This is a genomic window from Synechococcus sp. MIT S9452 (assembly GCF_047304245.1).
GTDB lineage: Bacteria > Cyanobacteriota > Cyanobacteriia > PCC-6307 > Cyanobiaceae > RCC307.
In genome coordinates this window covers 162483-215768 of sequence record NZ_CP138956.1, presented here as the reverse complement: position 1 = coordinate 215768, position 53286 = coordinate 162483, and the positions used below count along the sequence as shown (strand labels likewise).

At 62.5% G+C, this 53286-nt stretch carries 63 protein-coding genes (2 of these 63 running past the window's edge); 24 read left to right on the top strand and 39 right to left on the bottom strand.

Annotated elements, in window-relative coordinates; translation table 11 throughout:
- Together hslO and SIB46_RS01050 are read right to left on the bottom strand one after the other, a co-directional pair.
- On the bottom strand, nt 1–679 hold the 5' portion of the coding sequence (gene hslO / locus SIB46_RS01055) for an Hsp33 family molecular chaperone HslO (protein ID WP_413296708.1). 230 nt of this gene lie to the left of the window's left edge; the window shows 679 of its 909 coding nt (coding positions 1–679); the start codon lies at nt 677–679; the stop codon falls past the left edge of the window.
- The gene (locus SIB46_RS01050; protein ID WP_413296707.1) at nt 672–1322 is read right to left on the bottom strand and encodes an ABC transporter ATP-binding protein; all 651 of its coding nucleotides are present in this window, start codon (nt 1320–1322) and stop codon (nt 672–674) included. Before SIB46_RS01050 ends, hslO begins: the two co-directional genes overlap by 8 nt.
- Before the next feature lie 40 nt (nt 1323–1362).
- Here SIB46_RS01050 and SIB46_RS01045 point away from each other — a divergent pair, with 40 nt between their 5' ends.
- Nucleotides 1363–1806: a DUF3531 family protein gene (locus SIB46_RS01045; RefSeq protein ID WP_413296706.1), complete on the top strand. Its 444-nt coding sequence runs from the start codon at nt 1363–1365 to the stop codon at nt 1804–1806.
- Nucleotides 1807–1821: 15 nt separating this feature from the next.
- The gene (locus SIB46_RS01040) at nt 1822–2580 is read left to right on the top strand and encodes a 16S rRNA (uracil(1498)-N(3))-methyltransferase (protein WP_413296705.1); all 759 of its coding nucleotides are present in this window, start codon (nt 1822–1824) and stop codon (nt 2578–2580) included.
- Here SIB46_RS01040 and SIB46_RS01035 read toward each other — a convergent pair.
- Nucleotides 2549–2995 carry a hypothetical protein gene (locus SIB46_RS01035; RefSeq protein WP_413296704.1) on the bottom strand — a complete coding sequence of 149 codons (447 nt, stop codon included), beginning with the start codon at nt 2993–2995 and terminating at the stop codon, nt 2549–2551. The genes SIB46_RS01040 and SIB46_RS01035 overlap by 32 nt on opposite strands.
- Before the next feature lie 36 nt (nt 2996–3031).
- The gene (locus SIB46_RS01030) at nt 3032–4291 is read right to left on the bottom strand and encodes a tyrosine-type recombinase/integrase (RefSeq protein ID WP_413296702.1); all 1260 of its coding nucleotides are present in this window, start codon (nt 4289–4291) and stop codon (nt 3032–3034) included.
- A gap of 160 nt (nt 4292–4451) precedes the next feature.
- On the opposite strand from SIB46_RS01030, the gene SIB46_RS01025 reads away from it, so the two are divergent.
- On the top strand, nt 4452–5171 hold the full coding sequence (locus SIB46_RS01025) for a DUF92 domain-containing protein (protein ID WP_413296701.1): 720 nt from the start codon (nt 4452–4454) through the stop codon (nt 5169–5171).
- Here the strand turns inward: SIB46_RS01025 and SIB46_RS01020 are convergent.
- Genes SIB46_RS01020 through SIB46_RS01000 form a run of 5 tightly spaced genes read right to left on the bottom strand, consistent with a single transcriptional unit; the run spans nt 5116 to nt 10241 of the window.
- Entirely contained in the window at nt 5116–5895 is a 780-nt protein-coding gene (locus SIB46_RS01020; RefSeq protein WP_413296700.1) for a sigma-70 family RNA polymerase sigma factor, read from the bottom strand. The two genes, SIB46_RS01025 and SIB46_RS01020, sit on opposite strands and share 56 nt — an antisense overlap.
- A 53-nt stretch (nt 5896–5948) precedes the next feature.
- Nucleotides 5949–7484, bottom strand: coding sequence for a PhnE/PtxC family ABC transporter permease (locus tag SIB46_RS01015; RefSeq protein ID WP_413296699.1), 1536 nt, complete (start codon nt 7482–7484; stop codon nt 5949–5951).
- The gene (locus SIB46_RS01010) at nt 7481–8188 is read right to left on the bottom strand and encodes an ATP-binding cassette domain-containing protein (RefSeq protein WP_413296698.1); all 708 of its coding nucleotides are present in this window, start codon (nt 8186–8188) and stop codon (nt 7481–7483) included. Before SIB46_RS01010 ends, SIB46_RS01015 begins: the two co-directional genes overlap by 4 nt.
- On the bottom strand, nt 8188–9069 hold the full coding sequence (locus tag SIB46_RS01005; RefSeq protein WP_413296696.1) for a putative selenate ABC transporter substrate-binding protein: 882 nt from the start codon (nt 9067–9069) through the stop codon (nt 8188–8190). The genes SIB46_RS01010 and SIB46_RS01005 overlap by 1 nt, the downstream gene beginning before the upstream one ends.
- A 5-nt stretch (nt 9070–9074) precedes the next feature.
- The gene (locus SIB46_RS01000) at nt 9075–10241 is read right to left on the bottom strand and encodes a pyridoxal phosphate-dependent aminotransferase (RefSeq protein WP_413296695.1); all 1167 of its coding nucleotides are present in this window, start codon (nt 10239–10241) and stop codon (nt 9075–9077) included.
- A gap of 94 nt (nt 10242–10335) precedes the next feature.
- Here SIB46_RS01000 and SIB46_RS00995 point away from each other — a divergent pair, with 94 nt between their 5' ends.
- The 5 genes from SIB46_RS00995 (at nt 10336) to SIB46_RS00975 (ending at nt 14519) form a co-directional block, all read left to right on the top strand.
- A complete protein-coding gene (locus tag SIB46_RS00995; protein ID WP_413296694.1) occupies nt 10336–10686 on the top strand; it encodes a VOC family protein in 351 nt (116 codons plus the stop codon).
- On the top strand, nt 10683–11267 hold the full coding sequence (locus SIB46_RS00990; RefSeq protein WP_413296693.1) for a uracil-DNA glycosylase: 585 nt from the start codon (nt 10683–10685) through the stop codon (nt 11265–11267). The genes SIB46_RS00995 and SIB46_RS00990 overlap by 4 nt, the downstream gene beginning before the upstream one ends.
- The gene (locus SIB46_RS00985) at nt 11264–11812 is read left to right on the top strand and encodes a phosphoribosyltransferase (RefSeq protein WP_413296692.1); all 549 of its coding nucleotides are present in this window, start codon (nt 11264–11266) and stop codon (nt 11810–11812) included. Before SIB46_RS00990 ends, SIB46_RS00985 begins: the two co-directional genes overlap by 4 nt.
- Nucleotides 11813–11852: 40 nt before the next feature.
- Complete coding sequence (gene ispG / locus SIB46_RS00980) at nt 11853–13085, top strand: (E)-4-hydroxy-3-methylbut-2-enyl-diphosphate synthase (RefSeq protein ID WP_413296691.1); 1233 nt, start codon at nt 11853–11855, stop codon at nt 13083–13085.
- 93 nt (nt 13086–13178) lie between these two features.
- Nucleotides 13179–14519 (top strand): S41 family peptidase, encoded by a 1341-nt coding sequence (locus tag SIB46_RS00975; RefSeq protein ID WP_413296690.1) that lies wholly within the window; start codon nt 13179–13181, stop codon nt 14517–14519.
- A gap of 4 nt (nt 14520–14523) precedes the next feature.
- Here the strand turns inward: SIB46_RS00975 and SIB46_RS00970 are convergent, their stop codons facing one another.
- From SIB46_RS00970 to SIB46_RS00960, 3 genes are read right to left on the bottom strand one after another with little or no spacing between them, the layout of a single operon-like run.
- On the bottom strand, nt 14524–14730 hold the full coding sequence (locus tag SIB46_RS00970) for a hypothetical protein (RefSeq protein WP_413296689.1): 207 nt from the start codon (nt 14728–14730) through the stop codon (nt 14524–14526).
- A 58-nt stretch (nt 14731–14788) separates the two neighbouring features.
- The gene (gene mfd / locus SIB46_RS00965; RefSeq protein WP_413296688.1) at nt 14789–18340 is read right to left on the bottom strand and encodes a transcription-repair coupling factor; all 3552 of its coding nucleotides are present in this window, start codon (nt 18338–18340) and stop codon (nt 14789–14791) included.
- Between the two features lie 44 nt (nt 18341–18384).
- Nucleotides 18385–19080 (bottom strand): class I SAM-dependent methyltransferase, encoded by a 696-nt coding sequence (locus SIB46_RS00960; protein ID WP_413296687.1) that lies wholly within the window; start codon nt 19078–19080, stop codon nt 18385–18387.
- Between the two features lie 231 nt (nt 19081–19311).
- Here SIB46_RS00960 and SIB46_RS00955 point away from each other — a divergent pair, with 231 nt between their 5' ends.
- The 3 genes from SIB46_RS00955 (at nt 19312) to SIB46_RS00945 (ending at nt 20262) form a co-directional block, all read left to right on the top strand.
- Nucleotides 19312–19434, top strand: coding sequence for a hypothetical protein (locus tag SIB46_RS00955; protein ID WP_413296686.1), 123 nt, complete (start codon nt 19312–19314; stop codon nt 19432–19434).
- A 27-nt stretch (nt 19435–19461) separates the two neighbouring features.
- Nucleotides 19462–19968: a hypothetical protein gene (locus SIB46_RS00950; protein WP_413296685.1), complete on the top strand. Its 507-nt coding sequence runs from the start codon at nt 19462–19464 to the stop codon at nt 19966–19968.
- Nucleotides 19969–20121: 153 nt separating this feature from the next.
- On the top strand, nt 20122–20262 hold the full coding sequence (locus SIB46_RS00945; RefSeq protein WP_413296684.1) for a hypothetical protein: 141 nt from the start codon (nt 20122–20124) through the stop codon (nt 20260–20262).
- Nucleotides 20263–20664: 402 nt separating this feature from the next.
- Here SIB46_RS00945 and SIB46_RS00940 read toward each other — a convergent pair whose 3' ends face one another.
- Nucleotides 20665–21468 (bottom strand): hypothetical protein, encoded by an 804-nt coding sequence (locus SIB46_RS00940; RefSeq protein WP_413296683.1) that lies wholly within the window; start codon nt 21466–21468, stop codon nt 20665–20667.
- Between the two features lie 49 nt (nt 21469–21517).
- On the opposite strand from SIB46_RS00940, the gene SIB46_RS00935 reads away from it, so the two are divergent.
- The gene (locus SIB46_RS00935) at nt 21518–22255 is read left to right on the top strand and encodes a TerC family protein (protein ID WP_413296682.1); all 738 of its coding nucleotides are present in this window, start codon (nt 21518–21520) and stop codon (nt 22253–22255) included.
- A 2-nt stretch (nt 22256–22257) separates the two neighbouring features.
- Nucleotides 22258–22596, top strand: coding sequence for a DUF6464 family protein (locus SIB46_RS00930; RefSeq protein WP_413297804.1), 339 nt, complete (start codon nt 22258–22260; stop codon nt 22594–22596).
- On the opposite strand, the gene fmt is transcribed toward SIB46_RS00930, so the two are convergent.
- Genes fmt through SIB46_RS00875 form a run of 11 tightly spaced genes read right to left on the bottom strand, consistent with a single transcriptional unit; the run spans nt 22589 to nt 32389 of the window.
- On the bottom strand, nt 22589–23581 hold the full coding sequence (gene fmt / locus SIB46_RS00925) for a methionyl-tRNA formyltransferase (RefSeq protein ID WP_413296681.1): 993 nt from the start codon (nt 23579–23581) through the stop codon (nt 22589–22591). The two genes, SIB46_RS00930 and fmt, sit on opposite strands and share 8 nt — an antisense overlap.
- Nucleotides 23581–24933, bottom strand: coding sequence for a TldD/PmbA family protein (locus SIB46_RS00920; protein WP_413296679.1), 1353 nt, complete (start codon nt 24931–24933; stop codon nt 23581–23583). The genes fmt and SIB46_RS00920 overlap by 1 nt, the downstream gene beginning before the upstream one ends.
- Entirely contained in the window at nt 24933–26348 is a 1416-nt protein-coding gene (locus SIB46_RS00915) for a TldD/PmbA family protein (RefSeq protein ID WP_413296678.1), read from the bottom strand. Before SIB46_RS00915 ends, SIB46_RS00920 begins: the two co-directional genes overlap by 1 nt.
- 8 nt (nt 26349–26356) lie before the next feature.
- Nucleotides 26357–27439: a magnesium-protoporphyrin IX monomethyl ester (oxidative) cyclase gene (acsF, locus tag SIB46_RS00910; RefSeq protein WP_413296677.1), complete on the bottom strand. Its 1083-nt coding sequence runs from the start codon at nt 27437–27439 to the stop codon at nt 26357–26359.
- Between the two features lie 47 nt (nt 27440–27486).
- Entirely contained in the window at nt 27487–27945 is a 459-nt protein-coding gene (locus SIB46_RS00905; RefSeq protein ID WP_413296676.1) for a DUF2996 domain-containing protein, read from the bottom strand.
- Between the two features lie 31 nt (nt 27946–27976).
- The gene (locus SIB46_RS00900; protein ID WP_413296675.1) at nt 27977–28447 is read right to left on the bottom strand and encodes a hypothetical protein; all 471 of its coding nucleotides are present in this window, start codon (nt 28445–28447) and stop codon (nt 27977–27979) included.
- Complete coding sequence (locus SIB46_RS00895) at nt 28444–29094, bottom strand: flavin prenyltransferase UbiX (RefSeq protein WP_413296674.1); 651 nt, start codon at nt 29092–29094, stop codon at nt 28444–28446. The genes SIB46_RS00900 and SIB46_RS00895 overlap by 4 nt, the downstream gene beginning before the upstream one ends.
- Nucleotides 29075–31330, bottom strand: coding sequence for an RNB domain-containing ribonuclease (locus SIB46_RS00890; RefSeq protein WP_413296673.1), 2256 nt, complete (start codon nt 31328–31330; stop codon nt 29075–29077). The genes SIB46_RS00895 and SIB46_RS00890 overlap by 20 nt, the downstream gene beginning before the upstream one ends.
- 50 nt (nt 31331–31380) lie before the next feature.
- Nucleotides 31381–31698, bottom strand: coding sequence for a TMEM165/GDT1 family protein (locus SIB46_RS00885; protein WP_413296672.1), 318 nt, complete (start codon nt 31696–31698; stop codon nt 31381–31383).
- Between the two features lie 3 nt (nt 31699–31701).
- Nucleotides 31702–32034: a TMEM165/GDT1 family protein gene (locus SIB46_RS00880; RefSeq protein ID WP_413296671.1), complete on the bottom strand. Its 333-nt coding sequence runs from the start codon at nt 32032–32034 to the stop codon at nt 31702–31704.
- A complete protein-coding gene (locus tag SIB46_RS00875) occupies nt 32006–32389 on the bottom strand; it encodes a YkgJ family cysteine cluster protein (RefSeq protein WP_413296670.1) in 384 nt (127 codons plus the stop codon). The genes SIB46_RS00880 and SIB46_RS00875 overlap by 29 nt, the downstream gene beginning before the upstream one ends.
- Here SIB46_RS00875 and psb30 point away from each other — a divergent pair.
- Nucleotides 32378–32575, top strand: a complete 198-nt coding sequence (gene psb30, locus SIB46_RS00870; RefSeq protein ID WP_413296669.1) for a photosystem II reaction center protein Ycf12/Psb30 — start codon at nt 32378–32380, stop codon at nt 32573–32575. The genes SIB46_RS00875 and psb30 overlap by 12 nt on opposite strands.
- Nucleotides 32576–32579: 4 nt before the next feature.
- On the opposite strand, the gene SIB46_RS00865 is transcribed toward psb30, so the two are convergent.
- On the bottom strand, nt 32580–33887 hold the full coding sequence (locus SIB46_RS00865) for a chloride channel protein (RefSeq protein WP_413296668.1): 1308 nt from the start codon (nt 33885–33887) through the stop codon (nt 32580–32582).
- Nucleotides 33887–35737 (bottom strand): single-stranded-DNA-specific exonuclease RecJ, encoded by a 1851-nt coding sequence (gene recJ / locus SIB46_RS00860; RefSeq protein WP_413296667.1) that lies wholly within the window; start codon nt 35735–35737, stop codon nt 33887–33889. Before recJ ends, SIB46_RS00865 begins: the two co-directional genes overlap by 1 nt.
- A gap of 78 nt (nt 35738–35815) precedes the next feature.
- Here recJ and SIB46_RS00855 point away from each other — a divergent pair, with 78 nt between their 5' ends.
- Both SIB46_RS00855 and SIB46_RS00850 read left to right on the top strand, forming a co-directional pair.
- Nucleotides 35816–36508, top strand: coding sequence for an HAD-IA family hydrolase (locus SIB46_RS00855; RefSeq protein ID WP_413296666.1), 693 nt, complete (start codon nt 35816–35818; stop codon nt 36506–36508).
- Nucleotides 36505–36849 (top strand): DUF565 domain-containing protein, encoded by a 345-nt coding sequence (locus SIB46_RS00850; protein WP_413296665.1) that lies wholly within the window; start codon nt 36505–36507, stop codon nt 36847–36849. Before SIB46_RS00855 ends, SIB46_RS00850 begins: the two co-directional genes overlap by 4 nt.
- Nucleotide 36850: 1 nt before the next feature.
- Here SIB46_RS00850 and rpmF read toward each other — a convergent pair whose 3' ends face one another.
- Entirely contained in the window at nt 36851–37030 is a 180-nt protein-coding gene (gene rpmF, locus SIB46_RS00845) for a 50S ribosomal protein L32 (RefSeq protein WP_011935905.1), read from the bottom strand.
- Nucleotides 37031–37171: 141 nt separating this feature from the next.
- Here rpmF and ftsH point away from each other — a divergent pair, with 141 nt between their 5' ends.
- Nucleotides 37172–38890 carry an ATP-dependent zinc metalloprotease FtsH gene (gene ftsH, locus SIB46_RS00840; RefSeq protein WP_413296664.1) on the top strand — a complete coding sequence of 573 codons (1719 nt, stop codon included), beginning with the start codon at nt 37172–37174 and terminating at the stop codon, nt 38888–38890.
- Here the strand turns inward: ftsH and SIB46_RS00835 are convergent, their stop codons facing one another.
- Nucleotides 38891–39166, bottom strand: a complete 276-nt coding sequence (locus tag SIB46_RS00835; RefSeq protein ID WP_413296663.1) for a MoaD/ThiS family protein — start codon at nt 39164–39166, stop codon at nt 38891–38893.
- Between the two features lie 37 nt (nt 39167–39203).
- On the bottom strand, nt 39204–40490 hold the full coding sequence (gene thrC / locus SIB46_RS00830; protein ID WP_413296662.1) for a threonine synthase: 1287 nt from the start codon (nt 40488–40490) through the stop codon (nt 39204–39206).
- Between the two features lie 120 nt (nt 40491–40610).
- On the opposite strand from thrC, the gene SIB46_RS00825 reads away from it, so the two are divergent.
- On the top strand, nt 40611–43376 hold the full coding sequence (locus tag SIB46_RS00825) for a UPF0182 family protein (protein WP_413296661.1): 2766 nt from the start codon (nt 40611–40613) through the stop codon (nt 43374–43376).
- Nucleotides 43377–43433: 57 nt separating this feature from the next.
- Here the strand turns inward: SIB46_RS00825 and fba are convergent, their stop codons facing one another.
- On the bottom strand, nt 43434–44507 hold the full coding sequence (fba, locus tag SIB46_RS00820) for a class II fructose-bisphosphate aldolase (protein ID WP_413296660.1): 1074 nt from the start codon (nt 44505–44507) through the stop codon (nt 43434–43436).
- 162 nt (nt 44508–44669) lie between these two features.
- Here fba and SIB46_RS00815 point away from each other — a divergent pair, with 162 nt between their 5' ends.
- A complete protein-coding gene (locus SIB46_RS00815; protein ID WP_413296659.1) occupies nt 44670–44837 on the top strand; it encodes a hypothetical protein in 168 nt (55 codons plus the stop codon).
- Here SIB46_RS00815 and SIB46_RS00810 read toward each other — a convergent pair.
- From SIB46_RS00810 to SIB46_RS00785, 6 genes are all read right to left on the bottom strand, one after another.
- Complete coding sequence (locus SIB46_RS00810; protein WP_413296658.1) at nt 44824–45996, bottom strand: glutathione S-transferase family protein; 1173 nt, start codon at nt 45994–45996, stop codon at nt 44824–44826. The genes SIB46_RS00815 and SIB46_RS00810 overlap by 14 nt on opposite strands.
- Before the next feature lie 183 nt (nt 45997–46179).
- Nucleotides 46180–46806: a DUF2301 domain-containing membrane protein gene (locus SIB46_RS00805; protein WP_413296657.1), complete on the bottom strand. Its 627-nt coding sequence runs from the start codon at nt 46804–46806 to the stop codon at nt 46180–46182.
- On the bottom strand, nt 46803–47801 hold the full coding sequence (locus tag SIB46_RS00800; RefSeq protein WP_413296656.1) for a glutathione S-transferase C-terminal domain-containing protein: 999 nt from the start codon (nt 47799–47801) through the stop codon (nt 46803–46805). The genes SIB46_RS00805 and SIB46_RS00800 overlap by 4 nt, the downstream gene beginning before the upstream one ends.
- Nucleotides 47798–48715, bottom strand: coding sequence for a carbon-nitrogen hydrolase family protein (locus tag SIB46_RS00795; protein ID WP_413296655.1), 918 nt, complete (start codon nt 48713–48715; stop codon nt 47798–47800). The genes SIB46_RS00800 and SIB46_RS00795 overlap by 4 nt, the downstream gene beginning before the upstream one ends.
- Complete coding sequence (locus SIB46_RS00790; RefSeq protein WP_413296654.1) at nt 48712–49158, bottom strand: cupin domain-containing protein; 447 nt, start codon at nt 49156–49158, stop codon at nt 48712–48714. Before SIB46_RS00790 ends, SIB46_RS00795 begins: the two co-directional genes overlap by 4 nt.
- Before the next feature lie 419 nt (nt 49159–49577).
- A complete protein-coding gene (locus SIB46_RS00785) occupies nt 49578–49796 on the bottom strand; it encodes a hypothetical protein (RefSeq protein ID WP_413296653.1) in 219 nt (72 codons plus the stop codon).
- A gap of 141 nt (nt 49797–49937) precedes the next feature.
- Between SIB46_RS00785 and SIB46_RS00780 the strand changes: the two genes are divergently transcribed.
- On the top strand, nt 49938–50222 hold the full coding sequence (locus SIB46_RS00780) for a hypothetical protein (RefSeq protein WP_413296652.1): 285 nt from the start codon (nt 49938–49940) through the stop codon (nt 50220–50222).
- Nucleotides 50223–50305: 83 nt separating this feature from the next.
- Nucleotides 50306–50530, top strand: coding sequence for a hypothetical protein (locus SIB46_RS00775; RefSeq protein ID WP_413296651.1), 225 nt, complete (start codon nt 50306–50308; stop codon nt 50528–50530).
- 156 nt (nt 50531–50686) lie between these two features.
- Here the strand turns inward: SIB46_RS00775 and SIB46_RS00770 are convergent, their stop codons facing one another.
- Genes SIB46_RS00770 through SIB46_RS00760 form a run of 3 tightly spaced genes read right to left on the bottom strand, consistent with a single transcriptional unit; the run spans nt 50687 to nt 51928 of the window.
- Nucleotides 50687–51154, bottom strand: a complete 468-nt coding sequence (locus tag SIB46_RS00770; protein WP_413296650.1) for a secondary thiamine-phosphate synthase enzyme YjbQ — start codon at nt 51152–51154, stop codon at nt 50687–50689.
- Nucleotides 51155–51328: a hypothetical protein gene (locus SIB46_RS00765; RefSeq protein ID WP_186547707.1), complete on the bottom strand. Its 174-nt coding sequence runs from the start codon at nt 51326–51328 to the stop codon at nt 51155–51157.
- Between the two features lie 36 nt (nt 51329–51364).
- Nucleotides 51365–51928 carry a pyridoxamine 5'-phosphate oxidase family protein gene (locus tag SIB46_RS00760; RefSeq protein ID WP_413296649.1) on the bottom strand — a complete coding sequence of 188 codons (564 nt, stop codon included), beginning with the start codon at nt 51926–51928 and terminating at the stop codon, nt 51365–51367.
- A gap of 30 nt (nt 51929–51958) precedes the next feature.
- Between SIB46_RS00760 and SIB46_RS00755 the strand changes: the two genes are divergently transcribed.
- The 3 genes from SIB46_RS00755 to SIB46_RS00745 form a co-directional block, all read left to right on the top strand.
- On the top strand, nt 51959–52393 hold the full coding sequence (locus SIB46_RS00755) for a glycoside hydrolase family 19 protein (protein ID WP_413296648.1): 435 nt from the start codon (nt 51959–51961) through the stop codon (nt 52391–52393).
- 72 nt (nt 52394–52465) lie between these two features.
- The gene (locus tag SIB46_RS00750; RefSeq protein WP_413296647.1) at nt 52466–53119 is read left to right on the top strand and encodes a M15 family metallopeptidase; all 654 of its coding nucleotides are present in this window, start codon (nt 52466–52468) and stop codon (nt 53117–53119) included.
- Nucleotides 53116–53286, top strand: the beginning of a protein-coding gene (locus SIB46_RS00745) for a class I SAM-dependent methyltransferase (RefSeq protein ID WP_413296646.1). 444 nt of this gene lie beyond the right edge of the window; the window shows 171 of its 615 coding nt (coding positions 1–171); the start codon lies at nt 53116–53118; its stop codon lies off the right edge, out of view. Before SIB46_RS00750 ends, SIB46_RS00745 begins: the two co-directional genes overlap by 4 nt.

Below are 53286 nucleotides of genomic sequence, written 5' to 3'. Positions count from 1 at the left end.
CGAGATCGGGGAACACATCGCGCAGCAAGGCGCGCAAATCCCCTTCGCAAGCCTGCAGCCGCTGGGAAAAACCAGTGATCTCGCGGCAGCGGTCTTCCAGCAACGCCACCAAGGCAGGCTCACGGGCTGCCTTGGGCAGCACCTGCACCAACACGCCTCCACTGCAGAGGATGCCGCTGGAATCGATGCGTTCTCCGACAAACACCGCTGAGGGGGTTTGTTCGGAATGCAGCAGATAAGAGGCCACGTCTTCGCCGATGCAGCCACTCACCAACTCCACCGTGCTGCTGTAAGGGGGCCCTTGGCCCTCATCGCGCATCACATTCAGATAGCCAGTGCCCAGGGCTTGCTTGAAGTCAAAGCGGGCAGGGTCGCCAACGAGATCCAGCTCCAAGCTGGGGTTCCCCACGTAACCGCGCACCCGGCCATCTCGGCCGGCATCCACGCTCAGCCCTTTGAGGGGCCCATCGGATTGGGTTCGCAGGTTGACCCGGCCATGGGCCACCTTCATCGAGCTCGCCAGCAACAGGCCAGCGGTCATAGCCCGACCTAGCAGGGCACTGGCCAAAAACGAGAGCTGATGGCGCTCACGGGCAATGCGACTGGTCTCGGTGGTGGACACCGCCACCAGACGAATGCCACCCCCTGCAGCCATGGCACGCACCAACCGATCAGCCATGGGGAGCGCGCGAAAGGCTGAATGGTACGCAGCGTCCTTGCTGCAGGAGGTAAGACGCCCCAGCCACCGAATCAAAGCCCTCTGGTTCGTGGGTGACGATCAGCACCAGCCGATCGCGGGCCAGCTCGCCCACCAGGCTCACCATCTCCTGACGCACCGACCAATCCAGACCGGCCGTGGGCTCATCGAGCAACAAGATGCCGGGCTCACGCAGCAGCTGCACAGCCAGAGCCAAGCGCCGCTGCTGACCGCCACTGAGACGCTCCGGTGCTTGGGTCAACGGCAGACCGGCCAACCCCACTTGGGCCAGGGCCTGCTGCAGGCGTTCAGAGCTGAGGCGACGGTGCCCCAACTTGAGCTCCTGGCCCACGGTGAGACCAATGAAATGGCGCTCGGGGAATTGGAACACCAAACCACTGAGCCAGCGCCGTTGCCGGGCGGTGGTGGGGGACCCCTGCCAGCTGATCTGCCCCTGATCCGGGCTGGCCAAGCCAGCGATCAACTCCAGCAACGTTGTTTTGCCGCTGCCGCTGCGGCCCACCACCAAGGCCGGGCGCCCAGCAGACAGCTGCAAACTCACACCACGAAGGATCGCGGCCTCGGCTGCCGCCGGGTGATAAGCAACCTGATCAAGCTCCAGCACCCTGTGGTGTCCTCGCCGCACAGAGACCTAGCTTGATGCCATGGACGTCCAATTTCGCGAATTCGACGCTTTCGATTGCTGGTTCTGGTTGCGGTTTCCCAACCCACCGGGGCAAGGCGAACGGCAATACATCGAAGAGCTGTTCAACAGCTGGTATTACCTCGGGCGCCTCGGCAGCTTCAACGCGGAGAACCTGCAGGTGCATGAGCAAGGCGCTGATGTGAGCTGGATGGCTTACGACAACGAGAGCGTCAGCGGCAGCTCCAATGCGTTAATGCACAACATCGGCGATATGGAATACAAGGACAACTGGGCGCGCATTTGGTGTGATCTGGGCACCAGCGATGGGGTGGGCCTCGATGCACTGATCAATGGCTTGCATAGCATCAATCGCGAGTACGTCGAGATCCTTGAGCTTCGGGTGGGCGGCATCAATGAGGACTGGCCAGCGGAAGCTGGCGATGAACGTTTTTTTGAAGACTGAGTTCACCAGCGCGTCATGGCTGAACTGCGCCGTGTCCTGATCGAACCGCAGCGCCTCGCGGGTTGCGGAGAGGACGTGGAACTCACCAGCGATGAGCGCCACTACCTCGAAAAAGTGCTGCGGCTGCGGCCGGGCAGCCCCTTTGCCATCGTTGATGGACAGGGCGGCTTGCATCAGGCCGAGCTGCGCCGCAACGGATGGGCGCAACAAGGGGCGCAGCTGGAGCAGCAACCACCCCAGCAACCCGAGGTGGTGTTGCTGATGGGCTTGATCCGCCGAGATTTTGAGGTTGTTGTGCGGATGGCCTGCGAGCTCGGCGTCGATCAGCTCAAACCGCTGCAGGCCCAACGCTCAGTTGTGGAACCCAAGGGCCAACGCCCCCAGCGTTGGCAAAGCCAGCTGCAGGAAGCCTGTGAGCAGTGCGAACGGCTCTGGCTGCCGAAACTGCAGCCGGTCTCCAGCGCCATCGACGGCTTGAGCCAAGCCAAGGCCGCAGGCGAGCTGCGCTGCATTGGCGTGACCCGCGAAGCCGGCGTGCCGTTCTTAGCTGATGTGCTGGAAACAGCCCCCCAGGTCGAACCCTGGCAGTTGGCTTGTGGGCCAGAAGGGGGCTGGACGCCCCAAGAGCGGCAAGCAGCGGCCGATCACGGTTGGCAGCCCGTGAGCCTGGGGCCCAATATCTTGCGAGCTTCAACCGCGGCGATCAGCGCCTTGGCCCTGATGCAACACCACAGGCAACGGCTCAGCGCGAGAGATTCCCAACCATCTCTTTAAAGCCAGCCAAAGCAGCGCCGGGGCGGCGGCGGCGGCGGGGCAAGGCGTTGGCGGGATTGAGTAATTCAGCCGCAAAGGTTTCGGTGCTGCGCACCGGAGCCTCTTGTTTCTGCGAGCGCTCAGCAGCCAGCAACTCGGCGGTGGTGAGCGCTTTTTCCGGCTGGGCGGGGCTGGCCTTGGGCTGCGCTTGGGAAGCAGACGGCTGGGCTTTGGTGGCTGCGGGCTTGGCTTGAGGTGCAGCTGGCTGCGCTGTTGCAACACCCTCTGCAAACAGAATGGGCGCCTCTAAAGCTGCGCCAGCTTCATCGGTCTCTGGTTCTTCAGGCCTGGTGGGGGCAATCACCACATCCGTGCTGCTCTCTTCTGACAGCACCAAAAAAGGCTTGCGCTCACCACCCAGCAGCTTGTCCAGCACCACAGCTCTCACCAAGGCCAGCGCTGATTATCAGGCTCAGACAGCCGGCTGTGTGGTTTCCGTTGGGCAGTGCAACATCCGCGTGCTCTTGGACGCACCCAACAGCTGACGCACCACCACCTCTGAAACACCCTGCTGACGCCACTGGCGGGCGCACTCTCGGCGCAGGGCGGTGGCATTGCAAAAGCTCTGGCGCCGCAAACCATCAGCCCAGCGGCGTGCCAACAGCTGCGGGGTCACATCAGGCAACTCAGCCCAGAGAGGAGCCTCGCCAGGCCCGCTGCATTGCTGCCAGAGCGGCATCAAGGGCTCGGGAATCTGCAGACAGCGCTGCTGAACCAAGAGACCTGAACGAATCCACAGCACCGGATTGCCATCAATCGAAGACCAATCGATGGGCCGCAGCTCAGCTGCTTCGCTTGGCCTTAAGCCAAGCCAACGAACCAAGGCATAGATGGGATCGCCTTGGCGCTCGTGGTCGAGCTGTTGCAACTGCTCAGCACTGAGAGGCCGCAAGGGGAGGCTGCTGGCCTGCAGCGGCGGCAGAGGCGAGAAGGGATTGTGCTCCACCAGGGCCGAACGCAGCGCATCGGCATAAAAGGCATCAATCAGGCTCAACCGGCGCTGGGCTGTGGCGAGGCTGACGCTGCTCAGCACATGGTTGCGCCAGCGGAAGGCAGCGCCTTCGGTGATCGCCCCAGGCAGGCTGACCTCGTTAAAGGCCAGCAGCCGCCGCAACTCCCGCTGCCAGGCCAGGCGCGTGCTGGCACTAACAGGCCGCAAACGCTGACGCGCGGCCACCCAACCCGCCACGGTGTTGGGGCGATGGCGGGGAGCCGGCAGCGGCGGCAAAGGCCTGGCGAGCTGGGCCAGAAACGCCTCGCGAGCCTCCAAAAAATCTGGCTCCTCAAGCACCAATCCGCGACTGCGGAAGCCATTCATCAACAGCTCCACCAGCTCGGATTCATCAGGGCGGCTTGGGGCGGGCAGAGCTGCAGCGGAGAGTCGCTCACGCCAGCGGCGGGCACACTCGCGGGCCACCAGGCGAATTTCACGCCCACGCAGCTGAAGCTCTCCGGCGCTGAGGCCCAGCAAACGCTCCACCTGCTCATGCACATCGGCCGCCAGGCGGTGGGCTTGAACCAAGGTCGGCGCGAGGTAGCGGCGAATGGAACGCCGACCCAAGCTTTGTTGCAGCGCCCTGGGAACAGGCCGCACATACCACCAACCAGCCGGTGGACCAGCCACTTCAATCAGATGCTCATCCCAAGCGGCCGTAGCGACCTTGTCGCTCACTCCTCCTCCTGATGAGACGTGTCATTCAACACATCAATCAATATTGATAACTCACACTGACAAGCAGTGTCTTAACCGACACACAATCTCTTCTTATTCAAATGTTTGCTTCAGTTTCAGGTGCTGCCCCGCTTGACTGGAGCGGTTTTGAGCCATCGCCATGGGGGCCGTAGCGGCCTGGGGCTTCAGTGCCCTGATCAATGCCGGCCTGATCCTGCCGGTCACGCGTGTTCCGGTGCTGACGCGCAGCGGCTGGTGGCATGCCTGGGCCTTGGGAACGCTGCTGGGGGCCACGCTGGGCTGGCGGGGCTGGCTGGCGGTGGTGCTGTATCTGGCCCTTGGCTCGGCAGTCACCAAGTTGGGCTTTGCCCGCAAGGCGGAACTCGGGATCGCAGAAGCCCGTGGCGGCCGGCGGGGCCCTGAGAACGTTTGGGGCTCAGCGGCCACAGGCGCAGCCTTAGCGCTGCTGAGCCAACTGCCTGGAGCACCAACCCATCTTTTGCTCGTGGGTTTTGTGGCCAGCTTTGCCGCCAAGCTGGGCGACACCTGCGGCAGTGAAATCGGCAAACGCTGGGGCCGCACCACCATCAGTTTGAGCCGATTGCAAGTGGTTCCCCCGGGCACTGAAGGTGCCGTGAGCCTGGAAGGAACTCTCGCCAGCCTGGCTGGAGCCGGTGTGTTCAGCCTGATTGGTTGCAGCCTGTCGCTGGTGGGCTGGGAGCTGCTGCTGCCGATCAGCGTGATCGCCTGGCTCGCCACCTTGGTGGAGAGCTTGATCGGCAGTGAACTGCAGCCTCAGCTGCCTTGGCTCAGCAATGAAGGGGTTAATGCCCTGATGACGGCGATTGCCGCCGCGGCCGCGATGGTGGTGTTGCGCTGAAACGCAGCACTGCCTGCTGACGCAGTTGCTGCAGGCGCCGATTCACGCGGCATGGCGGCCAACCCAATTGCCGTGCCAATTGGCGCTGACTCAAGCCTTGGTGCATCACGCCGCGCAACAGGAATTGATCATCCGGGCTGTGGGCCTCGATCCACTCCTCCACTTCCGCTTCCGCCAAGCGCGCTTCTGGGGTGGGGCGCCGATCGGCAGGCTCGAAGGCCATGCCGTCAGGGGCCGCATCAAATGACCGCAGGTTCAAGGCTTCGCGCATCTGCAACGCCATCTGCAGGCGCTCAACCCGGCAGCCCAGGCTGCGGGCCTGGCCGCGCCGATCCAGTGGCGGCAGACCGGCTTGCTGGCGCTGATTTTGAAGCTGATCCCAACGACTCAACAGCTGACGCAGCCTCCAAGGGGAGCGAATCAGATGGTGCCGGTCACGCAGGTAGTGCTGCATTTGGCCGCGAATCAACGTGACCGCATAGGTGCTGAAGGCATAGCCGCGCTGCGGTTGGTAGCGCTGGACAGCATCGAGCAGCCCAAAGCAGCCCTGCTGAAACAGGTCGTCGTAGCAGGCGCTGCTTGCCTGGGAAAAGCGGGCGGCCTGCTGCCGCACGAGATTGAGGTGGGCTTCAACAAGACGATTGCGAAGCTTGAGGCAACGGCTCTGGACGTAGCGGCGATGCAAGGCCAACAGCTCGGGTGTTGGCGCTTGAGATGTGGTCATCAGAGTGCAATTGAGCTCTGACCTTCAAGCTCAGCTGCAGCACCCGGTGTTGATTAGCTGTTTGCGAGGGGGGAGCACCCCTCCCGTGGGAGCGGACCACTGAGCAAGCGGCGGCGATAGAGATCAGCCAGTTGTTCGCCCACCAAGGTGAGGACCGCATACACCACCAACACCGGCAACACCTCGCCCCAGGCAAACGAACTCAACGACTCCAGCAGCACCACCCCCAAACCGCCGGCACCCACCAGCCCCACCACCACGCTCTCACGCAGGATCACATCGGCGCGGTAGGCCCCAAAACTCAAATAGTTGCGGCCGATGCCGTTGAAGCCAGCCACCAGCAACACCTGCCGCGGACTGCTGCCAGCCAGCCGTAGTGCCTGGGCCGGCTGCGGCGGCAAGGCATCCAGCCCCTCCAAGCCAAGGCGCCCCAAGATGCCGGCGTTGTGAATACCCAGCGCCAACACCGCCGGCAACAGCCCGGGCTGGAACACAAACAGCAGTAACAGAGCCGTTAACGGCGGCGGCAGCAAACGCGCCAGCAAACCGCAAGCCGAAAGCAACAAGCGCGGCCAACGCCCTGGCCCCAACAGCAACAGCAACAATGGCAATAGAGCCACCGCGAGCAAAGCCGCCAAGGAGGTGAGCAGCAGCGTGCTGCCAATCAACTGCGGCCAGTCCTGCAGCCAGCCGTTGGGGTCCCACAGGGGCAGCACCTCCGGCCATTGCCAGGGGGAGAACAGCACATGCCAGCGCAGCTCCAACCACTGCGATGACGGCAGCAACAGCAGCAGCAAGGCGGCGAAGCCAACGAGCAATTCGCGGTTGGGCTCTTGCCAGCGCTGCCGCAAACGCGCCAGCGCCAGCTCGAGGGCCAGCATCACCGCGGCCAACAGCCAGAGGCTGCTCCACACCTCATGGAACTGCAGTGACTGCAGAGCCAAGCGCAAATCAGCGCCAATGCCCCCAAGGCCAAACACCCCCAGCAGGGTGGCTGAGCGCAAGGCGCACTCAAGCCGGTAGCCCCCATAGCTGAGCAGCTGCGGCCACAGCGGCGGCAAAAGCGCCATCAACAATGCTGCGGGAGCCGGCGCACCCGCCAACTGCAACGCCTCCAGGTTGCGGCGCGGCAAGCCATCGAGCTGTTCGGCCACCACACGGGCGAACAAAGCCCCATAGGGCAGAGCAATCGCCAACACAGCCACAGCGGGATGCAAGCCGAGCAGCTGCAGCAGGATCAAACCCCACAGCAGCTCATGCAACGAGCGCGGAATCGCGAGCAAGCGGCGCAGCAACAGCGCTGGCCAACTGCAGCCCCAAAGGGTGCGGCTCACCACCTCAGCGGAGAGAACACCGCCGATCACGCCAAGGAACAAGCTGAACAGCCACGACCACAGGGCCACCGCCACGGTGATGGCGATTCCCCTGAGCGATGCGACGATTAAGGCTGGATCGGTGCTGGGCTGAACAGCCGCCAGCAGGAACTGGCCGATCAAATCAAAGCCGCCGCCATGCCAAGCGCCTGGCAAGAGCGCCAGCAACGGCAACAGCACCAGCGCAGGCAGCAGCAGCTGGCCGGCGGGGCTCATGAATAGAGCTGCTCCAAATCCGCGGCCGACAGCGTCTCTGGAGAGCAGTCGAATAACAGTTCGCCGTGGCGCAGGCCCACCACCCGATCAAAACCCTCCAGCCAATCGGGGCGATGCAGGCTCATCAGCAACCCCCGCGGAGGCGTTGCCAAGCCCAATAGCAACTGCAGTAGGCGCCGCGCCAAAGGTGGATCGAGCTGGGCGAGGGGTTCATCGGCCAATAGCAACTCGGCGTTTTGGCGCAGCAACCGCGCCAAGGCCACCCGCTGCCGCTGCCCGCCGGAGAGCGAGCTCAGCGGCAAGGGCAGCAGTGATGCGTCGAGTTCCACCTGGGTGAGCGCTTCGGCGCAGGCGCGAGACTCCAAAGGCTGCATCAGGTTCAGCAGCACCTGCCACCACGACCAGGCCGCTAGGCGGCCGGTGTTGAGGTTGTGCTGAACCGAGAGTCCTTCAATCAAGCGCAGGTCTTGCCAGAGCGTGCCGATGCGCGATCGCATGCGGCGGCGCAGCCGCTGTTCTCCAAACCACTGCACCGATCCGCTTGTGGGCTGAATCAATCCATTGGCCACAGCCAGCAGGGTGCTTTTCCCTGCGCCGCTGGCACCCACCAGGGCAACGCACTCCCCCGGTTTGAGGCTGAGGCTGAGGCCACGGAGCCGCGGGCGCTCACGCCCTGGAACCGTGACATCCCTCAGCTCCAGCATCAGCGGATCTTGCCGAGCGATCGACCCACCGCCTCGATGTTGGCGTAATCAGCATCCTTGGCCTGAATGAACCGCCCTGCTGCAAACAGCTCCAGGATGGTTTTTTGGCGTGGCTGGCTCGGGCTCATGTTTAGCAAGCTCTGCTGCAGCTTGCTGGTGAAACCAGTGCCAAAGCGCTGATCCAAGTTGCCCTGGGCGATCCAGTGGTAGTCGGCATAGGGCGGAGTCCGCCACAACAGCACCACCTTGTTGGTGTCGACCTTGCCCTCCTTGAGACGGCTATCCCACACCTGGCCATTGAGAGCACCAGCTTGATACGCGCCGCTTTGCACCAGCGCCAAGGTGGCGTCATGGCTGCCGCTAAAGCCCGGTCGGCCAGAGGCAAAGTCTTTGGGGGTCACCCCCGCCTGAGCCAGGAAGTATTGGGGCATCAAGCGGCCGGAAGTGGAGCTCTCTGAGCCGAAGGCAAAGCGCTTGCCCTTGAGTTGCTGCAGGTCGTTTTGAGCGCTGAAGGGCTTCAGACCAGCCGATTGGTTGGCAATGAAAACCGAGCGGAACTTGGCGTCGACATCCCGCTGCGCAATGACCTTGGAGCCAGGGGTCTGCAAGCGGGCTTGAACCCCGGTGAGCCCGCCAAACCAAACCAAATCCAGATCCCCGCGGCGGAAGCCGGTGACAGCAGCGCCGTAATCCACAACGGGCTTGTATTTCACCGGCACGCCCAGCTGATCACTGAGCTCTTTGGCCAACAGCCCATAGAGGCGATTGAGCCGCTCGGGGTTTTGATCGGGTATCGCGCTGATGCGCAGCACCTGGGAGGCCAGGGCAGGGGCCACCGGCGCCAGCAACAGCACCAGGGCCAGAGCAAGAAATCGAATCAAGGAGATCAGAGCGTTTGCAGGAAAGACTTCAGGCGGTTCAAGCCGTCGTCGATGGTGGCTGTGGTGACGGCGCAAGAGAGGCGAATACAACGGTCATCGCCAAAGGCCACACCGGGCACAACTGCCAACCCCTGTTGATCTAACAACTGCTGGCAGAACGTCATCGAATCCAGGCCAAAGGCGCTGATATCCGGGAAGGCGTAGAAGGCGCCGTTAGGCGGCACCACCACCACATCGCTGAGCTGTTGCAAACCAGCGGTGAGATGGCTGCGCCGCTGCGAAAAGCTGCGGGCCATCTCCTGCACGCAATCCAGCGGTGCGTGCAACGCCGCCAAGGCGCCGCGCTGGGCAAAGCTGCAAACGTTGCTGGTGCTCTGGCTCTGCAAGGCGATGGCCGCTTTGACCACCTCAGCTGGACCAGCCAGATAGCCCAAGCGCCAGCCGGTCATGGCCCAACCCTTGGCGAAGCCATTGACTACAAACAACCGATCAGCCAGATCAGGAGCCAGCGCGGCCAGGCTGTGGTGGGTTTGGCCATCGGCGAGCAGGTGCTCGTAGATCTCATCGCAGACCACCGCCACCTGGGGATGGCGGCGCAGCAAAGCGGCAACGGCTTCCAGCTCCTCGCGCTGCAGCACCAACCCCGTTGGATTGGAGGGTGTGTTCAGCACCAGCAAGCGGCTCTTCGGGGTGATCAAGGCCTCAAGCGCCTCGAGATCAAGCCGGAAGCCATCGCTGGCATTGCTTGTTAGCAGGCACACCTCGGCTCCCGCCAAGCGCGCCAGCTCGGGGTAGGTGAGCCAATACGGCGCCGGCAGCAACACCTCATCACCAGGGTCGAGCAGCACCTGAAAAAGGTTGTAAAGCGCCTGCTTGCCACCATTGGTGACCAGCACCTGATCACTGCCAACGGCCATGCCATTGCAGCGGCTGAGTTTCTCAGCGATGGCTTGACGTAGCTCTGGATCGCCAGCGGCTGGGCCGTAACGGGTTACGCCTTGCTCAAGCGCCTCGGCCGCCGCCTGGCGAATGAAAGCCGGCGTGTCGAAGTTGGGTTCTCCAGCACTGAGGCTGCAGATGTTCTGCCCCTCGGCCTGCAGCTGCTTAGCCCGGGCCGCAATGGCAAGCGTCAGAGATGGCTGCAACGAAGCCGCACGGGCCGAAAGCTTCATGGGCATGGGCACACCCTTGTGGTGCCGCTCGGATCTTCGAATCCTCCAGTGTGCCTCAGCACTCGGGCATGCTGTGCGCGGCAACACCACGGCAATGGCTGCACCGTTCTGGGTTCTAGCCAGTGAGGCCCCAGCGGCCTTGGCACGCTTTTACAGCCAGCTGCTGAACGTGTCCGTTGAAATCAAGGGTTCGGTGCAGCAACTCACGCTGAGCCAGGGCCAGCAGTTGGTGATCTACCAACCCTCATCGCAAAGGCCCCAACCAGCGCAACACGGCCGGCTGGCCCTGTGCCTGCCCAGCGCCAATCTCGAGAGCAGCCTTGAGCAGGCCCTGGCCCAAGGGGCTAGGGCTCTCGAAGCGATTCGCCAGGAGTCCTTTGGCCGTGAGGTGTGGATCGAAGATCCCGAGGGCAATCGCCTGTTGCTGCTGGAGTGGGCCCAATGAGCACCTCCTGGCACGAGCTCAGCGCCGATTGCCAAGGCTGTGAACGCTGCGAGCTGGCGGCAACGCGGCACAACGTGGTGGTGGGGCGAGGCCATCCCCAAGCCCGCGCGCTGCTGATTGGTGAGGCCCCGGGCCAGCAGGAAGACGAGCAGGGTGAACCGTTCGTTGGCCGGGCCGGACAACTGCTGGAGAAGCTCTTGGTTGAAGCCGGGCTCGACAGCCGCCGCGACCTCTACATCGCCAATGTGATCAAGTGCCGGCCACCCCAAAACCGCAAGCCCACGCGCACAGAGATCGAGCGCTGCCTGCCTTGGCTGCATCAGCAACTGGAGCTGGTGGATCCCCCCTTGGTGGTACTCGCGGGGGCCACAGCACTGCAGGCGGTTTTGGGCATCAAAGGCGGCATCAGCAAACTGCGGGGCCAGTGGATTGAGCAGCAAGGCCGCGCCTACTTGCCGGTGTTTCATCCCTCCTATCTGCTGCGCTTTGGCTCCCGCGCTCCGGGCTCACCCCAAGAGCTCACGCTCGCGGACATGCAGGATGTTCGTCGCAGACTGGATCGGAAGGACTGGCCGCAATGACAGCACTGCCCCAGCTCAAGCCCCCGGCCATCAGCGATAACACCGCTGGTGAGCTGGTGGTGAGCTGGGAGCACTACCACCGGCTGATCGAGCACCTGGCGCTGCAACTGCATCACGCCGCAGCGGATTTTGATCAGATCGTGGCCCTCTCCAGAGGCGGCTTGCGGGTGGGTGATCTGCTCTCCCGTTTATTCGATCGGCCCTTGGTGGTGATGGCGGCCAGCAGCTACAGCGGCGATGGCGATCGCATTCAGGGCCAACTGAAGCTTGGCCATCAACTGGCCCACACCTGCGACCAGCTGGGGCCTCGGCTGCTGCTGGTGGACGACTTGGTGGATAGCGGCACCACCTTGGTGGAAGCCAGCGCCTGGCTCAACACGGCAGTGAGGCCATCCCAACTGCTCACAGGGGTGCTCTGGCTCAAAGGCGGCAGCAGCTTTCAACCGGATTTCTGGGCCATGCATCTGCCCGAAAACCCCTGGATCGTGCAGCCATTTGAGCGCTGGGAGCTGCTGCACCCCTGCGAACTCGAACCCATGAGCTAGGGGTCTATGCCATGGTTTTGCGCAGACCTTGGCCCGCTCCATGACCGGCACCCTGGCCACCACCACCTTGAGCGACACCGATTGGAGTCAGGATCCGCGCTTTGACACGGTGATTCACCGGCGCAAAACCCGCAGTGTGCGGGTGCGCGACATCTGGATCGGCAGTGAGCACCCGGTGGTGGTGCAGTCGATGATCAACGAGGACACCCTCGATGTGGAGGGGGCCACCGCCGGCATCCTGCGGCTGCATCAAACCGGTTGCGAAATCATTCGGCTCACGGTGCCGAGCCTCGCCCACGCCAAGGCCGTCGGTGAGATCCGTCAGCGCCTCGAAGCCTCTGGGGCGAGCGTGCCGCTGGTGGCTGATGTGCACCACAACGGAATGAAGATCGCCTTGGAGGTGGCCAAGCATGTCGACAAGGTGCGCATCAACCCTGGGCTGTTTGTCTTCGACAAGCCCGATCCCAACCGCACCGAGTTCACACCAGACGAGGTGGCTGCCATTGGGGAGCGGATTACGGAAACCTTTGAACCCCTGGTCCGCAGCCTGAAGGAGCAGGACAAAGCCCTGCGCATTGGCGTTAACCATGGCTCGTTGGCTGAGCGGATGTTGTTCAGCTACGGCGATACCCCGCTGGGGATGGTGGAGTCAGCCCTGGAGTTCATTCGCATCTGCGATCGGCTCGACTTCCACAACATCGTGATTTCGATGAAAGCCTCACGGGCGCCGGTGATGCTGGCGGCCTACCGCTTGATGGCCCACCGCATGGATGCCGAGGGCTTCAACTACCCCCTACACCTGGGGGTCACCGAAGCCGGCGACGGCGACTACGGCCGCATCAAAAGCACCGCAGGGATCGCCACCCTGCTGGCCGATGGCCTAGGAGACACGATCCGCGTTTCCCTCACCGAGGCTCCCGAGAAGGAAATTCCGGTCTGCTACGGCATCCTCCAGTCCTTGGGGCTGCGCAAAACGATGGTTGAGTACGTGGCTTGCCCCAGCTGCGGCCGCACGCTGTTCAACCTCGAGGAGGTGTTGCAGCAGGTGCGCAGCGCCACCGACCACCTCACCGGCCTCGACATCGCCGTAATGGGCTGCATCGTGAATGGCCCCGGCGAAATGGCCGACGCCGACTACGGCTATGTGGGCAAAACCCCTGGCACCATCTCGCTCTACCGGGGCCGCGAAGAGATCCGCCGCGTGCCGGAAGCCGACGGTGTGCGGGCGCTGATTGATCTGATCAAAGAAGACGGCCGCTGGGTTGATCCCTGAGGTCTGGGGCCACATCCAGTCACAGACCAGGCGGCGATCGCTCTGACCAAAGCCCAACAGTGACGTTACGGTTGGAAGACCCTGGCTAACTCCATGGCTTCAACGCGTCTGCGTCGCATCGCCCTTGTCGCCCTGGCCGGTGCCGGCAGTTTCGCGGGAACCTTGGTTCTAACCAGTGATCTGCTGCTGCACAGCAGCACCGCAGCGATCATCTCCGACAGCCCCAAGGAGGTGATGGATGAGGCCTGGCAGATCGTGTTCCGCGACTACCTCGACACCACGGGCAATTACAGCGAGGAGAAGTGGAAAACCCTGCGGCGGGATCTGCTGAGCAAGAGCTACGGCAACACCAAAGACGCTTATGAAGCCATCCGGGGCATGCTCGGCACCCTGGATGACCCCTACACGCGGTTCATGGACCCGCGTGAATTCAAGGAGATGGAAATCGACACCTCAGGGGAACTCTCTGGGGTGGGCATTCAACTGAGCCTCGATAAAGACAGCAAAGAACTGGTGGTGGTTTCACCCATCGATGGCTCACCCGCCTCGCGGGCGGGGGTGCAGCCCAAAGATGTGATCACTGCCATCGACGGCAAAAGCACCCGGGGGATGACCACCGAAGACGCGGTCAAGCTGATTCGCGGCAAGGTTGGCACCAAGGTGGTGTTGGAGCTGCGCCGCGGCGCCGGTGAATTCGTGACGGTTGATCTGATCCGCGACCGGATCGAACTGGCGGCCGTTGATTCCAGCGTGAATGTGGCCCCCAACGGGGCCAAGGTGGGTTACATCCGCCTGAAGCAGTTCAACGCCAATGCGGCCAAGGACATGCGCAACGCCATCACCGAGCTGAGCGGTGAGGGCGTCAGCGGTTTTGTGCTCGATCTACGCAGCAACCCCGGCGGCTTGCTGATGGCGAGTGTGGAAATCGCCAGGCAGTGGCTCGATGAAGGCGTGATCGTCTCCAGCTCAACCCGTGATGGCGTTAGTGATGTCAAACGGGCCAGCGGCCGTGCCCTCACCCAGGCGCCGTTGGTGGTGCTCGTTAATGAAGGCAGCGCCAGCGCCAGCGAGATTCTCTCGGGCGCCATTCAAGACAACAACCGCGGCGTTGTGGTCGGCAAGAAGACCTTCGGCAAGGGCCTGATCCAATCGGTGCGTGGGCTCTCCGATGGCTCCGGGATGACGGTGACCATCGCCAAATACCTCACCCCCAGCGGCAAAGACATTCACAAGCAGGGCATCACCCCGGATGTGAATGCCAACCTCAGCAAAGCCCAGGCCCAGCGCTTGAAATTTGAAGACCTGGGAACCCGCAACGACCCGCAGTATCGGGTTGCTGAATCAGAGCTGGGCAAGCTGCTTCGCCAAAACTACGCCAAACCTGAAGTGAGCTTCGACGGAGACGTTCAGTTGGACGTTTTCAGTACGAACTAAGGAATCAGGACACCGGCTGCATTAAGCCGCCGCCGGGGCTGGAATCGTCATCATCATTGCTTTCGGATTGCCAGAGGGCAAAGAAGCCCAGCGCCACTGCGCCGATCACGCCGCTGAACAATCCGAAGGGGAAAGCACCACCCGCTGCGAAGACTACGCCAAGTCCGTCATTCAATTCGACGATGGCATTCATGCGCAGCTCGCTTTTCAACTCACCGGAGTGTAACGAACTCTTGCGAGCCTGAGAAGCATTTTCTCAGGAAAAGCTGTCAAACGCTCAGAACGGCCTGGTTGTCAGCCTGTTGTTTGGCCTCACGCTCAGCGGCAGAAAACCCGTCGGCATCAGGGATCTGGGCCGCCATGGTCTCCAGCCAAGACTTGAGTTCGTCCAGCTGTTTATCGGGCGCCAACACCCCAAGGCCGCGGGCGAGCACCTTCGCGGTGGTGCCGCTGCCGGCTTGATACACCAAACGGCCATGCAGGTGGGTGGCCAAACCCTGGCGCAGGCGGCGGAATGCGGGCTCTTCCATGGGGGTTTCCAGCACCAAGTTGGGTTTTTCCGGCTTGATGCGCGAGAAGCCGCAACGCTTGGCCAGCAGCTTGATCTCCATCATTTGCAGCAGCGACTGCACCGGAGCCGGGAGCGGGCCGTAGCGATCCACCCAATCGGCGGCCAGCTGCAGCAAAGCCTCGCGGCTGTCGCAGTCAGCAGCGGCGCGATAGGCAGCCATTTTCTCGTCGGCTTCAGTGACCCAATCGGCTGGGATGAAGGCCGTCACGCTCAAATCGATCTGGGTGTCATCCACCGCAGGGATGTCCTGGCCGCGAATCTCGGCGAGCTCCTCTTGGAGCATCTCCATGTAGAGGTCAAAGCCGATGGTCTCCATCTGCCCGCTCTGCTCCACCCCCAGCAGATTGCCAACGCCGCGGATTTCCATGTCCCGCATGGCGAGCTGGTAGCCGCTGCCGAGCTGGGCAAATTCTTGAATCGCCCGCAGCCGCTGCCGTGCGGCATCACTGAGGCTGGCGTCACCCGGATAAAACAGCCACGCGTGGGCCTGAATGCCACTGCGGCCCACTCGGCCCCGCAATTGATACAGCTGCGAGAGGCCAAATTTTTGGGAGTCTTCGATCAGGATCGTGTTAACCCGCGGGATGTCGAGGCCGCTCTCCACGATCGTGGTGCAGAGCATCACATCGGCCTCACCGGCGTTGAAGGCCACCATGGCGCTCTCCAATTCGCCCTCCGGCATCTGGCCGTGGGCCACCAGCAGCCTTAGGCCTGGGAGCATCTGACGCAACCCACCGGCCACCTCCTCAATGCCCTCCACCCTGGGCACCACATAAAACACCTGCCCGCCGCGATCGAGCTCTTGGCGGATCGCACTACGCACCGCCTCTTCATCGAGCGACGCCAAGTGGGTCTTGATCGGACGGCGCAATGGGGGAGGCGTGGTGATCAAGCTCATCTCACGCACCCCCGAGAGGCTCATGTAGAGCGTGCGCGGGATCGGCGTTGCCGAGAGGGTCAAAACATCAACGTCTTTGCGTAGAACCTTGATCTTCTCTTTTTGGTTCACACCAAAGCGCTGCTCCTCATCCACCACCAACAAGCCCAGCTGCTTGAAGCTGGTGCCCTTGCCCAGCAATTGATGGGTGCCCACCACCACATCAATCGCCCCATCGCTGAGGCCTTTGAGAATCTCCTTGCGCTCGCTGGCCGTGCGGAAGCGATTCAGCAGCGCCACCTTGATCGGATAAGGCGCAAAGCGTTCGCTCAAGGTGCGCCAATGCTGTTGAGCCAGCACGGTGGTTGGCGCCAATAGGGCGGTCTGACGACCCGCAGTCACCGCCTTGAAGATGGCGCGCACGGCCACCTCGGTTTTGCCGAAGCCCACATCCCCACACACCAACCGATCCATCGGCTTGCCCTGCTCCATGTCGCGCTTTACCTCGGTGATCGCCTTGAGCTGATCAGGCGTGGGCTCGTAGGGAAAGGAATCCTCCAGTTCGTTCTGCCAGGGCCCATCGACAGGGAAGGCAAACCCTGGTGATTCGGTGCGCTCGGCGTAGAGCTTGACCAAATCAAAGGCCACCTTGCGCACGGCTTTGCGGGCGCGGGCCTTGGTCTTGGCCCAAGCGGCACCGCCCATCTTGTTGAGCTGGGGCGGTGCATCACTGCTGGCCCTGAAGCGGCCAAGACTGCCCAGCTGGTCGGCCGCCACCCGCAGCAAACCATCGAGGTATTGCACCACCAGGTAGTCGCGGGCATCACCGCTGATGGCCAGCTTTTCCATCTTCAAAAAGCGACCAATGCCGTGGTTGCGGTGCACCACGAAATCCCCCTGCCGCATGCGGTTGGGATCCACCGTGCGGCTGGCCGCGCGACGGCGGCGGCGCACATAGCCGCTGGCGGTGAGGTTTTGCTGGCCAAAAAATTCCCGATCGGTGATCAGCGCCAAACGCCAAGCCGGCAACTGCAATCCCTCGAGCTCAGCGGTGCCCTTGGTCTTGAGGGCCACCGGCGTGTTCTGTTCGATCAACCGCTCAATGGCTGGTTGATCGCCGGGGTTGGGCACAAAGCGCGTGATGCAATCGTGCTCTTCCAGCAACGCCACCGCGCGGGAGGGCTGGGCTGAAAGCAACCACACGCGGGTTTTCTCGCGTTGAAAATCTTTGATCAGGCCGGCCAACTTGCCGAACTGGTTGGGATAGGCGGGCACCGCCCGGCTGTTCAAATCAAAACTGTTGGGGTGCTGATCGGTTTCAGCCAACTCGGCCAGATCGAACCCAGCAAAGGCCTCCAAGGCCTCGATCGTGTCGCTGATCGGGCGATGCAATGTTGGCGGCAGCAAGCCCTCCACCTCATCGCTGTGGTGCTGCTCGGCGTGATCAAACCACTGCTGGCCGTGGGCCATGGCCTGACGGCGCTCATCGAGCACCACCAAGGTGTGCTCCGGCAGGTAATCCAACAAAGAAGACGGCTGCTGCCAAGCCAGCCCCATCAAGCGCCTCATGCCTTCGGGGGTATCGCCGGCCAGCAACTGCTCCATGGCCTCAGCGCTGAGCAGTTGATCCAGCTGATCGGGCAGGTTGGCCCTGAGGCCATCAGCCACCAAAGGCCCATAGCCGGTGGGGGTGATGCGCACCAGATCAACAGCATCCAGCGAGCGCTGGGTGGCGGGATCAAACTCCCGCAACTTCTCGAGGTCTTCACCGAAGAACTCCAGTCGCACTGGCAACTCAGCGCTGACCGGGAATAGATCAACGATGTCGCCGCGGCGGCTCCAGCTGCCTTCCTGCTCAATGGTAGAGACCCGCTCGTAGCCCAAGCGGGCGAGATTGGCTGCCAGCTCCTCCAGATCGATGCTGGCGCCTTTGCGCAAGGTGAGGCACTGATCAGCCAGCACAGCCGGCGGCGGCAAGTGGGGCTGCAGGGCCCGCTCGGTGGCCACGATCACCCCCTGCCAGCCGTCGCCCTGCTCATCCACCAATTCGCTGAGCACCTGCAACTGCCCCCAGGTGATCTCGCTGGTGGGATCAAAGGCTTCGTAGGGCGACCCCTCACTGGTGGGATAGAGCTGCGTGGTGGGCCAGCCCATCAACTCCAGCAGGGCCGCCCAGCGGCCGGCTTCTTCCAGGGTGGGCACCACCACCAGCAAAGGAGCGCCCTCGCAGCGGGCCATGGCTGAAGCCAACAGCGCCCGGGCACCACGACTGGCCCCTTGCAGGCGCAGACGATCAGGCCGCCGTGAGCGTTCCAGCACCTCGCCGGTGAGGGGCACCTGCTGCAGCTGGCGCACCAAAGCGGTGAGGGGCATACACGCGGGGAGAAAGCAGTTGCTGATCCTCGCTTACAGGGGCCTCAAGTGGCGGGCCGCTGAATCAGCCACAGGCCGTTAAACATTGCCCGCAGCAGCATCTGAGGTGGCATGCAACCGCTCGCTTGCGCCTGCTGCTGAATCAACTCTTCAGCCAACGAAAACACCACCTTGTTCCGGCCTGAGAGAAACAACTCCAAGGTGGCCTCATCCATGCCAAGCATGCGCAACCTTGCCTTGATGATCTCCAGCAGGCTTTGCTCGTTCTCTTGCCCCGCTGGTTCGCTGTAGCTGCTGAGCAACAAACAGCCCCCAGGAGCGAGCTGGCTGAGCATGGCGGCCAATTCCTGCTGCTGCTGCTGCGGAGGCAACAGGTGCAGCACGTGGTGACACACCACCGCATCAAACCCCTCGGGATCCAAGCCACTGCCGGCAAGGCTTTGCTGGTGCAGCAAGCAGCGGCTGCCGGCATCGAGAGAGGCAATCTGCTGGCGGCAAAATTCGGCCATCTGCCCACTGGGCTCCAGCAGCGTGAAGCGCGCCAGCGGCATGGCTTGAAGCAGGCCTGGCAGCTCCTCAGCGGCACCCGGCCCCACCACCAGAACCTGGCGAGCAGCTGGCGTCTTGGCCGCTAAGGCGGCGGCGCCAAGTTCCAACACCGCGTCGTAGGCCGGAATCGATAAGCGAATCCGCTGGCGGTACTGGCGGCCGTAGTCGCCATCAAAGTCGAGTCCGCTCACGCCCGGTTGTTGTTTAGAGGCGTCTTAGCCAGAGGCGCTCCGGGGGTCGCAAAACCGAACCCAAGGGATCGGTTTGATCACTTCCTTTGAGCTGCCAGCAGCTCTAGAGCAAAGGGAGAGAAGAGGAGAAACCATGAGCGCACTCACCATCATCCGGGCCCACAACAAAAAAGCTCAACGCCTGCAAGCTGCACAAAAGCTGATGGCACGTCTGCAGAAAGGAGGGGCCTGATGCATGCCCTCTCAGCAGCCAACCTGCCCAGCTGGCTGCTGCTGGCCGCCTTGATCGGCGCCATTGCCTCGATCAACCAATTTTCAAGTTCTGTGCAAAAGGGCTGGCGCCGCAAAGCCTGAAGCCACCTGCATCGGTAGCTTCGAGCCATGCTCGACGCGTTTGAACCAGATCTCGATCAGCTGGTGGCGGCCAACCGGGAGCAGTTGATTCCTATTGCTCAGCAAGTCGCCAAAACAGAGAGCTGGTCGCTGTCATTGCGCTGCGCCGTGATCGATTGCAGCAGCGGCCTCCCCAAGGTGCACAACAGTTCTGTGGGAGGCATCGGCAGTTTCATCCGCACCTCCACGGTGATCGACCACCCCCTGATGGAGCATTTCCTGGCTCTGGTGAACAGCCAAGGCGTTGATGCGGCCCTCGATGCCATGGCCAACGACCTGGGCGAGAGCGACGAATTCAACACCCTCTATGACGCCTACCTCGAAGAGCGCCAGCAGGGTCAGCTGATGTGGGGCGCTGGGGATGCCACCGAATTTGTGATGAAGTCGCAGGACTGCTTTCAAGACCGCGAAATGGCCTGCATTGCCGTGTTTCCCTCTGAGCCGCAGCCCGAGCTCTACACCTTTGCGCTGCCCCTGTTCTTCTTTGGCCTTTAAGACCGAAGCATTTAGCCCCTGCTTGGCAACAAAATCCAGCGTGCTTAGCACTGTCGTTGGGGCTTGTGGGCGACCATCCACGGGGTTACCAACCCGGCACCTTGGGGGCCACCAGCACGCAGGTCCCCAAAACATTTCCGTTGCCAGCCACCCATGCTCGCTGCCGTGATCGCGATGGCTTTAGCGCTGGCCGGCTGCCAGGCCCTGCAAACAGGTGTGCCTCAAATGGAGCAGCCCAATGCAGAGCAGGTGGAGCAAGAGCAGCGCAAGCTGGACCTGTTAACAGAACCCTGAACACGCTCAACAAACAGAAAGCCGCCCCTCAAGGGAGGAGCGGCTTTCGTGATGGCTGATTGGGCAGCGTCTGGTCAAAGGCGAACCTGGGGCCAAGGGTCCAGGTGTATCGGGCGGACTCCTTTAGGGCACCTAAACGATGCAGAGGAGTGGCGCTGACTCGACATCCAGTTGGTGGTCAATTCAGCTCCTCGCCCACGCTTTGTGGAGACTGTTGGAGCAGGCGCCTCAAGTCAGAGTGCTGCGGCTGATGTCTCAGGTGGCGTGTCGTCCATTGGGCGCCTCCGTGTTCGATGCCCATACTTTTGCCTTGCCGGTGGTCAAAGGCAATGCGCCTTAATGCCGATGGACTTGCCAGCCGGCATTGATCAGATTGGGGTGCCGTTTGCTTAGCGGCGGATATCAGCTGGCCTTGATCAGCTGCTCCTCGAGGAGCTGGTTGAACTGCAGAAGTTGCTCATCGCTGAGCTGCTGGCGGCTGGCTTTCCCAAACTGCTCTTCCAGCAGTTGGCGGCCTTGGGCCGCACCCCACTGCAACTGCCCCAGCAGCTCATCACTGCAACGCAGCAAATCGGGCCGGCGCAGAGGTACTGGCGCTGAACCTGGTGCGGAGCCGGGCTCGAGGCAACGCAAAGCCTTGAGATAGGCCACCACATCGGCGTAGTTCACCAGCCGGGTGCGGCTGGGATGGCCAAACGCGCGCTGCAGGAATTCACCCTCTTGCTCACGCTGCCAGCCCAGCCGCTGCAGCTCCATCTCCACAGCCGTGAGCTCTTCGCTCCAATCCTCGGGCTCCGCCGGTGGCTCATGGACTGGCTCTGGCATTACCGCAAGCTCAGTTAGCGCTGGAGCCGGTGCTGGTGCAGGCGGCGGCGGCTCTGGGGTGGGCTGAAGTTCGAGCTGAGGCTGGGGCGGCGGCGATGGGGGCGCAGTGTCGGGAACTGGCGCTGGGGCGGCCACAGGCGCAGGCGCAGGCGCAGGAGCTTTGGCGCGAGCCGGAGCCGCATTTCGTGCTGGCGGCTGAGCCACTGCCTGGGCCAGGCGCTGACGCGCCCTGTCTTCAGCCATTTCGGCGGTGCTGCCTTCCCCCAAAGCCGACTGCAGCGCAGCCCCTTGACCGGCCGTGATCCGCACGATCACCCTCTGGGCATCGGCGTGGAGAAGTTCCACCAAACCAGCAGCAGTAGGGGTGGCGTCTCGGCCCATCAAGGCGATCTCAACCGGTGCTTTCTAGGCTGCCGGCACGACCGGTGCCATGGAAGCGTCCACTAGCTCAGCCCTCACTCCCCTGCTGCATGCGGCCGACGCATGGCAGGAAGTGGCCCTGCTCCTGCCAGTGCTAATCGGGCTTGAGATCGTTCTCTCCGCCGACAACGCCATTGCTTTGGCGGCAATCGCCCGCAAACAACCGGATGCAGCAGCCCAACAGCGGGCCTTGAACCTGGGGCTGGTGTTTGCCTTGCTGTTCCGGGTGGTGTTGATCCTGGCGGCTCAGTGGGTGCTGAACTTCCGTCCGTTGATGGGTGCCGGTGCGGTGTATCTGCTCTGGCTCTGCTTGAGCCACTTTTTCTTGCATTCCGCCAACGACGATGACGCCGCAACCGAAGAGTCCCCAGGACCGGCAGAAGCAGCCGCAAAATCATTAGCGGCAACAGCGTTCACCATCGCGCTGACCGACTTGGCGTTTTCCCTCGACAGCGTGGCGGCAGCGGTTGCCGTTAGCGACCGGATCGCCCTAGTGATCACCGGTGGGGTGGTGGGGGTCGTGGCGCTGCGCTTGAGCTCAGGATTGTTCATCCGCTTGCTGCAGCGCTACCGGCGCTTAGAGGCGGCGGGATATCTAGCCGTTGGCCTCGTGGGGATTCAACTCAGTGTGCGGGTGTTTCGCCCCGATGTGGAATTGCCGGAATGGGCGTTGCTCCTGCTGGTGGCAGTGCTGTTCCTCTGGGGATTTTCAGCTCAACAGCCCGACACAGGTGAGGTTCAGCCATGAGCATGGCCGTGGAACTGCGCCAGGCCGGCAGTGAGCACGTGCTGCATCGTTTGATGCTCGAAGACGTGCCACAACCAGGCCGCTGGCTCGAGGTGGAGGGCCTGAGCTATCTGGTGCTGCAACGGCGGCATCGCTACCGCCTCAGGGGCGGCCGCTACCAACTGAGCGGTGTGGCCTTGATGGTGAAAGCGCAGAAGCAACCAGCCGATTCCCGCTGGTGGAACGATCGCTGGGTGATTGGCGATCCCAGCTGCCGCTTCAATGCCCGCAGTCCGCTGCTGCGTTGCGCCGTGCTGCCAGAAGGCCCATGCGAGCGCTGCAGCCACTACAGCCTCAGCTGAGCTGCTGAATCAACGAATCGCCGCTGCTGGCTGCTTTACCTTCCAGCTGCGCCTGCCGCAGCAGGATCGGGCAGCCGCTGGTGGCCAGCACCAGGCCCACACCGCGCACCGCCTCGAGGATGGAACCAGGTTCAGCAGCCGGCCACTGGCGCTGGCTTAAGGCCGCTGCCTCCGGGCTCAACTGATCGGCCAAACGGGCCACCAACGGCTCGGTGGCCAGCAGCTTCAAACGCTTGCCGCGCCAGCTGCAATAGGCCCCAGGGAACAACCCCATCACCTTGCGGTGGATCGCCAAGGCGCGCTCACTCCAATCAAGGCGGTAGTCGTCTTTGCTGAGCAGGCGAGCCAAGCTGACGCCGTCATCGCTTTGCGGTGTCACCGCCAAGCGGCTGAGGCGCTCGGCTTCAGGGCCAGGACCTGCCGCCTCAATCTGCGGCAACGCCTCCACAAACAGTTCTGCAGTGAGCTGGCTCAGTCGACCGGCTAACGCCGCTGCGTTCTCCAGCAGCTGAACATCGAGGGCACGCTCGAGCAGCACCGGGCCCGTATCCAAGCCTGGCTCCATGGCCATGATGCCGACACCGGTTTGGGCATCGCCCTCCATCAGGCACCACTGAATCGGCCCCGCACCACGCCAGCGCGGCAACAACGAGCCGTGGCCGTTCCAACACCCCAAGGGAGGTTGCTGCAACACCTCCGGCGGCAGCAACTGACCAAAGGCCACAACAACCGAGAGATCAGCCTGCAAAGCAGCCAACTGCGCCTGGGTCTCAGGCTCACGGCGAATGCGCTGAGGCGTCAGCACTGTGACGTCTCCAATCAATTCCAAAGCGCGCGCCTTGACCGGAGAGGGCATCAAAGAGCTGCCGCGTCCGCGCCGGCGATCGGGTTGGGTCACCACACCGACGATCTGATGACCTGCCCCATGCAGGGCTTCGAGGGTGGGCACGGCATAGGCCGGCGTTCCCCAAAACAGAACCCGCACTAGGCCTCGCCGGTGATCGCCAAGCCCTCCACCCAGACGTGGGGGCAGAGCCCATCAGGGGTCACCTGAGCCTCACCTTCAAAGGCCAACAGCGACTTCAACACCTGACGGATGTCGCCAGCCACCGTGGCCGCTTCGATCGAACGACGTTCACCACCTTTGAGCAACCAGCCATCAAATGGCAGCGAAAACGCTCCCTGGCTTGCTTTGACACCGGCATGGAGAGCTGAGAGGGAATCAATCCACACCACACCATCGGCTTGGAAGCGATTCAACGAAGCATCACCACAGCCAGCGCCAGGTGTGGGGCCGATTTCGAACCAATCCGGACTCACCGACACCTTCGCACCCATGCCGGCGTGGCCAGTGGAGGCCACGCCAAACTGGCGGGCGGTGCCTTCGCTGTGCAGGAACTGGCGCAGCACTCCGCCCTCAATCAGGGGCAGACGGGCCGTTGGGGTGCCTTCACCATCAAAAGCTGAGGCGCCCAAATTGGCCGGATGGCGGGCGTCATCCCAGAGGCTGAAGAAGGGCACCGCCACCGTTTCGCCGAGGGACTCTCGCTTGGAGAGGCTGAGGCCATCAAGAACTGATCGGGCGTTGAACAGATTGCTGAAGGCCCCCATCAAATCGAGGAAGGCCTCAGGACTAAATACGCAGGTGTACGTACCGGTGTCGATCGGGGCGTAGTCGAGATGGGAAATGGTGAGTTCGGCGGCCTCGTCGATGCAGCCCTGCACATCGAGTTCATCGGTGCCGTGGCCAAGACGAACCGCACCAGCGCTGCGTGGTTTGCGGCCGGCTTCCTCAGCGCGGGCATACAGGTAGAGGCTGGCACTGCTGCGTTCCTCATGGCGGCGCGCGCCAAGGCTGTTGAGATACACCCGTTCACCCCGCCGTTGCGACAGGCCGTTGTAGGGAACGGTGCCGATGCTGGGGTGGCGGTCCAAGAGCCTTTGCTCCGCCGAGATCAGCGTTTGCACCATCTCTTGGATCGGGCGCGTGGCTTGCGGCTCCCGCTTCAGGGGCTCCAGGGATTCGGTGGAACGAGGCGAGAGATCAGGCGGATCTTGCAAATCGCCAAAGGCACTGGCCTCAGCAGCACCGGCGAGAGCTTGCGCCAGGCCATCGGCTGAGAGATCCGAGCAGCTGGTGATGCCAACACGACCATCGCTGTTCCACACCCGCACGGTGACTGCACTGCGTTGGGCTCCCTTGAGTTGATGGGCTTTGCCGCGGTCGACCTGCACTGACAAATCCGTGCTGCAACTGGCTCCCATATCCCAGCGACTGAGGCCATGGGCTTGGGCCAAGGCACTGAGCTGATCCTGCAGTTGATCGGTGTTCAACATCAGCGTCCCCCCACCGTGATGGAGTCGACTTTGACGTGGGGCTGACCAACGGTGACGTACACGCTGCCGCTGACCGAGCCGCAGAAGCCAGCGGCCAAGTCGAGATCATTGGCGCACATGGAGATGCGCGGCATCACCGTTTCGGCATCTCCGATCAAGGTGGCGCCCTTCACCGGCTTGCCGAGTTCGCCGTTTTCAATCAGATACCCCTCCTCAACCGAGAAGTTGAACTGACCGGTGGGACCCACACTGCCGCCGCCCATCACCTTGCAGTAGAGGCCGTTATCGATCGAGCCGATCAACTCAGCCGGGCTATGGGGGCCAGCTGCGATGAAGGTGTTGCGCATCCGACTAGCAGCAGAGAAGGCATAGCTCTGGCGCCGGCCGCTACCGGTGCGGGGTTGACCGGTGCGCCACTCACCAGCGCGATCGGAGAGAAAAGCCTTCAAAACGCCGTTCTCGATCAGCGTGGTGCGTTGGGGCTCTAAACCCTCGTCATCCATGGCGATGCTGCCGAAATGACGGTTGGAGAGGCCTTCATCAATGGCCGTCACCGCTTCATGGGCGATGGGCTCTCCAATCCGACCAGCGAAGGGGCTCGTGCCGCGCTCCAGCTGGGTGGTTTCCAGCAAATGGCCGCAGGCTTCGTGGAAGATCACGCCCCCAAATTTGTTGGCGAGCACCACGGGGTACGTGCCGGCATCGACATAGTCGGCGTAGAGCATCGTGCCGGTGCTGGCAGCAATATCGCGGGCGGTGCCGTCGGCATCCCAGACCAGCAAATCCTCGGGATGATCCGTGCTGCCAAACCGGCGAGCGACGCTGGCGCGATGTTCGCCATCGGCAGCCAACACACTCAGCCCCAAGGTTTGGTGCAGGCGTAAGTCGCGGGCGAAGGTGCCATCACTGGCAGCCACCATCACCTCCTGCCAATCGCGGGAATAGCTGCCGCGTCGCGCCTGCAGATGTTGGGCGTGTTGCTCAAGCCTGGCTGTGCCTTCCAGCAAGCGCTCGGCGATCACCGACACACCAGGGGATTGATCCAGCCAGCTTTGCTTGCTGATGCCGTAGTCCTTCAGCGCTGGCAAGCCTTGAAAATCAGCAGAAGCAGCGCCATTGCGCTCTAGGCCCAGCATCCCCAGGGCCTGATCAAGGGCCTGCAGCAAACCAGCTTCCGAAAGGTCGTTGGTGCTGACAAAGCCATCGCGGTAGCCGTGGTCTTTGCCCCGGAAAACCCTCACACCGGCACCGGAGACAAAGGATGGAGACACGCTGGTCACCCGCTCCTGCTCGGCCATCACGCCGAGACGGTCACCACGCTCAAGGAAGACTTCCACCAGATCAGCGCCGGCAGCGCGACCAGCTGACAGCAGCAGCTCAAGGCGCTGCTGCCAGAACGAATCAAGAAAACTCACTAGCAGCCTCAGCGAATCGCGGGCTGGTAGTTCTCACTGCGAATGGGGGCAGCAAAGAACAACTTGGCCATCTCCAGAGCGTTCGCGCCCCAGAAGGGAAGCTTGCGCAGCAGCCTCACCGGCGCCGGAGCACCGCTGGCATCGGCTTGGGAGAGGGAGTTGTTATTGCCAACAATCCGCTCTAGGCGCTCATAGAACTTGGGGTGATCCACGTTGAGCACCACCGGGAACACCCGCGCTGAGGTTTCGTTGGTTTTGGCGATCACGTACTTGTCGTACTCGCGTGCATCGAGGCCGAGCGCTTCGTAGAACTCTTTGCGGGCCACATCACGCACATACATGGTGGCGAAAACGGCCAGCAGGAAGAAGCGGCACCACAGGCGCGCCTGTAGACCCCGCACCGAGCTGGGCTGGGCCTTCATCAGGGCATCGAAGAAATCGCCGTGGCGGTTTTCGTCCTGACACCAGTTCTCGAAGAAGTTGAAGATCGGGAAGATCTTGCTGTCGGGGTTTTGCTCGAGGTGGCGGTAGATGGCGATATAGCGCCAGTAGCCGATCTTTTCGGAGAGATAAGTGGCGTAGAAGATGAACTTCGGCTTGAAGAAGGTGTAGGCCTTGTTCGCCGTCAGGAAGCCGAGGTCAAGCTGCACACCAAAGTCGCCCATGGCTTTGTTGAGGAAGCCGGCATGACGGGCCTCATCGCGAGCCATGTGGGCAAAGCACTCCGCCAGCAGCGGGTTCTTCTGCTTGATGCGGCGGCTGAGCTCCTTGTAGAGCAGAAATCCAGAAAACTCCGAGGTGCAGCTCTGCTCGAGAAACTCCACGAACACGCGGCGTGTCTCTGGATCGAGCTTGTCGGCGGCCCCATCGAACGCCTCATTGCGAACGAAGTGATGGCGGTTGTAGTCCTTGCGGAACTCCTCGCAAATCGCTTCCAACTCCTCCTGATTTGGCCGCAAATCCATGGCGGCCATCGCTTCGAAATCAGTCGTGTAGAAGCGCGGCGTCAGGATCGTGTCCTTCACCGGATCCTTAATGGCTGGCTCGCCTCCAGAGCGAGAAGCTTCGGCGATCGCGGTGGGGGGAACCATCCTGTCGTCTTGTGCTGACTAGCCAATCACTGTAAGGGCCCTTCCGCTCAATTGGGCCCTAACCACTTCTGACCGTTGAGTCTCTGCACAGTTCGGCTCACCAGCAACGCCAGGGTGATGCGCTTTTCATCAATCAAAAACGACTCCAACAGGCTTGGCGGAGCTCCCGACTCAGCGATGGCAAAGGTCTTGGGCGCCTGAATGTTGTCTTTGGTGAAGCAGAGCCAGAAGCGGCGATCCCCTGGCAATTCACCACGAATCTGCCAACAGGTTTCCCCCACGACCGGCATCGCTGCCTGCTCCAGCTCGAGCGCAGGGGCAGGGCCGCCATAGCTCTCAATCTCTTTGGCCAGCGCTGGAATCAGCAGCTGAGGCACAAATTCCGCAAAGGGCTTGTCCTCCGGCTTGGGCGGCTTGGCCTTCGCAGGAGCTGCCTTCGCAGGAGCTTCCTTCGCCGCTTGGGGCTGGTCTGTGGGCTTGTCTGGGGTGGCCGCCGAGTCGCTCAAGCGTTGCTGTCAGAGCTGCCCAGCAGGCTACTCACCAGTCATCGTCCGCAGCATCCGCCCAGTCATCAACACCCGCCGATGGAGCGGAATCACTGGCTGAGCGCTGCACAACCCGAAAGGGCACGGCCACCGTGGGTGGTGCCTCATGGGGTGAGCGCTCCGGTGGCGGCTGGGTTGCAGGCTCGGGCGCAGCAAAGGGCTGCTCAGCCTCGCTGGAGTCCAGTGGTTCATCCGGGGGATCCACCGCTCGGCGGGTGCGGCGGCGGCGGGGCTCCTCCCAAGGTTCGTTCTGGCGCACCGGAGCTCCAGGTGCACTCAAACCAGCAAGAGCAGCTGCGGCGGCACCACCACCAGCGGCGATCAAGACCCACGTTCCCAATGGAAGGGGCGGACTGGTCCACACCAACAGACGCAGGCGCGCCGTCACCCGCAGATTCAACACAGCCACTGCCAGCGCAGCCGCTAGGGGAAGCAACAGCGGCAGCAGCAGCCAACGCTTCATGAGAGTTTCTGAGCCCCTTCCACCGCGCCTTGCCAGCGGCGCAGGGGCGCCAGGTCGTAACCAAACAGATCCAAGGTGCGTTGCACCATAAAATCGACCATATCGTCGAGGCTCTGAGGCTGGCCATACCAGGCTGGCACTGGCGGTGCGATGCGAGCGCCCGCTTCCGCCAGCTGGGTGAGATTGCGCAAATGGATCAAATTCCAAGGCATCTCCCTTGGAGCAATCACCAGGGGCCGCGCCTCTTTGAGTTGAACATCGGCAGCGCGCTCAATTAGATCGGTGGCCACCCCAGTCGCGATGCGGCCCACCGTGCCCATCGAGGCCGGCAGGATCAACATCCCCCGCAAGCGGTAGCTGCCACTAGCCGGTGGGGCTGCCTGGTCATTCCAGCGGTGGCAGCGCAGGCTGCCGGCGGTTGTGCCGCACTGCTCGCGCAACACCCTCTCCTGCTCAGCTGGATTCACCGGCAGCACGAGCCCTAACTCAGCACGCCAGACCTCAAAAGCTCCGCGGCTGATCACCAGCTCCACAGCCTGATCGGCTTCAAGCAACAGCTGCAGGGTGCGCAGAGCCAGCACTTGAGCTGAGGCGCCACAGACCGCCAGCAGCAGCGGCGCCGAATCGTTAGCTGGCGTCGGTGTCATCCCCTTCCTCAGCGGCATCGGGCACCACCAGATCGATCTGATGGCGCAACACATCGACCTTTTGCACCTCAACCTCGACGGGATCGCCGAGCTTGTAGGTGCGGCGGTTTTTGCGGCCCACCAAACGATGCTGACGCGAGCGGTACTCGTACCAGTCGTCCTTGAGGGAACTCACATGCACCAACCCCTCCACTTGGGTGGGAGGGATCTCCACAAAGAAGCCGTAGCTCTGGATGCCACTGATCACGCCGGGCAACGTCTGACCAACCAGCTCCTGGGCTGAGCGAGCCTGGACCAGAGCCAAGGCATCACGCTCCACCTCATCGGCCGAACGGGCGCGGCCATTGAGGCGACTCACCAGACCCGAGGCCATGGGGTCCTGGAATTGCGCCATCAGGCTGGGGCTGAACAAGGGCCACTCCACCTGGCCGTGACAGCTCTCCGAGCTGAGATCCAAACGGGTTTTGTGGCGCACGCTGGGGCGATCCTTGCCCTCACTGAGCAGGGCTACCAACAGCAGTTGGTTCCAGATGGCGCTGTAGTGCAGCGACGGGCAGCACCAGGGGGCATAGGCCGTCTCCTCAGCCGCCAAGGCATTGGCCCCAGGCTCAGCGCTGAGCTGCACCGGCGTGGTGACCTCGCGCAATTGCTGCTGCAGCACCCGGCTGCGATCGGTGCCGGCAAACGCAGCAGCCAGGGCTTGGGCGGCCGGGGCATTGCCATCACTGCCCAACTCGAGCGGGATGTCCAAGCCAACTGCCAGCTTCACCAGATCGTTGAGTTGGCCGGGATCAGGCGCCCCATGGGTGAGGAAGAGGCCAGGCAGCTCCAGGGCCGCAAAGTGGCGACCAAGGGCCTGCTCAGCTGGGCGCAGCAGCTCCCGAAGCCAATGCAAGGGTTGATCCACCGACCAGGCCGGCAACCATCCCTGCCAGCGTTGATCAGGCAGACCCGAGGCCAGCTCCGCCAGGGGCTCCAGTGGAGGCACAGGCAGATCCAATTCCAGGCCACCGGTGGCCAGCCGTTGCTGGCGCAGCAGCTCCACCAACGCCTGAAGCTGCTCGAGCAGGGGCAGGTGTTCCTTCAGGCCCTTGAGGGCAGCAGGGGTGGTGCGGGCTTTGGGCTTGCGGGCCAGCAGAGCTGCCAAGCCTTTGCGGTCGAGCACCCCATCGACTTGCACCTGCGAGCGGCAGAAGCGGAAGTGCTGCAGCGTGCCATCGGCGCTGAGATCCAAGGCCACCGAGAGGGCATCTTGGCTTTTTCCTGCCGCCAAGGCCGCCGCCTTGTGGAGTGGTCCTGGCAGCAGCGAAATCCAGCTGCTGCCAAGGCTGAGGGCTTCGCCGTGCTGACGCAACCAACGCTCCAGGGGTGATTCCAAGGCCAAGCGTTCCGCCACGCTCGGGGTATGCACCCACAGCCGTTGCGCACCATCGTCGAGAGCTTCCAGGGAGACAGCAGGAAGCAGTGGTGCATCTTTGGCGCTCCACCCCTGCAAGAGCACGGTGGGAAGCGCGGTCAGATCGTCACGACCTGATTCAGCTGGAACTTTGAGGCTGGCACGACCGCTAAAGCCACTGGTGTTGAGGCGATGGCGTGCCAACAGCAGCTCGCAATCATCGGCTTCTGAACCCTGAACCTTGAGGGAACGGGACACATGGCCCTGGGCCGGGAACTGGCCCACCGGGAAGCGGTCGAGGCTGACCTCCACCACGGCGGTGTCACTGGTTTCCGCGTGGGCGGCGTCCGTTTCCGGAAGCTGAATGGCCGCATGCAGCCGATCGTCGAGGGGGACAGCCACCAGCTGCTCAGCCTGGCGCTCCACCTGGGCCAAGACCGTGGTGTTGGCCCGCTCGAGGATGCACTGAACCACCCCCTCTGGAGATCGCCGCCTGCCCCCTTCGCGGGTGACTTTGACCAGAACCCGATCACCATTCCAGGCATGGTTGAGCTGGTGATCCCTCAGATAGACGTCTTCACCGCCGTCTTCTCGCAAGGCAAAACAGAAGCCTTTGCTGGAGGAGCGCACCCGGGCTTCAAAGATGGCGTCATTGGGCGCGCGACTGATTCCCTCCTCCCCGCTGGCGATCACGCCCACCTTGGCGAGCGCTTGCAGGGCCAATTCCAGTTGGGCCTTCTCAACCGCGGTTTTGAGGGCCAGCTTCTTCTCCAGATTTGTCAGCGGCAGCACCGCGTCCCCCCGCAGCTGATCCAGCAGATCGGAGACGGAAAATTTCATGCGTGAGCCATCACAGGCTGGGGTGTAGAGCGTCAGCCTGACAACCCAGTTTAGTTATGGGGCGAGCCATCACTAGCCGAGGCCGCCCAAAGCAGGCGAGCACCAATCACAAGGAAGCCCACCGCCGCCAGAAGCTGCAACAACTCAGCTGGCACCACTTGGGCCAGCGAGCCACCAGCCAAGGCCCCAATCAAGCTGGCCAAAACCAGGGCCGAAGCACTGGCGACAAACACCACCACTGGGGACTTGCTCGTGCCGCTGATTGCCACGGTGGCCAGCTGGGTTTTATCGCCGAGTTCCGCTAAGAACACCGCCAAAAAGGTGGAACCCACCAAGGCGAGATCAGCGCTGGAGAAAGGAGTTGGCATCGCTCAGCTCGGCAGCAACTGAACCAGGGCACGACCACCAATGGCCGCCCCCAAAATCACCATCAAACCGCCCGCCAACCGCTCCAACTGCCGCGGCGGCACATGACGCGACAACCATTGCCCCAACAGCACACCCACCAGTGATGTGCTCACCAGAGCCAACGCGGCGCCCACAAACACCAGCAGGGGCCGGCCGGATTGGGCTGACAACAACAGCGTGGCCAATTGGGTCTTATCGCCCAGCTCCGCCAGAAACACGGTGGTGAAGGTGGAGACAAACAACACCCAACGCCCAGTGGGCTGAGGATTACTGGCTTGAGGGGGAACCTCCACCACCTTGGTTGTTTCGGATGGCCCGCTCAAATCGGCGCATTTCAAGGCTGCGCCCACCGTATTCGACACGGATTTGCTGTCGGCAGCAATCGATCGCGAAGGAATCCTGGTGCTGGGCAGCCACCTCAAAGCGCTGAGCCAATTGGTCGACCCGGCAAAAGTTCGGCCGCTCGCTGTAGATCCGGCAGGAGCGAGCACCGGTGTCGTAGTGAATGCACCAGCCATCGGGCCCCACCATCTCCAGATACTGGGCTTTCTCCTCAGGGCTGAGGGCGTCGAGGGCCTCGCCACGCTGTTCGGGATCGAGGCGGCAGCAGGCACCACAGCCACTGATGCACTGCCAGCTGTGACAGGCCATCACAGCCTGTGGGCCATCACAGGCCAGTTCGGCAGCAAAGCCCGTAAAGTCACAGGGATTGCATCACTGCCGCTCGCCATGGGCATCGATTTCTCCCTGATTGCCAACTTCGCAGCCCTGGCTCTGATTGCCCTGGCTGGTCCGGCTGTGGTCTTCATCCTTTTCTACCGCCGCGGCGCCCTCTGAGGCCTTACGCCTTCGGCAATTCCGGTTCTTCTGGCAAATCGTCCTTACCGAGGAACATCTCGGTGAGGGCGTGATAGATCGGCTTGGGTTGCAACCAGCGGCTGATGTAGGCCGCCATGGCGCTGGTGACTAGTAGGCCGGGGACACAATCCAAGGCGCCGGTCAGCTTCAAGGTGAACAGCGCCGCAAAGATCGGCAGTTGGGTGGCCCCGGCCAGACCACCAGCCATGCCACAAATCATGCCGATCAAGCCGGTGTGACCGCTGAACCAAGGCATCACAACGGCACCGGTTACGCCACCAAAGGCCAGGGCCGGGTCGATCAAGCCACCGGGGATGCCTGAACCCAGCACCAAAATTGGGCCCAAGACCCGCTCGCCGATCACGGCAAGGCCTGACCACAACGGAACCTCACCAGCGTTGTTGATGATGTCGTGCAGAACAGCGGAACCTTCCCCCAACACCCGGGGGTTCCCCAGGGCCATCAACACCATCCCCACGCCTAGCAGCAGGCCCATCGGCAACGGGTAGCGAACAGCCAGAGGCGCCACCTTGCGGGTGAAGGTGAGCAGCAGAAAGCTGAACAGCGCTCCGATCAACCCGCAGGCCACACCAACTGGCAGGGCCAACAGCATCTGCATGGGGCCTTCCACCAGCATCGGCAGCTCGCCGTAAGCAAACGTGGGCTGCCCGCCATAGGCCGCCACCAGGGAAGCCAGCAGGGCGACCGGCAGCGAGGACCAAACCAGCGGCAAGTTAAAGCGCTTCAGCAGATCTTCTGCTGAAAACAGAATCGCTACCAACGGCGTGTTGAAGCCTGCAGCCAAGCCAGCGCCACCGGCAGCGGCCAGCAGAACAGGCATGCCAATCTCCCGCAGGGGGCCTTTGAGGCTGCGGCGCATCAGCCAAACCGCGCTGGCGCCAACAAAGACAACCGGTCCTTCACGGCCGATCGGCAGCAAGCAGCCAGCGGCAATCGACCAGAGCACCAGCCGCGAGAGCAGGGGCCGCAAGCCCAACAACTTGGGAGCGAGCTCAGGGTCTTCGATGCAGGCATCCGCCTGAGGAATGCCCGAACCAGCTCCAGGCCTGAGCCAGCGCTGCTGGAGCTGCAACACCAGTGGCATCGCCACCAGTGGCAGCAACAGGAACCAACCCAACCCTTCGCCAAGGGCGAACACATCGGTCAAGACGTGATCGCTAATGCTGTCGATCTCGTTGAGCGGGATGCAAATCACCCCGATCACAAGGCCCAGCAGCATCAACGGCAGCAATAACGGCAACCAATTGCGCGGTGCTGAGGCCACAGACATCAGGCAACAAAGCCGAGAGCAACAGCAGCATGCTGCACCAGCTCAGCGGTGTCGGGGTGGGACTGGACCGGGTCGGAATTGTCACCAGGGGTTTGGGGCCACTGGCAACGCAATTCGCGCCCCTCTGGATTGCGAATCACCAAGGCATCGCCCTGGCGTTCGCACTGGTAGCAGCGCTGCCGGCGCCAGAGGGTGACCCGTTCCTGCAGGGAGGGGCGCAGCGCCTCCAATTCCAGTTGCAGCCTGGGCTGCCCTTGCCAGTGGTCTTCCTTAAGGCGAAAGGCCAGATCGAGCGTTGGGCTGCTGGGTTCAGGGCCACTCCAACGCCAGGCAATCGCACTCAATGACCCCGTCGGAACAGCAAGTTCCAGCAGGAGGTGGCCGCCTCGCAGCAGGCGCTGCCGTTTGACCTTGCAGTGACGAGCCCAAAAAAGTGGGCTGGGGTTAGCAGCACCAAACGGTTCCAACCGCCGCAGTTGCTGAAGAAAATCACGATCGATTTGCTCGAGCGGCAGCAGCGCTTCAGGGCGCACCACCAGGGCATGCTCCCGGCCCGCAAGCCAGTCGTTGGCCAAGCCATTGAGCCGCTCATGCAGGGCGGCCACTTCGGTGGCTTGCACGGTGAATCCGCCGGCGGCGGGGTGACCGCCAAAGCGCTCCAACAGATCAGCGCAGGCCTGCAAGGCGGCATCGACAGCAAAACCCTCGGGGGCCCGCACCGACGAGCGCAACCGGCCATCGCCCTCACCAGCCAATAGGGCGACCGGCAGCCCCCAGCGCTCCACTAATCGAGCAGCCACGATGCCAATGACGCCGTGGTGCCAATGGTTTTGCGCCAATAAAAGGAAGGCAGGCCGCTGATCTCCATCGGCTTCCACCAGCGCATTGGCCTCCGCTTCGATGCCATCACAGAGCTCACGCCGCTGCCGGTTCAGCTGTTCGCAGCGTTCCGCCAGCTCCAGAGCGCGATCGGCATCGGCGGTGGTGAGCAGCTCAACGGCGAGCTGGGGATCGGCCAAGCGACCCACCGCATTGAGGCGCGGAGCCAAGCGAAAGCCAACCCCTTGGCTATCGATAGGGCGATCCTCCAGACCGGCGAGTTCCGCCAGGGCTCGCAGCCCTGGCAGCTGCGAACGATTCAGCTGCGGCAGGCCCTCTTGCAGCCAGCGGCGATTCACACCCGTGAGCGGCGCCATGTCGGCGATGGTGCCAATGCAAAACAAATCCAGGGCTGTGCGCAGCGCCTGGGGGTTGCGCAGGCGCTCGGCCACAGCAGCTGCCAAGACGTAGGCCAAGCCCACACCAGCCAAGCCGCGGTAGGGCGAACTGGGCGGCGTGAGGGCTGGATGCAGCAAAGCCAACAGCGGTGGACGCTGCGGCGGGATGGTGTGGTGATCGGTCACGATCACCTCCAACCCCAAAGCGTCAGCACGCTCCAAGGCTTCTCGCGCGCTGATGCCGTTGTCAACGGTCACCAGCAGCCTGACGCCCTGCTCCGCCAGGCGCTCCACCATGGCGGCATTGAGGCCATAGCCCTCGCTTTGCCGGCTGGGAATCGCCGCCTGCGGTTTGGCCCCCAAACGGCTCAGTACCCCCACCAACAAGGCGGTGCTGGTCATGCCATCGGCGTCGTAATCGCCGCAGACCGCCAAGGCTTGGCCTTCACGGCAAGCCTGCAGCAACCGCTGCACCGCAAGTTCAAGGTCGGGGAAGTGGGCCTTGGCCTCCGGCGCCGGATCGGGCTGCAACAGGCTTTGCAGCTCCTCTTCGCTTTGCACCCCACGGCGCTGCAGCACCGCCACCAGAGCCGGTGGCAGCGCCAGCGATTGGGTGAGAGCCAGCGGCGGCAACGGGGCCGGCAGCTGCCAATGGGGAGCCGAAGAGGTGCTGATGGGAGCCGCCTAGGGTTCGCGCAATTCCACTGCATGATGCCCCGCCTGCAAGCCCTGCTCTGGGACGTGGACGGCACCTTGGCTGACACCGAGCAGCAGGGTCATCGGCCAGCCTTCAATGCCGCCTTCGTCGCCGCAGGACTGCCGTGGCATTGGGACACCAGCACCTACCAGCGGCTGCTGCAAACCAGCGGTGGACGCGAGCGGATCCTGGCCTGGATGGCTGAGGTGGGTGAGCGCGATGAGAGCCTTGCCGCCGAGCTACACCGCAGCAAACAACAGCACTACAGAGATCTGCTGCGCCAGGGCAGCGTCCCGCTGCGTCCTGGCGTGCTGGCCTTGGCCTGCGACGCGGCAGCCGCTGGGCTGCAGCAATGGATCGTCACCACCAGCGGGCGCGCTGCCGTGGCAGCGCTGCTCCACAACACACCGGAGCTGAGGGCCTGTTTTGCCGGCTGGATTTGCGGCGACGACGTGCAACGCAAAAAACCGGATCCAGAGGCCTACAGCCTCGCCCTGGGGCACTTGAAGCTGCCGGCCTGCGAGGTCTTGGCCATTGAGGATTCACCCCAAGGCCTGGCCGCCGCCAAGGGCGCTGGGCTTGAGGTGGTGATCACCACAGACAACTGGAGCGGCGGCGCCACAGCCCTTGCCGAGGCCGCTTTGGTGGTGGAGCATCTCGGCCAGGGGCCTGTGACCCTCAAGCAGCTCAGCGCCCTGTTGCCATGACCCAACCGCCGCTGCAAAACACTCGGTTTAACCAGCTGCAAACCAGCGTTGGCGAGCGGCTGCTCGGCTGGGTCACAAGACGCTGGCGCGACAAGAGCGTGGCGCTGATCGCCCTGTTTGCCGGCGGATACACAGCAGCCAACGTCACCACGCTTTACCTCAGCCTGCTGAAGGTGCAGAGCGTGGGCGCCCTTGGACTGCTGGTGTTTTTTGAAGTCCTGATCCGGCTGCGCCAGCGTTACGCCGGCCAGCAGCCTGGATTGGCCTGGATTGCGATCGACAACTTCCGGATCGGGTTTCTCTACCTGATCGTTCTAGAAGCGTTCAAGATCGGCAGTTAACTCAGGATTCAGCCTCGCCGTCCTCTTCAGGCATCGGGTAAACGAAACCTTGGGCACGGCCACTGAGAACGGCCTTACCAGCCGACAAGGCCTTGCGTGCGGCCACGCGGGCTTTGGCTTTCCAGTGGGCATGACGCTGGTCGCGCTTCCCTTTGGAGGTTTTCTTCTTGGGAACGGCCATCGCTGCTCAAATGCCGGCAAACAGAAATTGTCTGTTCTCGAGAGTCCCTTCGTCAATCGCTAAGCTCCGGGGCAGTGAGCCAACGCAGTGGCGATAGGTGATTTGAGCGACTCACCGAGTTACAGCCAACTGCTGGAAGCCATGCGCGCCGGTCAAGTGGAGCAGTTGGTGCTGCTGCCCAAACAGGATCTGGTGCAGGTTCAGTTCAAAGACGGGAAGACGTCCAAGGTCAATATTTTCCCGAACGACCAGGAAGTGCTGCGCACCGCCGAGGCCCACAACGTGCCCCTCGATGTGCGTAACAGCCAGGGGGAAGCCGCCATGACCGGCCTGCTGGTCAATGGCTTGTTGGCTGTGATGGTGCTGGGGCTCTTGGTGCTGCTCTTCCGGCGCTCCGCCAACGTGGCCCAGAAAGCTTTGGGCTTTGGCCGCACCCAAGCGCGGGTGCAACCGGAAGGGGCGGTGGACGTGCGCTTCGACGACGTCGCTGGCATCGACGAAGCCAAAACAGAACTGCAGGAGGTGGTCACCTTCCTCAAAGAGCCGGAACGCTTTACGGCACTGGGCGCCCGAATCCCCCGCGGCGTGCTCTTGGTTGGGCCTCCTGGAACCGGCAAAACACTTCTAGCCAGGGCCATTGCCGGGGAAGCGGAGGTCCCGTTCTTCACCCTCTCGGCCTCGGAATTTGTCGAGATGTTCGTGGGGGTGGGTGCCAGCCGCGTTCGCGATCTGTTCCGTCAGGCCAAAGCCAAGGCCCCCTGCATCATTTTCATCGATGAGATCGATGCCGTTGGTCGCCAACGCGGGGCTGGCATCGGCGGTGGCAACGACGAGCGCGAACAAACGCTCAACCAGCTGCTCACGGAGATGGACGGATTCGAGGAGAACTCCGGAATCATCATGCTGGCGGCCACCAACCGGGCCGATGTCTTGGATACGGCCCTGCTGCGTCCGGGGCGCTTCGACCGCCAGATCCTGGTGGAGCTGCCAGATCGCCGCGGCCGCGAAGCCATCCTTGGCGTCCATGCCCGCAGTCGCCCCTTGAGCGATGAGGTCTCAATGGAACTCTGGGCCCGGCGAACGCCTGGCTTTTCCGGAGCAGATCTCGCCAACTTGATCAACGAGGCGGCCATCCTCACGGCCCGCCGGGAACGCACGTTCATCGATGAGCAAGCCATGCACGATGCGCTGGAGCGCGTCACCCTCGGCATGGGGGCAAAGCCGCTGCAGGACAGCGCCAAAAAACGCTTGATCGCTTATCACGAGGTGGGCCACGCCCTGATCACCACCTTGCTGCCGGCAGCCGATGCCCTCGACAAACTGACGATCCTGCCTAGGTCTGGTGGCATCGGCGGTTTTGCCCGCACCACCCCCGACGAGGAAATTCTCGACAGCGGCCTGATCAGCCGGGCTTACCTGCAAGCCAGGCTGGTGGTGGCCATGGGTGGGCGCGCCGCTGAGCTCGTGGTGTTTGGGGCCTCAGAAGTCACCCAAGGAGCCAGCAGCGACCTGCAGATGGTGACGCGGATCGCCCGGGAAATGGTGACCCGCTATGGGTTCTCCGTGCTGGGGCCAGTGGCCTACGAAAGCGATAGCGGTGAAGTGTTCCTGGGTCGCGATTGGACGCGCCCTGAGCACGACTATTCCTCCAGCACCGGGCAAGCGATTGATCAGCAGGTGCAACAAATCGCCCGCCAAGCCCTGGATCAAGCGGTGCAGCTCCTGGAGCCGCGCCGGCAGCTCATGGATGAGCTGGTGACGAACCTGATCGAGATGGAATCCCTTAGTGGCGATGAATTCAGGGAGCGGGTCGAACGCTTTGAAGCTGCTCAAAGCCAGCCCGCTGTTGTCGCTGGCTGATCAACCACCAGCCACAGCTGGAACAATGCTGACCTCATCACCATCGGCTAACGCGGTGGCTTGGTTGTCGAGGAAGCGGATGTCTTCGCTGTTGACGTAGACGTTGAGGAAACGACGCAACTTGCCGTTCTCATCACACAGGCGATTGCCCAAGCCGGGGAAGGTGCCATCGAGGGCCTTGATCAGCTCATCGACGCTGGTGGCATCAAGGCTGACGGTGGCTTGATCAGCGGTGAACTTCTGCAGAGGAGTGGGAATCAGAACCTGAACGGTCATGGCAACAGCAAACAATCAGTCGAGAAAAGGGCGCAACTCAAACGCCAACGGTGTCCCAGGTGGCGCGCTGCAATGACTGGGCGCGCTCCCAGGCGGCATTGAAATCATCCAATTTGGGATCGATGGTGAGCGGCTCACCAACGGCGGAAGCCACCGCCTCAGTGGTCTTGAGGCCATTGCCGGTGATGTAGGCAACGGTGGTTTCGGAGGGGTCGATCTTGCCTTGCTCCACCAGCTTTTTCAGCACGGCAATGGTGGTGCCGCCAGCGGTTTCGGTGAACACGCCCTCGGTTTCAGCCAACAGCTGAATCCCCTCGATGATCTCCTCATCGTTCACCGCTGCGATCGAACCGCCGGTGCGGCTGGCGATATCCAGGGCATAGGGACCATCAGCGGGGTTACCGATGGCAATGGACTTGGCAATGGTGTTGGGCTTCACCGGAGTAATGAAGTCGCGACCTTCGGCGAAGGCCTGGGCGATCGGGGAGCAGCCCTCGGCCTGAGCACCGCTGAAGCGCACGTGCTTTTCCTCCACCAGGCCCACCTTCATGAATTCATCAAAGCCCTTGCGGATCTTGGTGAACAGGGATCCAGAGGCGAGGGGCGCAACGATGTGATCCGGCAGGCGCCAGCCCAACTGCTCGACCACCTCATAGCCCAGGGTCTTGGAACCCTCGGAGTAATAGGGACGCAGGTTGATATTGACGAAGCCCCAGCCATAGGTGTTCGCCACCTCCGAGCAGAGACGGTTGACCTGGTCGTAGTTGCCGCGAACCGCCATCAAGGTGGGGTTGTAGACCAAAGTGCCCAGGATTTTTCCGGCTTCCAAATCAGCGGGGATGAACACGCAGCACTCCATGCCCGCGTGCGCAGCGATGGCGGCGGTGGAGTTGGCGAGGTTGCCGGTGCTGGCACAGCTCACCGTGGAAAAGCCCAGTTCCCGTGCGCGGGTCAAGGCCACGCTCACCACCCTGTCCTTGAAGGAGAGGGTGGGCATGTTCACCCCATCGTTTTTGATATAGAGCTCTTTGAGGCCAAGGCGACGAGCCAAACGGTTGGCGCGCAGCAACGGGGTGAAGCCAGTGCCGACATCAATCGGCTCACCCTCGATGGGCAGGAAATCGCGGTAACGCCAAATCGAAGTAGGGCCGGCCTCGATGGAGGCACGGGTGACGCGGGCACGGATGGCGTCGTAGTCGTAAACGACTTCTAAGGGACCAAAGCAGACGTCTTCACAGACGTGTCGCGCTTCGGGCGCATAGGCATGGCCACATTCTTTGCAGCGCAGGCCTGCGAAGGTCTGCGATGTCAGGGTTGCGGTCACACCGATGCAGCAGTTGACCGAAACGGTAGCAGCGCCAAGCGCAGCTCCGGAATAATCCCGACCCTCATACTCGGGATTATCTGATCATGCCAGATCGCACGTGCTGACTAGCCTCTGCCCATGAAGCGTTTGAGCCGCCCCGCTGTGCTGCTGGCCATCGCCGCCGCGGCGATGGTGTTGGTCGTGCTGCCGCGTTTGTGGATTGAGCTGCAGTGGTTTCAACAATTTGAACTGGGGCCCGTGGTACTCAAGCGCTGGGGCTTGCAATTTCTGGCCCTGGTGCTGGTACTGGGGATCGGCATCCCGGTGCAACTCAATCAGTTGCAGCGCTGCTGGAAGCTGCGCCGCCGCGACCCGGCCTACCGGGGCGAAAGCATGTTCATGCCGCTTCGCAGCTGGGGCTTACTGGTTTCACTGGTGGTCGCGCTCGGCCTGCTGAGCACGGCCACCTCCTATTTGTTTGTGCAGGCCCTCGGGCTGCTGCAAGAGCCGTTCAGCGGCATTGTCTTGAGCAGCTTCCCGGTGCTGGGGTCGCTGCCACTGCCGCTGGTGCTGGGCATTGCAGCGGTGTTGTTGGTGTTTCTGCTGCGGTGGCCGCTGACCACCTTGAGAATCAGCCTGAGCCTGTCGATCTTGGCCTCAGCAACGGCCCTGGCTCGCGCCTGGAGCTTCTGGTTGCCAGCGATCTTGGCATCGCCGTTTGGCGAAGGCGACCCGGTCACCGGCATTGACCTCAGCTTCACGGTGCTGCGCCTACCGGCCTTCCAGTTGGTGCTCAGCGTGCTGATGGCCCAAGGCCTGGTGGGCTTAAGCGCCTGCTTCTGGTTATGCCTCAGCCAAGGCAACACCTTGAGCGACTGGCGCTTCGCTGGTTTCAACCGTCAACAGCAAGCGGTGCTGCGGCCGCAGCTGGCGGTGCTGGCCCTAGTGGCAGCACTGATGGCCTCCCTGGCACCGTTTGAACTGATGGTGCAAAGCCATGGCGTGGTCGCTGGCGCTGGCTGGGTGGATTTGCACTTGCGGCTGCCGCTGCGGCTTCTGCTCAGCCTGGTGCTGCTCACGATGCTGTTCAGCTTGCTGCTGCCACTGCCACAACGGCGGCGCCTGCTGTTGCCAGTTTCGATCACAGCGCTGCTGCTTCCGATCGCGGAAGTCATCGCCGCACCCCTGGTGCAGAAATTGCTGGTGCAGCCGCGGGAGCTGCAGATGGAGCGCCCCTATCTCAAACGCATGATCCGAGGCACGCGGCAAGCCTTTGATCTCAACCGGATGCGGGTGCGCACGCTCAACCCCAAACAACAACTCACAGCCGCCGATCTGGAGCAGTCTCCCGGCACGATCGACAACATCCGCCTGTGGGACACCCAACCGTTGCTGGAAGCCAATGCCCAGCTGCAGCAATTGCGGCTGGTCTACGACTTCTGGTCTGCTGCCGTTGACCGCTACCAACTCAGCGACGACCTCAGTCGAGGCCGGCAACAGGTGATGGTGGCGGCCCGGGAAATTGATGTCACAGCGCTGCCCGCCAGCTCCCGCACCTGGCTCAACCAGCACCTGGTGTTCACCCATGGTTTTGGCTTCACCGTCTCACCAGTCAACAGCTGGGGCCCCGACGGACTGCCGGAGTACTTCGTCAAAGATCTCGGGCGCAACAGCGTGGTGCAGGGGTTGCCCGACCTGGATGTCACCACAGCCCAGGCCACTGCTGCCTTCCCGATTGGCAAACCCGAGCTCTATTACGGCGCCTCGCCGTCGCTGTATGCCGTGGCACCCAGCAAGGTGCGCGAATTCAACTACCCCGACGGCGAAGAGAACATCTATTCGCACTACAGCGGTGAGGGGGGCCTCCCCATTGGTCATCCGCTGCAGCGGCTCCTAGCTGCGGCCTACTTGAGAGAACCGCGGCTTCTGTTTGGTGGTTCGCTGCGGCAGGACAGTCGGCTACTCCTGCGACGCCAGGTGCAAGAGCGGCTCGATGCCATTGCCCCATTTCTCACCTTTGAAAGCCAGCCCTACCTCGTCACCACCCGGGTGCCAGCCGTTGATGGCTACCGGGCCCAGCAGCACCAGTACTGGTTACTCGATGGCTTCACCAGCAGCCGCTCCTACCCCTACAGCGCCGCTAATCCCAGTGGCCTGCGCTACTTCCGCAACCCGGTCAAGGTGGTGGTGGATGCCCTCAATGGCCGGGTCTGGATCTATGTCATGGATCCCCATGACCCGGTGCTGCGCACCTGGCGCAATGCCTTCCCCGAGATGTTCCGGCCTTTGGAGTCGATGCCGCTGGCGCTGCGCGATCACCTGCTGGTTCCCAAGACCCAGTTCCAAGTGCAAGCCGAGCGCTTGCTGCGCTTCCACGTCACCGATGTACGCAGTTTCTACAACGGCGACGACGTCTGGGCCATTCCCAAGGAGATCTATGGCTCCAAGCAAGTGGATGTGAGGCCGTATCACGTCACCTTGCAATTGCCTGGCAAGGACACGCCGGAGTTTGTGTTGTTGCTGCCGTTCACCCCCCTGCGGCGACCCAACATGGTGAGCTGGCTAGCGGCCCGCAACACCGTTGCTGATTACGGACAACTGCGCCTGTGGCGTTTTCCGCAGCAACGCCTGCTGCTGGGCCCACAGCAGATCTCCGCCTTGATCGAACAGGATCCTGAAATCAGCCGTCAATTCGGTCTTTGGAACCGAGAGGGCTCGCGCGTATTGCAAGGCAATCTGCTGGTGATCCCGATGGGTGAAGGGCTGCTCTATGTCGAGCCGATTTATCTGCAGGCTCGCAGCGGCGGCATTCCCACCTTGGTGAAGGTGATCGTCACCGATGGTCGCCGCTTTGTGATGGACGACGATCTCGACAGCGCCCTGCAAAAGCTGGTGGCCTCATAGGCACAAAAAAAAGGGCCCCACAGGGCCCCTTTGATTCGTTCAAGACCTGAGGCTGAATCAGGCAGCCACAGCAACCTTGCCGTCCAGGGCGCCCTTGGCATACAGGCCGGCGTAGTAGTTGATGTCGCGCTGCTTGATCTTGCTGGCGTTACCAGCAGCCCAGAACTGGGTGTAGCGATCCAAGCAAACCTGCTTCATGTACTTACGAGCCGGCTTGTTGAAGTGGCGGGGGTCGAAGTTGGCGGGATCAGCGGCAGCTGCTTCACGCACAGCTGCGGTGAAGGCCAGGCGGTTATCAGTGTCGATGTTCACCTTGCGCACGCCGTTGCGGATGCCCTCCTGGATTTCCTCGACGGGCACGCCGTAGGTCTCGGGGATCTGGCCGCCGAACTTGTTGATCATCTCCAGCCATTCCTGGGGAACAGAGGAGGAGCCATGCATCACCAGGTGGGTGTTGGGGATGGCTTTGTGGATCTCAGCGATGCGGGAGATCGCCAGCACTTCACCAGTGGGCTTGCGGGTGAACTTGTAAGCGCCGTGGCTGGTGCCGATGGCAATCGCCAGGGCGTCAACGTTGGTCTTGGAGACGAAGTCAGCAGCCTCAGCAGGGTCGGTCAGCAGCTGGTCCTTGGAGAGCTCGCCCTCAAAACCGTGGCCGTCTTCGGCTTCGCCCTTGCCGGTTTCCAGAGAACCCAGGCAACCCAGCTCACCCTCGACACTCACGCCAATGGCGTGGGCCACATCCACTACCTCTTTGGTGACGGCAACGTTGTAGTCGTAAGAAGCAGGGGTCTTGGCGTCAGCTTCCAGGGAGCCGTCCATCATCACGGAGGTGAAACCGTTGGCAGCAGCGCCGTAGCAGGTGGAAGGGCTGTTGCCGTGGTCTTGGTGCATCACCACGGGGATGTCGGGGTAGGTCTCGACAGCCGCCAGGATCAGGTGACGCAGAAAGTTTTCACCGGCGTAGGAGCGAGCACCACGGGAAGCCTGCAGGATGACGGGGCTATCGGTCTCGTAGGCCGCCTCCATGATCGACTGGACTTGCTCCAGGTTGTTCACGTTGAAAGCCGGGATGCCATAACCGTTTTCAGCGGCATGGTCGAGCAGCAGACGAAGCGGAACAAGCGCCATGGGGTACCTCGGATGGGGTGACTTCAGGCGGCGAAGCCACCCGGATGCCGGGCGACTTTACTCTGCAAGCCCCAGAACCCAAAACCCGGGCCCATCAAGTAGCGCTGGGCACATCAGTTCCGATTAGCGGACGTCATAACGAGTGGAGAGTCCTTCCTTTGGATGGCCCAACAGTCCACCCCAATCGTTCCCCCCACCGACGGCTGCGAGCGCTACCAGCAGGCCCGTCAGAAGCCTGCCCTGCGCGAATCCAGCTACCGCAGTCCCAGCCTGCGCATGCTGAGCTCGTTGGACCCAACCCATCCCAGGGTTCTGCTCAACGACATTTGAGAAACGGAGCCGGATCTTGATCTCTCCGGTGCCGCACCGGAATCGGCGGTCCTTGGCCTGGGCCCTGCAATGACGCGGTGTCCTCCAAGGCCTGCCGCAACAAGCGGGCGGCATGAACCCCCATATCGCGAGGAACGCTGATCCGATCCCGCAAGCTGCGCAGGCCACGCTCGGCACCAGCGGTTGGTTGACAGGCCGTGCCCTGAGTCAATCGGCTCAAAGCGCAGCGCAAGCTGAAGTCATCCAATCCCTTGTGTTGCTGCAGCAGCACCGCCCGGTGCCGCAGCACACGGCCCAAAGCTTCAGCCGCTGCACCGCTCTGCTCCGCTTCGCTGGCATCGGAGAGCCCCTGCCAGGGGCCTTGATCAATCCGCTGCGACCACAGGGCCGCTTGTTGGCTGCGATTGGAATAGCAGCCGCCCATTTGCGGCGGCAAATCATGGGCATGGGTGTGGTGATCGCTGCGGGTGCCGCGGTAGGTGCTGCGGCCATCAAGGCCCTGAAACCAGCGATCCAAGGCGGGCCAATGGCGCCGCAACTCATAGCCCTTGTAATAAAGAAGGCTGCTGTTCATCCGTTCCACGTAGGGAACGAAGATCAGATCAGCGCTGCTGAAGCTCTCCAGAAACCAGGGGCCGTCATGGCGCTCGAGGGCCTGGCTCACCCGCTGCATTTGGCCCTCAAACAGTTGCTGGCCTTGGGCTTCATCGCCGGGATAACAAAGCCAGGTGCACCACGCCCGAAACAGATCCCGCTCCAGCTGGCGCAGCTCCAACATGCGGGGATGCTCCAAGGGGACCCCCAGGGGGCCAAAGGCCGCTTCCAACACCAGAAGAATGCGATCGCTTTCGGTGATCAGCTGTCCATCAATGGCCAAGGCGGGCAACATCCCTGATGGCACCAGACGTTTGAACCAGGCTTCCTTCTCGCCGTAGCAAAACATCGTGACTTTCTCGATGCGATACGGCACCTGCTTCTCTTCGAGCCACAGCCACACCTTTTGGCAATAGGGGCACCAAGCGTGATGGTCGCGGTAGAGCACCACCCGCACCACGTCTTCGCTGCGGCCAAACAAACGCAACCTGGCCTGGGCATTCGTGGGGCCCTCCACCCGATCACTGGCGGGCGGCGCCAGGGCCTCGAGATCAGCCCAAGCCATGGGCTGATCAGGCTCTATAGCGAGATGTGAGGAATCGGTCATCAAGCGAATCCAAGCCGAAACAGGATGACTAAAAAGACAAAGGACCCGGCGACGAAGCCCCCGTCGGCCATGAGCCTCCTCGCCACGTGGACGCTCCGAAGAAGCCCCCGGCCTCGCTGGGGGTTTCTTTGTAGGCGCGCGTCAGCTCAGCTCACCGGCCAGCTTGGCAAACACGCTCAAATCCCCCAGGTCAGCCTCCTCGGGCATGGGGAATTTGCGTAGCGCCAACACCATCAACAGCAGCGACTGGGCCGACAGCAGCACCGATGCCACAGGCGCGGACCACAGCCCCAACCACCAGCCGAACAGCAACAGGGGCAGCAGCAGCGTGAGGCCAATGGCCTCAGGGCGCTGGAAGCAGAAAAACTCCTTAAATCCCAAGCCGGCCAAGGCGGCAAAGAAGGGGCCCACCAACCAAATCCAGACCGGCTGATCCACCAACTGCGGCAGCATCGACGCGGCACCAGCGCGGTAGGCCAACAGCCCAAAACCAGCACAGCCGAGCAGCCAAAACAGCTGCAAGGTCCGGTGCAATGGCACTAAATAGATGTGAACCCAGCGCAGGGCACCGCCCAAACCGGCAGCCATCAACAGCAACCAGGGCCAGCACCAGCTCGGCCCGAGCCATCGCCACTGCACCAGCAACGCCACCTGGGCCAGCGCCACCAACAACAAGCTCAACCGATAGGCCAACACTTCACGGCGATGCTCCCCCGTCACCGTGTAGGGGCCATAGACACCTTCGTAGACAACCGGAGCGACGCTCATGTCTCCATTGTGGTGGGAATTGGCCAGCTCACCAACTGCTGCAAGGCGGCGCCATCCATCGGTCCAGCCGGCACCAGAGCAGAGGGCCGCAGGGGGAACAGCGCTCCGAAATAGTCGGTGCGCCATGCCAGCGGATCACAGGTCTCCAGCACCCCCGGCAAATCCAGGAAACGGGCCCGCCACTGCCACAGCGCCGGGAAACTCCACAGCGGCTGACGGCTACAGCCAAACAGCGGGGCATACACCTGCTCCCAACGGATCAAGGTGGGAAACAAGCGCACATCCGCCAGCGTCAGTTGCGCGCCACACAGCCATGGCCCATGGGCCGACAGGCTCTCCTCCAGGGCTTGGAGGGCCGCAAAAAGCGCGGCCTCAGCCCGCCCATAGGCGGGTTGGGTGCGGGCAAACCCGCAGCGATAGACGCCGTCGTTAAGGGAATGCTGCAACTGCTGCGACCACTGCTCAATAGCCTCCAGCAGAGGCTTCGGTTCCAAATCCATCGCTGAGCCGGGCCAGCGGTTGAGCAGCTGCACCAACTCCGCACTCTCATTGCTGAGGATCACCGGTGAGAGCGATTCGCTGCCTGGATCGAGCAACAGCGGCACCGTGGCGCGCTGCTGCGGGTTGGCCCCAGCCAAGCGATAGAGCTCCTGCAAGCTGCGGCAGCCCAACAGCGGCTCAGGAAAGACCCAGCGCCCAGCCTGGGGATCGGGCTCCACCAACACCAGAGCCACGGCATCAGCCAGGCCACAGAGCTGATGCACCAGGCGGGTGCGATGGGCCCAAGGACAGCTGCGGCCAATGATCAACAGCGGACGTTGAACGGTTGTGGTGCACTGCTGCAGCAATGGCTCGAGTGGGCGTCCAGCGAACTGAGATGGCCGGCGCTGATAGTTGCCCTCCGCATCAGCCTGAGCCAAGCCATCCATCAGGCGTTGCCATTGCCACCACCAGAGACAACGGGCCGTGGCCACCAGCTGGGGAGGAATCGTCATGCTGATGGCTCAAGGCGGTAGACATCCCCTCGCCGTTGCCGAGAGGTGGGAATGGCAGCCCGAGCTGCCGTGATTTGATCGAGATCCAGCTCGGCGTGGACTACCTCCTCACCGATGCCCGCCTCCGCCAGGATGTGGCCCCAGGGATCCACCACCAGCGAGTGACCATAACTGGGGTAATCACTCGAATCCTGCGGGGGCCTGGCGCTGCAGCAGGCCAGCACAAAACACTGGGTATCAACGGCGCGCGCTCGCATCACCAGATGCCAATGCAATGGCCCCGTGGTGGTGCTGAAACCCGCCGGGCAAGCGATCACATCACAGCTCAGCTGCTGCTGCATCAGCAGCGCCAACTCCGGAAATCGAATGTCGTAGCAGATTTGCAGGCCAAGATTGGGCGGGGTTGCAGCACCACTGTTCAGGGGATCGCCCACACCCGAGAGAACGGTGATCTGATCGCCCGCCGTCAGGCTGTCTGACTCATGGAAGTGGATTCCACCGGGAATATCCACATCAAATAGATGCATCTTGCGGTGCTTGGCCAGCAAACAGCCAGCGGGGCTGATCACTGTGGCTGTATTGAAAATGCGCCGATCACTGCTGCATTCCGGAATCGAGCCAGCGATCACGCTGACCCGATGGCTGACAGCAAAGTCGGCCACCAGCTTGAGGGACTCTGAGGGCCCATCGCGCAGATCAGCACCAAGCTCTGGAATGGGCTCGGCAAACTCGGCGAAGCGCTCCGCCTGATAGGGCGAATTCCACACTTCAGGCAGCATCAACAACTTGGGCGTACGAGGCGTCCCCGCCTGAGTCATCGCCTGCTCGAGCCAATGGCGCACCTGTTGTCGATTGACCTGTGGCTCAGGGCTCACCTGGAACTGCACCAGAGCCACGGGCCAGGGCTGGCTCATGGTTGCCCTGCAGGCTGATGCAACACGGTGGTGGGCACACCCTCCACCCCGGCGTAGAACACCACCACCTCGACATCGTCAGCGCCAATGGCCTGGCCGGTATGCACCGTGTCGATCACCTCAACAATGGCCTCACCTGGCTGAAACACGCGGGTGGTGCCGTCCTTGAGGTTGAGCGCCAAGGTGCCGCGCAGGATCACCGCTGCATTGATGACGGGGTGCGTGTGCCAAGGCAGCACCACACCGGCTGGGATACCAATGCGCAGCACTTTCACCTGAGGCTGCCCACGGGGATACGAGGGCAAGGGCTGCCCGTCCCATTGCTGGCTTGCATTGGCCAGCTCCTCCACCGTGACGCCCAAATCAGCAGCACCATGGCCGTCGTGAGCCAATAACGGCGATGGCGACAAGCTCAACAGCAAAGCCAACGGAACAAACCGCATCAAAGGAGCCTGTCTGAATGAAGACTATTCAGTGCAGAGCTTGGTTCTTGGCTGCTTAAGCCATCTTTTGAATTTTGCGGGGGGAGCGTTGGCGGAACGAATTCCCCCCTCAGCCCACGGGGCTTGCTGTGGACCTCAGTGGAAATTCGCACCGTTTCGATGTGAAAAACGTTCTTTGGGATACCGGAGCAGCAAGCTTCAGGGGCTTCTCAGTGAGTTCTCAGATCTTGCCGATGACTGAGCAACTGGCGACAACAATGCGAACTAAAAGAGTAGAAATGTCTGTACTTCTCCCCATTGTTCGGTTTTGTCGTCGATGCCACATTTCAGCGGCTGATTGTCTCGCTAACTGAAGAAGTAAGGCCTGTTGCAACGGGTCTTCAACATGGGCACTGGCACCTGTGAGCAGCGGGTGCTTTTTATTGGGATTTATCGTTCTGTTGCTGTCGCATCAACCAACGCCGATCAGCCCACTGGGTCAACACGTAGACAGCAACAAACATCGGCAAATAAGCCACCCACATGTTGCTCAGCTCCAGGCCGCTGTTATTGATCAGCACCAAGCCTGAATAACTCAACAGCCCATAAATCCCGGCGCGGCGAATCGCGCCAATGGCTTTGGATGCGCCCGGTGCCATCTGTTGAATCCGAGGACGCCAAACCTACGGGAGATCAAGCCAGGCTGACAGCGGAAGGAGGCGCGGTCAGGCTGTGATTGTCAGGAGCCCCCCATGCGCCACTGGATGACACTGCTTCTGGGCGCATCCGCGCTCATCCTGATGCCCCATTCAACGCAAGCTGCGCAGAACTGCGGGCCCGATGCCCGTTGGGTTCAAACCGGAGCAGCCCTGGGCGCGGGCTATTGCCAACCGAACGGACGCCGTGATCATCAGGTTTGTGCCATTGGCTATCACTACGCCGGCGAGGGCATCTGCCGCCGCAATGGTGATTGGTGGGGTGGCCGCCGCCCAATCAATTGGGGGCCTGAATACCGTCCTGGCCGAGCCGATGGCAGCGTGAGCTTCGAAGGCCCCAATGGTGGAAAGATCCGCGTGCGCTGGTAACTCCCGCATGCGCTTCCAAGCGCGCCATCGATAGCCACCATGAGGCAAGAAGTTTTGTCGGCATGCGCATACCTCTCGTCGTCATGGCCTCACTCCTGCTGGCCAGCCCGGCCAGCGTGTTGGCGCAACCTGATTTGGTGAACTGCGAAGACTTCGGCTTCGACGCGCCGATGAGCTGCCTTGATGGCGTGCAGCCCACGGCTGGTCCAGTGCCCAGCGAGGCCGACATGGCCGAGCCCGCCGGACCCGACGGTTGGGACTTTGGCGATGAACCGGGGGTAACCCCTGGATTGCTGATGCCGTTTTGAGCTCCAATCCAGCGCAGGGGTTGTCGCCAACTCACGCAAACGCGCTGATCGTCGGCCTCAGCCTGGTGGAGCGCGCTGCTGACACCGGCAATGTCAGCCCAAAGGAGTTGCCTCTCCAAGCACCAGACAATCCGCTAATGGAGTGAGGCATGCGCCCTACGAGCCCAACAGATGCAGGGCAATGCGGCGGGATGATCCCTGCCCGCGCCATTCACACAGATACACGGCCTGCCAGATGCCGAGTTGTAGGCGCCCGCCGACCACACTCAGGCTCAAGGTTTGGGATGTCAGTGCTGTTCTGATGTGGGCCGGCATGTCGTCAGCGCCTTCATCGTCATGGCGGTAGCGGTGATACCCCTCCCGCTCCCCCAGGGAATTCACCCCGATCTGAGGGGCGACGCGACGCATCCAAGCCGCCAGATCCTCCAACACGCGGGGATCGGCGTTTTCGTTGATCGTTAACGACGCACTGGTGTGCAAGCAGGTGAGGTGCAGCACGCCCACACCGATGCCAGTGGCAGCAATCCACTGATTCAGCTCTGGATCAATGCGCTGGAAACCCTCACCACGGGTGAGCACCTGCATCTCCTCATGGGCCTGCAGGAGGACGGCTTGCGGAGCCATTCAGCTGATCGAAGGACTGCCTCCAGCCTGATCCTCGGTGGAGCACTGCAACAGGCCTTGGGCGGTGGGGTCCTGGGCACTGAGCCGCGCCAAAATCCGCTGTTGGTCAACGGGGGAGAGCTCCCCATCGGCAGCCCACTTGAGGCTGGTGTCGTCGTGACGGATGGAATCCATGTCAGCGTTCTCTGACAGTGTCGAAAATTTAGGGGCTCAGGGCCGCAGCCGCAATGCACTCCATTGCTCATCGCGACGCCATGACTGCCTCAGATGCGGGTGCTGGCCTAGGTCCAGCTGCTCCACTCGCTCAACCTGAAGGCGCAACAACTGGAAATGTTCTGGGATCTCTGCTTCAGCCGATAGCTCCTCCTCAAACTGATCACTGGGCTGCCACGGGCGCCCAGGAGCCGGCCAGGCCCATAGGGCACGCCCAGCCGGGCTGAGTTGTTGCCAATGGCGCTGCCTCTCTGGAGCTGCGTCAACTGCGCTGGGTTGCCAGAGCCCCCGCAACCGGAATTGCTGCTTGGCCTTTGGCATCAGCCAACAGATTTCAAAGGCCGGCTGCCTCTCCAGCTCCGGCGCCTTGGCACTGCGCGCATCGGTCAACAGATCCAATTGATAAGGCCCACCCCAACCGCGAAACACCAGGGTTCTCACCCGCGGCGTGCCATCGAGGGCCACAGTCGCCAGCTGCAACCAGCGGGCGGCAGGGGAGCGCCCCTCCCGCTGTTGAGCCGCGCGAATCAACGGCCGCCAAGGTGGCAAAGGCGAGGCCATGGCTACACCAGATAGGTCGATCACTGCACCATGGCGCAGGCCCAACAACCATTGACGCCTGAGGAGGTCAGCGCGCTGTTCCCAGCCGCCACACCCCGCAGCAACATTGCGCGCTATTGGCCCTACATCAGCTCAGCCCTTGCCGAGGAGAGCATCGGAGATCGCGCCATGGCCTTGCTGGCGTTGGCCACGATCCGAGCCGAAAGCGAAGGCTTTGAACCGATTGATGAGCACCCCTCGGCATGGAACACCGCTCCAGGAGGCCATCCCTACGGGTTTTACGACGAACGCCGGGATTTGGGCAACCTCGGCTCTGGCGATGGTGAAGCCTTTCGCGGCCGGGGCTTTGTGCAGCTCACCGGACGCGATAACTACGCCCGCTACGGCGAGCAAATTGGCGTTGATCTGCTGAAGCGCCCAGACCTAGCCAACGAGCCAGAAGTGGCTGCACACCTGCTGGCTTGATTTCTCAAAGAGCGTGAAGCACCCTTACGCCATGCCCTGGCCAGTGACAACTTGGCAGCCGCCAGACGCCTGGTGAATGGAGGGCAGCATGGGCTGAATCGCTTCAGCGACACCATTCGCCGCGGTCAGCCAGCCAGCGTGGCAAGCACCCGCAGCACCTGCGACACCGGAGCCATCGCCGGACTCTCTCAGCAAGTATTGGATCGCCTTGAAACGCAGGGCGCCTTGGTGGCCGTTGCGCACCCTCTGATCCAACTGGAGGGCGCCCACAACAACGCCTGGCTGCAACCCCAGGCCGCCAAGGCTCTGATCGCGGCGGTTGAAGAGCGCGGCGAACCGTTGGTGATCAACAGCGCCCTGCGCACGCCGATGCAACAGCACCTGATTCACCAACAAGCGCAGCGCAGTGAATGCGGCATTCAGGCGGCAGCACCTCCCCCGTTCAGCAACCACAACAGCGGCCTCGCCATTGACATCGAAGATGCCAGCAGCTGGCGCCCCTATCTCGAGCGGCACGGCTGGCAATGGCTCGGAGCCTGGGACCCTATGCACTTTGACTACGCAGCTGGGGGTGTCGACCTTGGGGGCGCTCAGGTGCTGGCCTTTCAGCAGCTCTGGAATGAGCACAACCCCACAGCTCCACTGGTCGAAGACGGACTGTGGGGACCGGCCACAGCCGCCGCTGTGGAACGCTCACCGGCAGCCGGGTTTCCCAGCAAGGCATGAGCACTGGCTTTGGCCCCAAGGGCTATTGGGATCAGCGTTTTGCCAGCACTGGCTTTGTCTATGGAGAGCAGCCCAACGATTTCCTCAAGGAGCACGCCTTTGGACTCAAAGCTGGCCAAGCCCTTTGCTTGGCTGAAGGAGAAGGCCGCAATGCGGTGTTTCTCGCC

Excerpts from the sequence above, each read along its gene's own strand:
- SIB46_RS00875 (WP_413296670.1), bottom strand. The coding sequence starts at position 32,389 with ATGGCCTGTCACAGCTGGCAGTGCATCAGTGGCTGTGGTGCCTGCTGC.
- SIB46_RS00890 (WP_413296673.1), bottom strand. The coding sequence starts at position 31,330 with ATGAAATTTTCCGTCTCCGATCTGCTGGATCAGCTGCGGGGGGACGCG.
- SIB46_RS00900 (WP_413296675.1), bottom strand. The coding sequence starts at position 28,447 with ATGAAGCGTTGGCTGCTGCTGCCGCTGTTGCTTCCCCTAGCGGCTGCG.
- ftsH (WP_413296664.1), top strand. The coding sequence starts at position 37,172 with ATGCGCGCCGGTCAAGTGGAGCAGTTGGTGCTGCTGCCCAAACAGGAT.
- SIB46_RS00855 (WP_413296666.1), top strand. The coding sequence starts at position 35,816 with ATGCCCCGCCTGCAAGCCCTGCTCTGGGACGTGGACGGCACCTTGGCT.
- SIB46_RS01020 (WP_413296700.1), bottom strand. The coding sequence starts at position 5,895 with ATGACCACATCTCAAGCGCCAACACCCGAGCTGTTGGCCTTGCATCGC.
- SIB46_RS00885 (WP_413296672.1), bottom strand. The coding sequence starts at position 31,698 with ATGCCAACTCCTTTCTCCAGCGCTGATCTCGCCTTGGTGGGTTCCACC.
- acsF (WP_413296677.1), bottom strand. The coding sequence starts at position 27,439 with ATGGTTCCCCCCACCGCGATCGCCGAAGCTTCTCGCTCTGGAGGCGAG.
- SIB46_RS00760 (WP_413296649.1), bottom strand. The coding sequence starts at position 51,928 with ATGGCCTCGCCTTTGCCACCTTGGCGGCCGTTGATTCGCGCGGCTCAA.
- SIB46_RS00935 (WP_413296682.1), top strand. The coding sequence starts at position 21,518 with ATGGAAGCGTCCACTAGCTCAGCCCTCACTCCCCTGCTGCATGCGGCC.
- SIB46_RS00790 (WP_413296654.1), bottom strand. The coding sequence starts at position 49,158 with ATGCGGTTTGTTCCGTTGGCTTTGCTGTTGAGCTTGTCGCCATCGCCG.
- SIB46_RS00795 (WP_413296655.1), bottom strand. The coding sequence starts at position 48,715 with ATGAGCCAGCCCTGGCCCGTGGCTCTGGTGCAGTTCCAGGTGAGCCCT.
- SIB46_RS00810 (WP_413296658.1), bottom strand. The coding sequence starts at position 45,996 with ATGGCTTGGGCTGATCTCGAGGCCCTGGCGCCGCCCGCCAGTGATCGG.
- SIB46_RS00775 (WP_413296651.1), top strand. The coding sequence starts at position 50,306 with ATGGCCTCACTCCTGCTGGCCAGCCCGGCCAGCGTGTTGGCGCAACCT.
- SIB46_RS00825 (WP_413296661.1), top strand. The coding sequence starts at position 40,611 with ATGAAGCGTTTGAGCCGCCCCGCTGTGCTGCTGGCCATCGCCGCCGCG.
- SIB46_RS00780 (WP_413296652.1), top strand. The coding sequence starts at position 49,938 with ATGCCCCATTCAACGCAAGCTGCGCAGAACTGCGGGCCCGATGCCCGT.
- ispG (WP_413296691.1), top strand. The coding sequence starts at position 11,853 with ATGACCGGCACCCTGGCCACCACCACCTTGAGCGACACCGATTGGAGT.
- SIB46_RS00805 (WP_413296657.1), bottom strand. The coding sequence starts at position 46,806 with ATGAGCGTCGCTCCGGTTGTCTACGAAGGTGTCTATGGCCCCTACACG.
- SIB46_RS00930 (WP_413297804.1), top strand. The coding sequence starts at position 22,258 with ATGGCCGTGGAACTGCGCCAGGCCGGCAGTGAGCACGTGCTGCATCGT.
- SIB46_RS00865 (WP_413296668.1), bottom strand. The coding sequence starts at position 33,887 with ATGTCTGTGGCCTCAGCACCGCGCAATTGGTTGCCGTTATTGCTGCCG.
- SIB46_RS00850 (WP_413296665.1), top strand. The coding sequence starts at position 36,505 with ATGACCCAACCGCCGCTGCAAAACACTCGGTTTAACCAGCTGCAAACC.
- rpmF (WP_011935905.1), bottom strand. The coding sequence starts at position 37,030 with ATGGCCGTTCCCAAGAAGAAAACCTCCAAAGGGAAGCGCGACCAGCGT.
- SIB46_RS00940 (WP_413296683.1), bottom strand. The coding sequence starts at position 21,468 with ATGGGCCGAGACGCCACCCCTACTGCTGCTGGTTTGGTGGAACTTCTC.
- SIB46_RS01010 (WP_413296698.1), bottom strand. The coding sequence starts at position 8,188 with ATGCTGGAGCTGAGGGATGTCACGGTTCCAGGGCGTGAGCGCCCGCGG.
- SIB46_RS00765 (WP_186547707.1), bottom strand. The coding sequence starts at position 51,328 with ATGGATTCCATCCGTCACGACGACACCAGCCTCAAGTGGGCTGCCGAT.
- SIB46_RS00975 (WP_413296690.1), top strand. The coding sequence starts at position 13,179 with ATGGCTTCAACGCGTCTGCGTCGCATCGCCCTTGTCGCCCTGGCCGGT.
- SIB46_RS01015 (WP_413296699.1), bottom strand. The coding sequence starts at position 7,484 with ATGAGCCCCGCCGGCCAGCTGCTGCTGCCTGCGCTGGTGCTGTTGCCG.
- SIB46_RS00835 (WP_413296663.1), bottom strand. The coding sequence starts at position 39,166 with ATGACCGTTCAGGTTCTGATTCCCACTCCTCTGCAGAAGTTCACCGCT.
- SIB46_RS01040 (WP_413296705.1), top strand. The coding sequence starts at position 1,822 with ATGGCTGAACTGCGCCGTGTCCTGATCGAACCGCAGCGCCTCGCGGGT.
- SIB46_RS00800 (WP_413296656.1), bottom strand. The coding sequence starts at position 47,801 with ATGACGATTCCTCCCCAGCTGGTGGCCACGGCCCGTTGTCTCTGGTGG.
- SIB46_RS00990 (WP_413296693.1), top strand. The coding sequence starts at position 10,683 with ATGAGCACCTCCTGGCACGAGCTCAGCGCCGATTGCCAAGGCTGTGAA.
- SIB46_RS01025 (WP_413296701.1), top strand. The coding sequence starts at position 4,452 with ATGGGGGCCGTAGCGGCCTGGGGCTTCAGTGCCCTGATCAATGCCGGC.
- SIB46_RS00895 (WP_413296674.1), bottom strand. The coding sequence starts at position 29,094 with ATGACACCGACGCCAGCTAACGATTCGGCGCCGCTGCTGCTGGCGGTC.
- SIB46_RS00785 (WP_413296653.1), bottom strand. The coding sequence starts at position 49,796 with ATGGCACCGGGCGCATCCAAAGCCATTGGCGCGATTCGCCGCGCCGGG.
- SIB46_RS00985 (WP_413296692.1), top strand. The coding sequence starts at position 11,264 with ATGACAGCACTGCCCCAGCTCAAGCCCCCGGCCATCAGCGATAACACC.
- SIB46_RS00770 (WP_413296650.1), bottom strand. The coding sequence starts at position 51,154 with ATGGCTCCGCAAGCCGTCCTCCTGCAGGCCCATGAGGAGATGCAGGTG.
- SIB46_RS00955 (WP_413296686.1), top strand. The coding sequence starts at position 19,312 with ATGCATGCCCTCTCAGCAGCCAACCTGCCCAGCTGGCTGCTGCTGGCC.
- SIB46_RS00815 (WP_413296659.1), top strand. The coding sequence starts at position 44,670 with ATGGCCCAACAGTCCACCCCAATCGTTCCCCCCACCGACGGCTGCGAG.
- mfd (WP_413296688.1), bottom strand. The coding sequence starts at position 18,340 with ATGCCCCTCACCGCTTTGGTGCGCCAGCTGCAGCAGGTGCCCCTCACC.
- SIB46_RS00755 (WP_413296648.1), top strand. The coding sequence starts at position 51,959 with ATGGCGCAGGCCCAACAACCATTGACGCCTGAGGAGGTCAGCGCGCTG.
- SIB46_RS01045 (WP_413296706.1), top strand. The coding sequence starts at position 1,363 with ATGGACGTCCAATTTCGCGAATTCGACGCTTTCGATTGCTGGTTCTGG.
- SIB46_RS00995 (WP_413296694.1), top strand. The coding sequence starts at position 10,336 with ATGGCTGCACCGTTCTGGGTTCTAGCCAGTGAGGCCCCAGCGGCCTTG.
- SIB46_RS01000 (WP_413296695.1), bottom strand. The coding sequence starts at position 10,241 with ATGAAGCTTTCGGCCCGTGCGGCTTCGTTGCAGCCATCTCTGACGCTT.
- SIB46_RS00950 (WP_413296685.1), top strand. The coding sequence starts at position 19,462 with ATGCTCGACGCGTTTGAACCAGATCTCGATCAGCTGGTGGCGGCCAAC.
- SIB46_RS00945 (WP_413296684.1), top strand. The coding sequence starts at position 20,122 with ATGCTCGCTGCCGTGATCGCGATGGCTTTAGCGCTGGCCGGCTGCCAG.
- fba (WP_413296660.1), bottom strand. The coding sequence starts at position 44,507 with ATGGCGCTTGTTCCGCTTCGTCTGCTGCTCGACCATGCCGCTGAAAAC.
- SIB46_RS00920 (WP_413296679.1), bottom strand. The coding sequence starts at position 24,933 with ATGTTGAACACCGATCAACTGCAGGATCAGCTCAGTGCCTTGGCCCAA.